The 57,671-nt window shown below is 43.8% G+C and carries 54 protein-coding genes (1 of these 54 running past the window's edge); 21 read left to right on the forward strand and 33 right to left on the reverse strand.

Annotated elements, in window-relative coordinates; genetic code table 11:
* Positions 1-940 precede the first annotated feature (940 nt).
* The 18 genes from BCT49_RS10775 to BCT49_RS10860 all read right to left on the reverse strand — a co-directional run bounded on the left by BCT49_RS10775 (position 941) and on the right by BCT49_RS10860 (position 19,873).
* Positions 941-1,429 carry a GNAT family N-acetyltransferase gene (locus BCT49_RS10775; protein ID WP_102435203.1) on the reverse strand — a complete coding sequence of 163 codons (489 nt, stop codon included), beginning with the start codon at positions 1,427-1,429 and terminating at the stop codon, positions 941-943.
* A gap of 282 nt (positions 1,430-1,711) precedes the next feature.
* Positions 1,712-1,891, reverse strand: coding sequence for a hypothetical protein (locus BCT49_RS10780; protein WP_102435204.1), 180 nt, complete (start codon positions 1,889-1,891; stop codon positions 1,712-1,714).
* 222 nt (positions 1,892-2,113) lie between these two features.
* Complete coding sequence (cydX, locus tag BCT49_RS10785) at positions 2,114-2,215, reverse strand: cytochrome bd-I oxidase subunit CydX (RefSeq protein ID WP_102435205.1); 102 nt, start codon at positions 2,213-2,215, stop codon at positions 2,114-2,116.
* Positions 2,216-2,225: 10 nt separating this feature from the next.
* On the reverse strand, positions 2,226-3,362 hold the full coding sequence (gene cydB, locus BCT49_RS10790; RefSeq protein WP_102435206.1) for a cytochrome d ubiquinol oxidase subunit II: 1,137 nt from the start codon (positions 3,360-3,362) through the stop codon (positions 2,226-2,228).
* 12 nt (positions 3,363-3,374) lie between these two features.
* Positions 3,375-4,961 carry a cytochrome ubiquinol oxidase subunit I gene (locus BCT49_RS10795; protein WP_102435207.1) on the reverse strand — a complete coding sequence of 529 codons (1,587 nt, stop codon included), beginning with the start codon at positions 4,959-4,961 and terminating at the stop codon, positions 3,375-3,377.
* Positions 4,962-5,136: 175 nt separating this feature from the next.
* On the reverse strand, positions 5,137-6,555 hold the full coding sequence (locus tag BCT49_RS10800) for a PLP-dependent aminotransferase family protein (protein ID WP_198595845.1): 1,419 nt from the start codon (positions 6,553-6,555) through the stop codon (positions 5,137-5,139).
* 244 nt (positions 6,556-6,799) lie between these two features.
* Positions 6,800-8,254: a lytic polysaccharide monooxygenase gene (locus BCT49_RS10805; RefSeq protein ID WP_102435209.1), complete on the reverse strand. Its 1,455-nt coding sequence runs from the start codon at positions 8,252-8,254 to the stop codon at positions 6,800-6,802.
* A 389-nt stretch (positions 8,255-8,643) separates the two neighbouring features.
* Positions 8,644-10,089 (reverse strand): N-acetylglucosamine-binding protein GbpA, encoded by a 1,446-nt coding sequence (gbpA, locus tag BCT49_RS10810; RefSeq protein ID WP_102435210.1) that lies wholly within the window; start codon positions 10,087-10,089, stop codon positions 8,644-8,646.
* Positions 10,090-10,530: 441 nt separating this feature from the next.
* Positions 10,531-10,890, reverse strand: coding sequence for a DUF6559 family protein (locus tag BCT49_RS10815; RefSeq protein WP_102435211.1), 360 nt, complete (start codon positions 10,888-10,890; stop codon positions 10,531-10,533).
* A gap of 92 nt (positions 10,891-10,982) precedes the next feature.
* A complete protein-coding gene (gene btuD / locus BCT49_RS10820) occupies positions 10,983-11,741 on the reverse strand; it encodes a vitamin B12 ABC transporter ATP-binding protein BtuD (protein WP_102435212.1) in 759 nt (252 codons plus the stop codon).
* Positions 11,728-12,723, reverse strand: coding sequence for a vitamin B12 ABC transporter permease BtuC (btuC, locus tag BCT49_RS10825; RefSeq protein WP_102435213.1), 996 nt, complete (start codon positions 12,721-12,723; stop codon positions 11,728-11,730). The genes btuD and btuC overlap by 14 nt, the downstream gene beginning before the upstream one ends.
* A gap of 133 nt (positions 12,724-12,856) precedes the next feature.
* On the reverse strand, positions 12,857-13,885 hold the full coding sequence (locus BCT49_RS10830) for a succinylglutamate desuccinylase (protein WP_102307313.1): 1,029 nt from the start codon (positions 13,883-13,885) through the stop codon (positions 12,857-12,859).
* A 279-nt stretch (positions 13,886-14,164) separates the two neighbouring features.
* Positions 14,165-15,961, reverse strand: a complete 1,797-nt coding sequence (locus BCT49_RS10835) for a M3 family oligoendopeptidase (RefSeq protein WP_102435214.1) — start codon at positions 15,959-15,961, stop codon at positions 14,165-14,167.
* Between the two features lie 135 nt (positions 15,962-16,096).
* Positions 16,097-16,714, reverse strand: coding sequence for an alpha-ribazole phosphatase family protein (gene cobC, locus BCT49_RS10840; protein ID WP_102435215.1), 618 nt, complete (start codon positions 16,712-16,714; stop codon positions 16,097-16,099).
* 9 nt (positions 16,715-16,723) lie between these two features.
* Entirely contained in the window at positions 16,724-17,317 is a 594-nt protein-coding gene (gene cobU / locus BCT49_RS10845) for a bifunctional adenosylcobinamide kinase/adenosylcobinamide-phosphate guanylyltransferase (protein ID WP_102435216.1), read from the reverse strand.
* A gap of 26 nt (positions 17,318-17,343) precedes the next feature.
* A complete protein-coding gene (locus tag BCT49_RS10850) occupies positions 17,344-18,150 on the reverse strand; it encodes an adenosylcobinamide-GDP ribazoletransferase (protein ID WP_102435217.1) in 807 nt (268 codons plus the stop codon).
* The gene (cobT, locus tag BCT49_RS10855; RefSeq protein WP_102435218.1) at positions 18,150-19,187 is read right to left on the reverse strand and encodes a nicotinate-nucleotide--dimethylbenzimidazole phosphoribosyltransferase; all 1,038 of its coding nucleotides are present in this window, start codon (positions 19,185-19,187) and stop codon (positions 18,150-18,152) included. Before cobT ends, BCT49_RS10850 begins: the two co-directional genes overlap by 1 nt.
* 71 nt (positions 19,188-19,258) lie before the next feature.
* Entirely contained in the window at positions 19,259-19,873 is a 615-nt protein-coding gene (locus BCT49_RS10860) for a flavin reductase family protein (protein ID WP_102435219.1), read from the reverse strand.
* A 728-nt stretch (positions 19,874-20,601) separates the two neighbouring features.
* Between BCT49_RS10860 and BCT49_RS10865 the strand changes: the two genes are divergently transcribed.
* Complete coding sequence (locus BCT49_RS10865) at positions 20,602-21,297, forward strand: NAD-dependent epimerase/dehydratase family protein (RefSeq protein WP_102435220.1); 696 nt, start codon at positions 20,602-20,604, stop codon at positions 21,295-21,297.
* A gap of 185 nt (positions 21,298-21,482) precedes the next feature.
* Positions 21,483-22,853: an L-cystine transporter gene (locus BCT49_RS10870; protein WP_102435221.1), complete on the forward strand. Its 1,371-nt coding sequence runs from the start codon at positions 21,483-21,485 to the stop codon at positions 22,851-22,853.
* Between the two features lie 119 nt (positions 22,854-22,972).
* On the opposite strand, the gene BCT49_RS10875 is transcribed toward BCT49_RS10870, so the two are convergent.
* Positions 22,973-23,365 (reverse strand): GlcG/HbpS family heme-binding protein, encoded by a 393-nt coding sequence (locus tag BCT49_RS10875; protein ID WP_102435222.1) that lies wholly within the window; start codon positions 23,363-23,365, stop codon positions 22,973-22,975.
* 9 nt (positions 23,366-23,374) lie between these two features.
* On the reverse strand, positions 23,375-24,385 hold the full coding sequence (locus tag BCT49_RS10880; RefSeq protein ID WP_102435223.1) for an aldo/keto reductase: 1,011 nt from the start codon (positions 24,383-24,385) through the stop codon (positions 23,375-23,377).
* A gap of 142 nt (positions 24,386-24,527) precedes the next feature.
* Between BCT49_RS10880 and BCT49_RS10885 the strand changes: the two genes are divergently transcribed.
* The 4 genes from BCT49_RS10885 to BCT49_RS10900 all read left to right on the forward strand — a co-directional run bounded on the left by BCT49_RS10885 (position 24,528) and on the right by BCT49_RS10900 (position 28,866).
* A complete protein-coding gene (locus BCT49_RS10885) occupies positions 24,528-25,409 on the forward strand; it encodes a LysR family transcriptional regulator (RefSeq protein WP_102435224.1) in 882 nt (293 codons plus the stop codon).
* Positions 25,410-25,712: 303 nt separating this feature from the next.
* Complete coding sequence (locus BCT49_RS10890; RefSeq protein WP_102435225.1) at positions 25,713-26,474, forward strand: YdcF family protein; 762 nt, start codon at positions 25,713-25,715, stop codon at positions 26,472-26,474.
* 484 nt (positions 26,475-26,958) lie between these two features.
* Positions 26,959-28,431 (forward strand): aerolysin family beta-barrel pore-forming toxin, encoded by a 1,473-nt coding sequence (locus BCT49_RS10895; RefSeq protein WP_102435226.1) that lies wholly within the window; start codon positions 26,959-26,961, stop codon positions 28,429-28,431.
* Between the two features lie 252 nt (positions 28,432-28,683).
* Positions 28,684-28,866, forward strand: a complete 183-nt coding sequence (locus BCT49_RS10900; protein WP_102435227.1) for a hypothetical protein — start codon at positions 28,684-28,686, stop codon at positions 28,864-28,866.
* 243 nt (positions 28,867-29,109) lie between these two features.
* On the opposite strand, the gene BCT49_RS10905 is transcribed toward BCT49_RS10900, so the two are convergent.
* Complete coding sequence (locus BCT49_RS10905; protein WP_004734880.1) at positions 29,110-29,631, reverse strand: DUF2058 domain-containing protein; 522 nt, start codon at positions 29,629-29,631, stop codon at positions 29,110-29,112.
* Between the two features lie 402 nt (positions 29,632-30,033).
* Between BCT49_RS10905 and BCT49_RS10910 the strand changes: the two genes are divergently transcribed.
* Positions 30,034-31,368 (forward strand): sphingomyelin phosphodiesterase, encoded by a 1,335-nt coding sequence (locus BCT49_RS10910; protein ID WP_102435228.1) that lies wholly within the window; start codon positions 30,034-30,036, stop codon positions 31,366-31,368.
* Between the two features lie 39 nt (positions 31,369-31,407).
* Entirely contained in the window at positions 31,408-32,358 is a 951-nt protein-coding gene (locus BCT49_RS10915; protein ID WP_102435229.1) for a chromosome partitioning protein ParA, read from the forward strand.
* A gap of 24 nt (positions 32,359-32,382) precedes the next feature.
* Here BCT49_RS10915 and BCT49_RS10920 read toward each other — a convergent pair whose 3' ends face one another.
* Positions 32,383-33,417, reverse strand: coding sequence for an AraC family transcriptional regulator (locus BCT49_RS10920; protein WP_102435230.1), 1,035 nt, complete (start codon positions 33,415-33,417; stop codon positions 32,383-32,385).
* Between the two features lie 170 nt (positions 33,418-33,587).
* Here BCT49_RS10920 and BCT49_RS10925 point away from each other — a divergent pair, with 170 nt between their 5' ends.
* Together BCT49_RS10925 and BCT49_RS10930 are read left to right on the forward strand one after the other, a co-directional pair.
* Positions 33,588-34,601 carry a DUF2804 domain-containing protein gene (locus BCT49_RS10925; protein ID WP_102435231.1) on the forward strand — a complete coding sequence of 338 codons (1,014 nt, stop codon included), beginning with the start codon at positions 33,588-33,590 and terminating at the stop codon, positions 34,599-34,601.
* A gap of 104 nt (positions 34,602-34,705) precedes the next feature.
* Positions 34,706-35,554, forward strand: coding sequence for a sterol desaturase family protein (locus BCT49_RS10930; RefSeq protein ID WP_102435232.1), 849 nt, complete (start codon positions 34,706-34,708; stop codon positions 35,552-35,554).
* A 52-nt stretch (positions 35,555-35,606) separates the two neighbouring features.
* Here BCT49_RS10930 and BCT49_RS10935 read toward each other — a convergent pair whose 3' ends face one another.
* Positions 35,607-37,436 (reverse strand): ricin-type beta-trefoil lectin domain protein, encoded by a 1,830-nt coding sequence (locus BCT49_RS10935; protein WP_102435233.1) that lies wholly within the window; start codon positions 37,434-37,436, stop codon positions 35,607-35,609.
* 280 nt (positions 37,437-37,716) lie between these two features.
* Between BCT49_RS10935 and BCT49_RS10940 the strand changes: the two genes are divergently transcribed.
* On the forward strand, positions 37,717-38,463 hold the full coding sequence (locus tag BCT49_RS10940; RefSeq protein ID WP_102435234.1) for an ADP-ribosyltransferase: 747 nt from the start codon (positions 37,717-37,719) through the stop codon (positions 38,461-38,463).
* Positions 38,464-38,513: 50 nt separating this feature from the next.
* Here the strand turns inward: BCT49_RS10940 and BCT49_RS10945 are convergent, their stop codons facing one another.
* From BCT49_RS10945 to BCT49_RS10960, 4 genes are all read right to left on the reverse strand, one after another.
* Complete coding sequence (locus BCT49_RS10945) at positions 38,514-40,964, reverse strand: carboxypeptidase-like regulatory domain-containing protein (RefSeq protein WP_102435235.1); 2,451 nt, start codon at positions 40,962-40,964, stop codon at positions 38,514-38,516.
* A 54-nt stretch (positions 40,965-41,018) separates the two neighbouring features.
* Entirely contained in the window at positions 41,019-41,729 is a 711-nt protein-coding gene (locus tag BCT49_RS10950; protein WP_102435236.1) for a fimbrial biogenesis chaperone, read from the reverse strand.
* Complete coding sequence (locus tag BCT49_RS10955; protein ID WP_102435237.1) at positions 41,726-42,055, reverse strand: DUF4402 domain-containing protein; 330 nt, start codon at positions 42,053-42,055, stop codon at positions 41,726-41,728. The genes BCT49_RS10950 and BCT49_RS10955 overlap by 4 nt, the downstream gene beginning before the upstream one ends.
* A gap of 161 nt (positions 42,056-42,216) precedes the next feature.
* On the reverse strand, positions 42,217-42,651 hold the full coding sequence (locus tag BCT49_RS10960; protein ID WP_102435238.1) for a DUF4402 domain-containing protein: 435 nt from the start codon (positions 42,649-42,651) through the stop codon (positions 42,217-42,219).
* A 1,026-nt stretch (positions 42,652-43,677) separates the two neighbouring features.
* Between BCT49_RS10960 and sbcB the strand changes: the two genes are divergently transcribed.
* From sbcB to purT, 5 genes are all read left to right on the forward strand, one after another.
* Positions 43,678-45,102: an exodeoxyribonuclease I gene (sbcB, locus tag BCT49_RS10965; protein WP_102435239.1), complete on the forward strand. Its 1,425-nt coding sequence runs from the start codon at positions 43,678-43,680 to the stop codon at positions 45,100-45,102.
* Between the two features lie 24 nt (positions 45,103-45,126).
* Complete coding sequence (locus BCT49_RS10970; protein ID WP_102435240.1) at positions 45,127-45,498, forward strand: CidA/LrgA family protein; 372 nt, start codon at positions 45,127-45,129, stop codon at positions 45,496-45,498.
* A gap of 2 nt (positions 45,499-45,500) precedes the next feature.
* A complete protein-coding gene (locus BCT49_RS10975) occupies positions 45,501-46,178 on the forward strand; it encodes an LrgB family protein (protein WP_102435241.1) in 678 nt (225 codons plus the stop codon).
* 289 nt (positions 46,179-46,467) lie between these two features.
* Positions 46,468-47,355: a cytidine deaminase gene (gene cdd / locus BCT49_RS10980; RefSeq protein WP_102435242.1), complete on the forward strand. Its 888-nt coding sequence runs from the start codon at positions 46,468-46,470 to the stop codon at positions 47,353-47,355.
* A 167-nt stretch (positions 47,356-47,522) separates the two neighbouring features.
* Positions 47,523-48,698 (forward strand): formate-dependent phosphoribosylglycinamide formyltransferase, encoded by a 1,176-nt coding sequence (gene purT, locus BCT49_RS10985; protein WP_102435243.1) that lies wholly within the window; start codon positions 47,523-47,525, stop codon positions 48,696-48,698.
* A 132-nt stretch (positions 48,699-48,830) separates the two neighbouring features.
* Here purT and BCT49_RS10990 read toward each other — a convergent pair whose 3' ends face one another.
* Positions 48,831-49,484, reverse strand: coding sequence for a thiopurine S-methyltransferase (locus tag BCT49_RS10990; RefSeq protein ID WP_102435244.1), 654 nt, complete (start codon positions 49,482-49,484; stop codon positions 48,831-48,833).
* A gap of 355 nt (positions 49,485-49,839) precedes the next feature.
* Here BCT49_RS10990 and BCT49_RS10995 point away from each other — a divergent pair, with 355 nt between their 5' ends.
* A complete protein-coding gene (locus BCT49_RS10995; RefSeq protein WP_017104499.1) occupies positions 49,840-50,616 on the forward strand; it encodes a RelA/SpoT domain-containing protein in 777 nt (258 codons plus the stop codon).
* A 112-nt stretch (positions 50,617-50,728) separates the two neighbouring features.
* Here BCT49_RS10995 and BCT49_RS11000 read toward each other — a convergent pair whose 3' ends face one another.
* From BCT49_RS11000 to ihfA, 5 genes are all read right to left on the reverse strand, one after another.
* On the reverse strand, positions 50,729-51,166 hold the full coding sequence (locus BCT49_RS11000) for a c-type cytochrome (RefSeq protein ID WP_102435245.1): 438 nt from the start codon (positions 51,164-51,166) through the stop codon (positions 50,729-50,731).
* Entirely contained in the window at positions 51,163-51,651 is a 489-nt protein-coding gene (locus tag BCT49_RS11005) for a cytochrome C (protein WP_102435246.1), read from the reverse strand. Before BCT49_RS11005 ends, BCT49_RS11000 begins: the two co-directional genes overlap by 4 nt.
* Positions 51,651-52,877: a molybdopterin-dependent oxidoreductase gene (locus BCT49_RS11010; RefSeq protein WP_102435247.1), complete on the reverse strand. Its 1,227-nt coding sequence runs from the start codon at positions 52,875-52,877 to the stop codon at positions 51,651-51,653. The genes BCT49_RS11005 and BCT49_RS11010 overlap by 1 nt, the downstream gene beginning before the upstream one ends.
* The gene (locus BCT49_RS11015) at positions 52,874-53,179 is read right to left on the reverse strand and encodes a c-type cytochrome (protein ID WP_102435248.1); all 306 of its coding nucleotides are present in this window, start codon (positions 53,177-53,179) and stop codon (positions 52,874-52,876) included. Before BCT49_RS11015 ends, BCT49_RS11010 begins: the two co-directional genes overlap by 4 nt.
* Before the next feature lie 474 nt (positions 53,180-53,653).
* Positions 53,654-53,950 (reverse strand): integration host factor subunit alpha, encoded by a 297-nt coding sequence (ihfA, locus tag BCT49_RS11020; RefSeq protein ID WP_004734853.1) that lies wholly within the window; start codon positions 53,948-53,950, stop codon positions 53,654-53,656.
* 638 nt (positions 53,951-54,588) lie between these two features.
* On the opposite strand from ihfA, the gene BCT49_RS11025 reads away from it, so the two are divergent.
* The 4 genes from BCT49_RS11025 to BCT49_RS11040 all read left to right on the forward strand — a co-directional run.
* Positions 54,589-55,047, forward strand: coding sequence for a Fur family transcriptional regulator (locus BCT49_RS11025; protein ID WP_102435249.1), 459 nt, complete (start codon positions 54,589-54,591; stop codon positions 55,045-55,047).
* A gap of 77 nt (positions 55,048-55,124) precedes the next feature.
* Positions 55,125-56,504 (forward strand): dihydroorotase, encoded by a 1,380-nt coding sequence (locus BCT49_RS11030; protein ID WP_102435250.1) that lies wholly within the window; start codon positions 55,125-55,127, stop codon positions 56,502-56,504.
* A 37-nt stretch (positions 56,505-56,541) separates the two neighbouring features.
* Positions 56,542-57,102, forward strand: a complete 561-nt coding sequence (locus BCT49_RS11035; RefSeq protein ID WP_102435251.1) for a carbonate dehydratase — start codon at positions 56,542-56,544, stop codon at positions 57,100-57,102.
* Positions 57,092-57,671: the 5' portion of a CobW family GTP-binding protein gene (locus BCT49_RS11040; protein ID WP_102435252.1), read on the forward strand. The gene runs 428 nt beyond the window's last position; only the first 580 of its 1,008 coding nucleotides appear in the window; it begins with the start codon at positions 57,092-57,094; the stop codon falls past the right edge of the window. The genes BCT49_RS11035 and BCT49_RS11040 overlap by 11 nt, the downstream gene beginning before the upstream one ends.

Consider the following 57,671-nt stretch of genomic DNA (forward strand, 5'->3'; position numbering starts at 1 on the left):
AATTACGCAACAAAGCCTGAACTATCTGTAACTATCTTCCCTTCCCAGCAATGTGTCAGTAATTCTTCGCGTCTTACAACCTCGCCCTTCGATTCTATTAACCTTTTTGCAAGTAGAATTTCTTGCCTAGACACATAAGTCTTTATTTTTTTATTAACATTATAAATCTCATTCTTTTTCAAATTAAAATTAACATCCAATTCCATTCTATGAAATAACTCCCAATTGATTAATACGATTTATAATTTTAACTATATTATGTATTACCACCTAAAGATGAGAAAGGCCAGTAAATATAAAATGACTATAGATATAATTGTAAGTATATAAACAAAGTAACGAGCTACTTTTCTGGTCTTATAGTTCAACGAATACGTCATATCTTTCGGTACTTTGAGTTACAATAATTTGTGGATAATAATATACACAATGAACACGGAAAATGTTCAATCTATCCGATAATTAACTTATTAATAATATTAATTATTGAATTTGTCATTAAATATATTCCGACTTGGCATATCGAGATAGGGAGAACCAGCCATGGTACACTAATATATTGATAGAAATCACATTATTATGTAATCAATCATGTGCTTTCATGGGTTATTTTTAAATAACTATATGGTTTGTTAATTTTTATATTTTTTTACATTGGGAGAGTTAACCGAATTCTAATAATTGTTTAGTGCTTTACAACTTATTAAGCTTTAATCATATTAAATTTAACTTATTGGATGTTATTTGCTAAAGCTGTATTCCACCAGATTAAATATTTACCTTTCCAATTCCTGAATATCGATTGTGTGAATTTTTCTGGATACAAAAAAACCATGCCTAACAACAAGTTGGACATGGTTTAATTTACTTCTAAATCTGCTGCTAATTTAAGTCATTTTTAATAGGAACCTTATGACAAGTCAAAGCGCTAAATTTAACGTTAAACCAGTCGAGCCATATGATAAGCCGCTACATATTCGCCGTTTCTAAAGGCAAATCCTGCTGACTCCCCTTCAATCACGAAGCCAAATTTCTTATACAGGCTGATCGCTCTTTCGTTATCGGTATAGACCGTTAATTCCAGTCGTTTGATGTTAATCCAGTTATCACACAAGTCGATTGCGGTCGCGAGTAGCTGACTACCGACACCTTTGCCTAATACATCGTCTTTAACACCCATACCGAATGAAGCAACATGACGCCTTCTCGGATTTACACACACTTCCATTCCCAAATTGCCAACGATTTCATCGTCGATTAACGCTACATAAGAATACACGTTATCAGGGATATTAGAGATTCGTTTCTGCCAGCTTTCCAGTGATGGATTTGGGAGTTGCAGCGTACCAGTATAAGCATTAGTGCATTCGTAGACTTCTTTTATTCCCTTCGCATCTGACGGTTCAGACCGTCTCACTATAATACTCATCGCAACTCCTACTATTATTCTTCGCTAAATGTGATGCACATCCTCAATGTGCACCTAGACACACTATCAAATAGTAAATATTTAACAATAGGTTAGATGAAATTGTTTTTATTGAGGCTGATGTGAGGAATGTATGTGGATGATCTGAAGAAGTAAATTTAAGGAATCAAGGTTAGTTAAACTGAAGGTAATTCGATACGGGCACCTCGGGTGTGCCCACACCGACAAATCTATGGCGTTAGTTAGCTTTGGTTCATCATGATCTAACTAATTCTGTTCTGATTAGTCACGCTCGCATTGAACTTGGAGCACTTTAAGATCGGTAGCATTTAGCTTCTCGGCTAACGCTGCGCCTTCTTCATTACATTGTTCAAGAGTCGTGAATTGAGTATTAATTTCCATTTCAGCCGTGCTGTCAACGCCACCCATCATTAGGCTTAGAAGTAGTGTTAGTTCGTACATTAATTAATCCTCTTTCGAGCTTTCAAAGCATCCATTCGAATTAGATAAAGTGACCAGAATAAGTACTAGCTCACTTGTTTCGTTTGAGATAATTCTAGCCATTCAGTCGAATCGAGTCTTACCATTTTGTGCCACTAACTAAGAAAGCAGCATAGCCATGATTTAAAGGTATAAAAAAGACCAGAGCATCATCTTCTGGTCTTTTTATGAATCAAACGTCAATCAGAGTTCTGTTTCCGAATCACTTTTTTCTAAACTGATGGCGTTCAAAACAGCGAATGCTGACGCTAAGAACAGACCTAGTATCCAAACAAAATACCACATGAAAAACTCCTTAATACAGTGTATGGCCGTTGCGTTCGACATACTCACTATCGAGTCGTCCAAGCATGGTGCGATAACTAAAAGCGGTGTAACACAGGATGATTGGCACCATCACAAACGCTACGCCTGTCATTATGTTCAAGGTCAGTTCGCTCGATGTTGAATCCCACAACGTTAAGCTATGGCTTGGATTAACACTCGACGGAATAATGAATGGGAACATCGAAAAGCCAGCCGTTAACACAATGCACGCATTAGTAAAGCTTGAACTGATAAAAGCCAGCGCATCCCACTTTAATCTAACACTCAACAGCGCCAACAACGGAATGAGCACACTGCCAATCGGCGCAAACCACATCCAAGGGTAAGTCTCGAAGTTTGTTAACCAAGCACCGGTTTCTGCTATCGCTTGTTTGTTTAACGGATTTGAGACAGCGCTATGGTTCAATTCACTGACAATCAGATAACCATCAATTTGACTTATCGATAAACCGCCAATGACCATAAGGCTAGCTACAAGTATCGCACTCGCCTGCGCAACCAATCTTGCCTTGTTGTATAGCGCATCTGTCGTTTTCATCATCAGCCAAGCACCGCCTTGCAACAACGCCATCAATAACCCAACGAAGCCACACAGCAGAGCAAACGGATTAAGCAAATCAACAAACAATCCGTGGTATTCAACCATAAGTAAGCTATTGAGCGAGAAAGGAAGCCCTTGCATCAAGTTGCCAAACGCGACACCAAATAAAATCGGCGGAAAGAAGCCCGAGAATGAAATCGCCAAGTCACACACTTTGCGCCATTGGTCGTTATCAATTTTGGCTCGGTACTCAAGCGCAAGAGGACGCAGCCACAATGAGATAAGCGCTAAGTACATCGCCACATATAAGCTTGAAAACGATGTCGCATACACTAAAGGCCAAGCCGCAAACAAAGCGCCACCTGCGGTAATTAACCACACTTGGTTGCCGTCCCAATGGGGTGCGATGGAGTTAATCATCACTCGTCTTTCAGAGTTGGTTTTACCGATAAACGGTAATAACGCTCCTACTCCCATATCGAAGCCATCAGTGATCATAAAACCAATCAGCAACACACCGATTAGCACCCACCAAATTAAACGTAATGTGTCATATTCGAACATGAGTCAGTCACCTTATTGTTGAACTTGTTGTGCCAATTTGGCTTCAAGTGATGTTGTTGTTTGTTCATAGTGATAGCGCCCTGTTTTCAAACTGCTCGGGCCTTTTTTGACGACGGTAATCATCAAGTAACTTTCAACAATGATGAAGACGGTATAGAGGCTAATAATTAGCGCGAGAGACGTAAGCAAGTTCTCAACGGTTTGCGAAGATGCCGCGACCGCAACAGGGAGAACTTCACCAACCGCCCATGGCTGACGACCATACTCAGCAACAAACCAACCAGCTTCGATTGCCACCCAAGGTAATGGAATCGACCAAAGCGCCGCCTTCAATAGCCAAGGCTTTTGAGTGATGTTTTTACGGTAGGTTTGTAAGAAAGCCGCACCAAAGACAAACAACATAATGAAGCCACAACCCACCATGATTCTGAATGACCAGAACAAAGGCCACACAGTTGGGATTGAATCATCGGCTGCTTGTTGGATTTGCTGTTCGGTAGCGTCAGTCACGGTGTCTGTGTATCGCTTAAGCAATAAACCATAGCCGAGGTCATGCTTGGTTTGATCGAAAGCTTGTTCTGTCTCATTCGAAGTGTCACCCGCACGCAAACGCTCTAGCAATTCATAAGCAATAATGCCGTTTCGAATACGCACGAGATGTTGCTCTCGCAAGTCATGAAGACCGGTCACTTGTTCATCCAATGAACGCGTTGCAATAATCCCCATCACATAAGGAATTTTCACAGCGAAGTCGGTTTTCCCTTCCTCTTGGTTTGGTAATCCGAACAAGGTAAACGCCGCAGGAGCAGGCTCGGTGTGCCATTCCGCTTCTATTGCAGCAAGTTTTACTTTTTGAACGTCACCCAGTTCATAGCCGGACTCATCGCCCAATACGATTACTGAGATAATTGAAGCGATTCCAAAGGATGCCGCCACGGCGAAAGAGCGTTTGGCAAAGGCAACATCTCGACCTTTCAGCAAGTAGTATGAACTCACGCCAAGGATAAACATCGCACCGCAGGTATAAGCTGAGGCGACTGTGTGCAAGAACTTAACCTGCGCAACTGGGTTGAGCACCACTTCGGCGAAGCTGGTCATTTCCATACGCATGGTTTGGTAATTGAACTCTGACCCAATCGGGTTTTGCATCCAACCGTTAGCAACCAGAATCCATAATGCAGAGAAGCTAGAGCCCAACGCCACCAGCCAAGTCACGACAAGGTGTTGGCGTTTGGAAAGCCTTTCCCAGCCGAAGAAGAAGAGGCCAACAAAGGTGGATTCAAGGAAGAATGCGACAAGGGCTTCAATAGCAAGGGGAGCACCAAAGATGTCGCCGACATAGTGAGAATAATAAGACCAGTTGGTGCCGAACTGGAACTCCATGGTTAAACCCGTCGTGACACCCAAGGCGAAGTTAATACCAAACAGTTTGCCCCAAAAGCGAGTCATATCCTGATAGATTTGTTTACCGGTGAGCACATAGATTGACTCCATGATCGCCAGTAAGCAAGACATACCGATAGTTAACGGGACGAAGAGAAAGTGGAACATAGCGGTTAGCGCAAACTGTAAACGCGACAATTCAACTACATCAAACATTTAAGCTCCAAACATCATAATGATGGCTTTCATATTAAGAATTGGAGCGTATTTCAGCACAGTTCGAACAAACCAAACTAGAACAGATTGATGGTTAAAAAACAGAACAGATTGTTTATCCAGTCAGTAGAGACTAGCGTTGAAGTATGAAGCAGCCGGTAACTCAGCTAACGACTTAGGCTTGTGATTCCATAGTTCTGATTAGGTTGCCGAGCGTTTGAATTGCCTCTGCGATTTTGTCGTCGCAAGCATACGAGCAATTAAGTCGAATGTGATGGGAGAATTTTTTGTCACTACTGAATATGATCCCTGGCGCGACAGAGATGTTGTGTTCAAGAGCTCGCTCATAAAGCTTCTCAACACAAACAGAGTGAGGCAATTCTATCCAAAGGAAGTAACCGCCTTGGCTTTTATGAATCAGAGCACTCTTAGGCAAACTGGATTCTAGAAGTGCTATATGCGCCTTCTTCCTTTCATTCAGCAGTTTACGAAGCTTTTTAAGGTGATTGTCATAGCTATAAAACGTCAGGTAGTGAGACAAGCCAAGTTGAATAGGAATACTGCTGGAAAGTGTCGATAAGTGCTGCAACCGCTGAATCTTTAGCGCTTGTTTACGTGCCACTACCCAACCAATTCGAAAGCCCGGTGACAGGGACTTGGAAAACGAACCACAAAGCATGATCTGCTCGCCAGTATCATAGGCTTTGGCGGGCAATGATGTTTGATTACCAACGTGAAGCTCACGGTACACATCATCTTCAATCATCGGGATCTTATGTTGATTCACCAACTCAGCCAGTCGTTGCTTGTTGTTGTCACTCATCGAATAACCGACTGGGTTTTGTGATTCGGTCATGAACCAACACGCTTTGATGTCCATCGACGCGAACACCGACTCCAACACATCAAGATCGATTCCGGTTTCTGGGTCTGTTGGTATTTCCACTGCCGTAAGGTTTAGCCGTTCTATGGTCTGCAACACGCCATAGAACGCAGGATACTCGATAGCGACCAAGTCACCCGGCTCTGTGCAAGATTGTAAACAGAGATTAAGCGCTTCCATCGCTCCAGAAGTAATCACAATATCGTCAGGCAGTACATTTAACCCATGCATTTGGTAACGCTGGGCTATTTGTCTACGGAGTGTTTCGCTGCCCGGAGGTAAATTGGTGAGCATGCTGTTATCCGACATTTGGCGGCTGGCATTGGCTAAACTGCGCGACAATGCTTGATGCGGAAACAAAGCAGGGTCTGGGAATGCCGAGCTGAGTGGAATGATGCTAGGGTCTTTGGCTCGTTGAAGTACATCGTAAAGCAGGTCACTGATTTTAACGGGATACGGTTTGATGACTTTTTGTTGCGCGTGTTCTGAGGTGAATACATTTCTACGCGGCAACACGAAATAGCCAGACTTAGGCTTTGAGCGCACATAGCCTTGATCTTCAAGCTGTTGATACGCCTGCAGCACAGTCTCGATACTGAGTTTGTAACGCTTACATGCGTCTCGAATTGATGGGATTTTCTCACCACTCAGCCAAATGTTTTGTTCTATCTGATTCTTGATTGTATTGGCGAGTATCTGAGATTTTTTCATCAAAAAGTCTTTTCTATCTAATGTGTAAAAGATTACTAAACCGTGAATATTCGAAGTACTCGGACATTCAGGTATAACAAAGCCCTACCCTAAACCCAATTACCTTCACGGTCGACTTGTTTATCTCTCCCATAAGAAAAGACACCACACTCGTCAATCAAGTGTGGTGCCTTAATTATATAGCTAGTTAGTTACTTAGTTACTTAGTTACTTAGTTACTTAGTTACTTAGTTTAACTAGCTGACTAGTTAGCTGGACGCCAAACGCCCCATTTGTCGTTTTCGTAGGTCGCCTTAGGGTTTTCACCACCCTGAACCCACCATTGTGCTTTCCACGACTGGTTCGAGTAAGTCACTACTTCACCGCCAAGGTAAGTCGCTGATGAACCCCAAGTGCCTGGGTCTGGGTCAGGTGTTGGATCAGGATCCGGCGTTGGATCTGGGTCTGGTGTTACGCCACCGTCATCAGCAATCACTTCGAACGTGAAGGTTTCAACACTTTCGCTTTCAATAGAGCTAGCAATGAATGACAAAGTTTCGTTCGCCGTAATCGCAGTCGTATCGACAACAATTGAAGCCGTGCCGTTGTTTTGAATGCTAACTGCAGAACCTTGAGTTTGTGTTAGGTTTGCTGCTTCGCTCGTTGCAATCACAACTTTATCGCCAGCATTAACAACATTGTCACTCTTCACTAATTCGTAGATGTCGCCTTTTAACGGCTCAACACCGCCGTCACCACCTTCAATCAGCGTTAGCTGACCTGAAGCGCGGCTATCTTTTGAGTTAAAGAAGTTACGTGAAGGATCGTTTTGGAAATACATGTAGTGCTGCATTTCAGCATGCCAGTCACCAATGAAGATCGCACCGTCTTTAAACTCTTCGTGCCAGCCGTTGATTTCTGAAGCCAACAAGCGAGCCCAATCGTTAACGTTTGTTCCATCAATAACAATGTCGAAGCTACGTGCTACTTCACCGTATTTGTTGATGATGTCGTACTTAACTGTGTCACCAACTTCTGGCGTACCAAACTGGTCAGAAACAAACAGGTCGCCACGTACTAGATCAGGCTGTGGTGTAGGATCTGGCGGAGGTGTTGTACCACCCGCGATAGTAATGTCGGAACAGTTGTAGAAGCCTTCGCCCGCAGCATCGTCACGCTGCCAACGTACATATAGGATTGCATCACCAGAGCGGTCAGATGGAATGGTCACGTTGATACGGTATTTGCCACCGCTTACAGGAACATTGCCCACTTCTTGGATAAGATCTAAGTCACCCCACGCTAGGCCTTTGCTCAGGTCTGCGTTTGGTTTCGTTAGGTAGAACTCCCAGAATGAAGGGTTGTGTGGCGCAGTCGCGTTGAATACATATTCAAATGTACCAGTGCTTAACTCGGTGCGAGTCCAACCAGTATGAGGCGCACCCATACCGCGCTTTTGCGAATCGTTGGCATAACATAGCGTGCCATCAGGAATCGCCGCTTTCACAGCGTTGATGTTGTTGAAATCCTGAATATTTTTTGCGTATTCGTTACGTTGAACAAACGGGTACGAGCCAGAAATATCTTTCGCTTGAGCACATGCTGCATTCGGTGGTGTACCCGACCAAATCCCGCCTTGCTCGTAACACGTGTTCTGACGTGCACTTGGAAATTCAGACCAACCATGAGCATTTGCCACTGACGGCACACTCGATAGCATAGCCATACCTACTGCTACTTTTAATATATTATTATTTATTGTTGTCACTTTCCCACTCTCTATTATTTTACCCTGAGCACAACGTCAATTGGTCACTTACCAATCAAGATTGCAGTTCGAGGGTTTATAGTTTTTGTTTGAAGAACAAGGAAAAATATATACGTCAATTTTATCAATAACAGAGGGTTTTATATTGATAGGAATCAGCATCACACAACTCAAACAAATGCATTGTAGATAGATGATGTTGCTTCGAATTATTGGATCTCAGTATTCCATCTTGATTGAGGAAACAATATTCAAAGTGAATAAAAAAACGGCTTAATGATTAAGCCGCTTTGGGGTTTGTATATCGAATAGAAACTAGAGCCTAATCGATTAGTGGAATATTAATCTAACTTTTTCCACTGCTGTTCAACCCAATTAGGGTCAATTGCAATTCCTGGCAGATAATCTTCGTTGTTACATTCTGCCGCCCATGGGCCGTAACACTGATAGACTCCTTCACCTTCAAATAGAACGATGTCTCCATCCACATAGCTACCAAAACCTTCTGGGTAAACATAATCATGTTCAGGCGGTGGTGTGCCGGCTTCAACCAAATGGAAGTTCAACGTCTGTTGCCCTACCAACTTGCCTTCGCTGTTTTTCACACTCACGACTAACATGTGGTGGCCAGCTTCTGATTTGGATAAAGGCAGTGCTACCGATTCTGACGAATCATCTTCTACTTCACCACTCCAGTGCGCCAATGACTCTCGACTATGGTTGTACACCGTCAGCTCAGCTTTAGCATCACCTTCAGCCACCAGTGTTAGGTCTAGAACTGTTGCTTCTTCACCAATTACGTATTCAGGCTCTAACCCTTCAACCGTGAGTGAGGTGTCTGGTTCCGGTACTTCGACATCGTAGCCTATTTCTACGCTCTGAATACCACTGTCTGTATTAACGTATATCGGGTTTACGCCATAAATTGGAGCAAAGCCGTTTTCGCTCAACACGCCCGACTTAATGTTCTTACGTTCTTCATTTACTTTGGTCGCTAATGCTTTTGACCAGTTCTTTGATTGGCCAGCTTCGCTGTCTGTAATCTCAATACGAGTACTTAGTGCTGCGTTCTCGCCAGAACCATCAAATACACGAGTATAAACCGCATCACCTTCTCTTAGGTTGGCGGTCGGTATTATCTGACCTGCTTTGTCCCAATCCGGTAGTTGCGAATCATCACCATCAAATACCACATCAATCGCATTGTAGAATGCCTTGTCTGTGTCACCGACATCCCAAACAGCCAAAATGACATGGTAACCTTCTCGCACAGGTACATCACAGGTATGAGTAGCCGTGTCTTGTGTCATCTCTCCGTGACCATCAACCTCACAGAAAGGTGTTAGGTCAAAGGCTGCTCGTTCCAATGGTTCATTCTGATCCCATCCTTCTTTCGTGATGTAATACTTGAAACCAGCCGCTATGTGGTTAGCCCTAAATGTCCATTCAAATTCTTGAGAGCCCGCTTCTATTGGGCGTTTCTGCCAGCGCTCTGAAGTTTGTTCATCTAGATTTCTTGCGATTGATATTTCAGCACTGGCAATATAGCCGTCAGCAGGTCCACCTTCTGGGAAGCCATCGAAGCCTTCCACACTTTGCGGCTCATACTGTATGTTGCCACAATCCATGTTTTTCGCCTGACCTTCAGAATCTTCTAAGTGGCACAAAGCAACACGACTGATGATGTTGCCTTCATCATTTAATGACACAAAGCCATGCGCCATAGCCCCACCACAGACGGTAAACAAAGCGAACGCTAAAGCCGTTTTCTCTATTCTAATTCTCATAACATTTCCATTTAAAGACTTCATATTTCCAATTAAAAGCCCACATGATCTTTTCCTGTCGACCTATCCAACGTTCTAAGTTGATCAAATATGCGATTCGTCATTAATGCTTACTCAGCACAAGCATTAATAAAGTAAATGCATATCAGTCAATTTGAGCATGGTTGAACAATGAGTGAATATTTAGTCAATAAGACTGATTGAGAATCAACAAAGCTCATACGACGTGGAAAGTGAATTATATATCTGAAAAATATGAGGTTTACCCAAGAAACCAAAGGAAGCTATGGCTAGATATTTAGTAATTCGTGGGGTACGTAAGAGATGTACTTTGGTGAAGCAGGGGTAAATTGAAAGTAGTTAGAAGACATAAGGGACAGTAAATATAGATGCGTCTCGTCAAAATAACGATTTTGACGAGACGAATTAGAGTTAAAGGATTTAATAGCGGCTATGCATTCCCATGCGATGTGACATGTCGTCGTCCATACGACCGCCCTTCCAGCCGCTTCCACCCAAGAGGTTGAGCACATCACGCGCGGTGTAACTCTCGCCGCCGAAGAAGTCGTTAGACACATCATTACGTAACAGTTGGATAGTGGGAACCAATTCAACATCAAGATCTTGTGGATCAGCAAACAAAGCCAATGCGATTTGTTGCTGGCGTTTACTTAGTTCATGAGCACTCGTTTCAACTTGTCCGATAGAGAAAAAATCGCGGCTTCCGTAACTCTTTACCATCTTTGCAGACAAGAGCTTAATTACTTTTTTGATTCTTCGTCGTTGGATATATCTAAACATATTTGATCCCTTTAATAGCTCGTCTTTAACCCAATAATCCGCTTAACCAAATGACCCTTACAGCAAATGCTCTTTCTAGCCAAACGTTCTCTCTAACCAAACAACAGATAAGTTTGATTATCGACTGAGATACTTTTGACTTCAGTGTTGAACACGGACTCTAGCAGCTCAGGGGTGAGCACTTGTTCTGCACTACCTGATGCTTGAAGCACGCCTTTGTCGAGCAGTAACACTTGGTCGGCATGTCTTAGAGTGCGGTTAAGATCGTGGTTTGCCATGATCACGGCAATGCCTTTCTCTGCCACTCGTTCGATGAGCTTGTAGAGTAAGGCTTCTTGGGCGATATCCAACGGTGCCGCAGGTTCATCGAGAATCAGCAGCTTCGCGTATGGGTTAAGCGTCGGCCAAATTTGCAGGCACATGCCAGCCAAACGAACGCGTTGCCATTCACCACCAGACAGTGTCTGAATTGAACGATGAAGTTTGTCTGTGATGGCCAACATCTGGCTTATTTCGTCCAAAGCTGCGTTGATTTCAGTATCAAGGCCGTGTGATGAACTTGGTAATGAGAGCGCGAGATATTGGAACACTTCTAAGTTGAAGGCAGGCCTTGCGCTTTGACACAGATAAGCACGGTGTAATGATAAGTCTTGTAACGACAACACAGATAAGTCTTGTCCATCGAGCTTGATATCGCCTTTATAGCCATCGCCAATGCCAGATATCGCTTCGAGTAAGGTACTTTTACCACTGCCATTCGGACCGATAACGTGAGTCACCTGCCCTTGCTTGAGCTCAAATGATAGCGGTAATAAACGTGCGCCAACGCTCAGGCTCTTAATTTGAATCATGATTTTTAATTAACATCCAAATGAAGATAGGCGCACCGATACTGGTGGTCATCACACCCAAAGGTAATTCTGCAGAATCGAGTAATGTACGCGCGCAAATATCAGCAAATACCAACAATGCAGCGCCTGCAACGGCAGATAAAGGAAGAAGGTATCGGTTGTCGGTACCAATCGCTAAACGGAGCAAGTGCGGCACAACCAAGCCAACAAAGCTGATCACGCCGCCCAATGCCACAGCGCAGCCCACTAAAATAGACACAGCGAAGATCAAACGCCAACGTAGCTTAGGTACATTCACGCCCAGTTGCGCAGCATGAGTCTCGCCAATCATCAGTTTGTCCAGCTTACTGCCTTGCAAACACAACCAAATAATCACGGGGATCATCACTAACGTGAGCGAGTGTTGGTACCAAGTTACACCACCCAAGCTGCCCATTAGCCAATACATCAATAAGCGTAGGCTGAGGTCATCACTAAAGTAAAAAGCCCATGTCACCATAGCACCGGAAAGAATGCCTAACGCGACACCCACCAGCAACAATTTGGCCGTGGTCAGTCGCATCGTTTTGACCATGCTCACCAAAATCACGGTAAAACAGAGTGACCCTAATACGGCAGCGACCATAAAGAGTTCAGGCGTTGGAGCAAACGGTAAGAAGAACAACACGATCACCATGGCTAAGCTCGCTCCACCGGAAATACCGAGCACACCTGGCTCTGCTAATACATTGCCTAATAAGACTTGTAAGCTTGCGCCAGATACAGCCAAACCAGCCCCGATAGCAATAGCAGCCAATAGTCGAGGTAAGCGTAAATCAATCAGTAGTTTTTGTTCTAACGTGGACAAGGTGCCCAGAGGGGAAATGAAGAGATCACCAACCATTAGATAAATTGCACTCAGCGCGACAAGCAGTGCTGCCATCAGATAAATGGCTCGCGTCCATTTGCGCTGTTTTTGGTGAAGAAGTTGTTGGAAATCCATATCAAGCTACTTTGAAAATGTTCGCGTAACCTTACCTGTATACCCAAATAAACTCAAGGCTCACACCGTAATGTGAACCTTGATATTTCAACCAGTTGAGCAGTTGTTTTAGTCGCTTAAACCCGACTCGGTATTAATCGTACACAAGCTGACCGTGGTCGAATCGCGTTTCAACTTCACACACCATTAAGGCAGCTCGTTGGCCGATAGCCACGTTTCGATTTGGGAATACCACGGCTTCGTTTTCATTCTTCGCCATTAATGGTTTATCACCATCATGACCGAATACTTCACCGTGCTTGAACGCGGTAAAGTTCTCTACAGAATCAGAGAACATGAAATCGAAGTCATCATGCAAGCGAACAATAGTGCGACTCACACGATACATGATGGTTCGCTTAGGTAGATGCTCAGGCTCAGCTTCAGCAATCAAGTTACGCATCGCTAAATCAAAAGCAGTGAGCTTATCAAGTTGGTTTTCACCAATTCTCGCTACCTGACCCAATTCCATTGTTAATGCTTGCGCTTCAAAGTTTTCAGCGCTGTACCAACTAAAGGTGCTGGTTGGTGCATTCGACAGCAACACAGCTTCAACGTGGGCACTGTTGATGAAATCAAAAAGCTCCTTGTTGCGCACTTCGTGGCGAACCTTAGGGCTCACAGCGAACGAGTAATGCTTAGATAAACGGATTGCGCAGTGCAAATCTAGATGCCAACGAGTGGCAGGTTCCGTTTCTTTGTAAAACTCAGTAACCAAGAACTTTAAGTTCTTCGCGATATCCACTTCTCGATTGCTTTCGTGCTGCTTTTCATCAAACAGACGATTCATATTCACATCGAGAAAACGCGTATGCGCATTGGTCGCTTCTGGGTGAGCGATAATAAACAAGCATCGAGCATTTACTACTTGAAAGCCTGTTTCAATATCCTCAACTAATTTATCTACTAGCTCCATCGGTGAAGTTTCGTCACCATGAACACCTGTTGAGAAGATGATGTTCTTAGTTTCAGAATTATAATCCGCGGGAATTACTTCCAATACACCACGTTGATGAAGCTTAATTTCAACACCGTTACTCAGTACGGTCTGTCCTGCAAACACTTCTTGCTCAAGATCTAGGCTGTCAAAAAGAAATGATTGGCGAAAGAGGGTCTTCGTCATGCGCTACTCCTTAATTGCACGGCCGTATGTTAATAAATTGTACATAGAAATTGTGTCGCTAGGATCGCACTTATCAACAGAAACTCCGTTATCAATCACAAATACTACCCATATATTTTTATATTACCTGCTGGCTTTACTAACCGACATCTGTTCCAAATAACTTTATCTAATTAAAGTAACTTTGGGTCGTCTCAGCTTTTCTAAAGTCATGTCAGCAAGAATAAGAGCCACGTAAGCTAACACAGCTCTGACTTGCTATGAACAGATTGAGATCAATTAATCTTCCTGATTGAGCAATCTTTCGAATTCATCGATTTGAACTTTGACCATGTCGATACTTTGTTGCCAAAAATCTGCTTGAGTCAGGTCCATTCCGAGATGTTTTTGCACCACTTCTTCCGCCATCATGCTGCCGGTATCACGAAGCAATGAGACATAATCACCGTAGAATTGTTCGCCCTTAGCATCACGCTGAGCATAAACACCTTTACTGAACAGGTAACCGAACAGGTATGGATAGTTATAGAAGCTCACTTGAGAGATGCTGAAGTGCAATTTACTCGCCCAGAAATAAGGGTCGGCTTCTGTCATTGCATCGCCGTACCAATCTTTCCAAGTGGTTTCCATCAAGTCGCACAATTGTTTAGCTGTCAGTTCGCCTTTCTCACGCTGCTCGTAAAACGCCTTTTCAAACTCAAAACGTACTGGAATGTTCACCATCAAAGCGAGTGAAGAAGAAAGCTCTTCCCACAGCATTTCAAGTTTCTCATTGCGTGTTTGTGCTTGTTTTAACAAGTGGTCACGAACGATGTTTTCAGCAAAAATAGAAGCCGTTTCTGCCAGCGTCATTGGGTAGCGTGTTTGACACAACGGCATGTCTTTCATTACCCAGTTGTGGAACGCGTGGCCAAGCTCGTGTGCCAATGTCATTAAGTCAGAGCGGCTACCGCTCCACGTCATGAATACAAGCGGTGTACGTGTCGCAGCAAACTTGGTGCAGTAAGCGCCTAAACGTTTGTTGGCAGCTGGTGCAGCATCAACCCAACCGTTCTCAACCATTAATGCGACAAATTCAGCCATCTCTGGGTTTACTTCGGCGAAGGCAGTTTTGATCACTTCGATCGCTTCATCAAATGGGTAGACTTTAGATTCATTGTCACCCAGTGGTGGCATCGCGGCTAAATGGTTCCAAGGCTTCATTTCGTCTAAGCCGTGAACTCTTGCCATCAACAGACCCGCTTTTTGGCCTACTTCGCGATTGGCTTTCGCTACCGACATCATAGTGTCTAGGGTTTCTGGAACGATTCGGCTTCCATGTAGGCTTGGATCTAAGAAATGTACGTCGCTTATTTTCGAGCGCTTTTTGTTTTCAGTCAGTCGCCATCCAGCCAATGCATTTAGGATAGAAGCAAACGACTCTTGATGCGTTTTCATAGCCCCTTGAACCGCGCGCCATGCAGGTTCTTGTTTGTCGAATTCACTGCCATACAACAAACTCGCTGCTTGTGAAAAGCCTAGAGCTTCGTCTTCACCGTCCAGCTTCAGCGACAGTTTCAAAGAACCCGTGAGGTTGTCGTATAAACGTCCCCATCCATCACGGCCATCAACCTTCATCGCGGCTAATAACTGCTCTTCAGCAACACTCAATCGGCTGCTCGATAGTTTGCGTGAGCTTTCAATAGCAAAGCGCTGTCCTGCTACATCGGCACTATCATGTTCTAATACGGCATTCACAAATTCAGGTTCTGCGTGAATTAACGTGTCTTCATAAGGGCTGAATGCTTGAGATATTTCAGAGTTCAGTTTCGCAACTCGACCAAGCAGTGCTTTGGCTTCTGTATGGGTCGCGTCGACCGATGCGTGACAATTCGCGAAGGTATTGATAGTGCTGAGTAACGTGCCAGCAGCTTCTGAGGTTTGGATTGCGTTTTGCATTGCCAGAATGATGTGACGCTTTTCAACATGCAGGTACAGCAGTTCAATACACTGTTGAATGAGTTCGATGTCTTGTTCGATTTTTGCATCATCAAGATCGCGATAAGCAATGCTTAAATCCCAACTTGGAGTTGTCATGACTAAATTCCTTTCACGTAGGTAGTAATACCAATCTGGTATAGCGACTGTTAACGCCGCTTTATACTTCTAATTACTTTTAATACTTCTAATATTTTTAGTAGATTGTTAATTCTTAAACTGTTTTTTGAACACTCAGATAACCGGTAGCCCTATCGCTTTAACGCTGATAAAGCTCTGCGCAAACTGAGTGACTTGAATATGGGTTATCGACGCATTCTCAATCGATAACTTCGAGTACAAGCTCGGATTTTCCCAATCAATATCAAGGCAATGCGCCAATAACATTCGAATTACGCCACCATGAGTAACCAGCAGTAGATTGTCACTTGGATCATTCAAAAGTTGCGACCAAGCTTGAGTTACTCTGTCATGGAAGCTCTGTAAACTTTCCGCACCAGTCAGTTGATGGTTTGCGGGATCTTGCCAGAAAGTGTCGAGCATCGCCCACTTGTCTTCAAGTTCATCAAATGCGACCCCGTCCACTTCACCAAAGTTCATTTCTTGGAAATCAGGAGCTACTGACAAAGGCACCGACATGCGCTCTGCATACAGCTTTGCCAGGTCACTGCATCGTCTTAATGGTGACGTAATAACACCATCGAAAGCGACATCATGCTGAGCCAACGCATCACAAATCTGTTGTTGAAGGTTTGGGTTAACCAACACATCAGATAAACCATTCAGTGCAGCTTTTCCTTCAACCTGACCATGTCGAAGTAGATAGATATTTTTGGTTGTTCCATTGACCATGTGTGCGACCTAGCCTTGAGTATCAAGCGAGTGATTAGATGGTTTTAAGTGCAGTGGCAATCCGGCAGCTATCAACGTAACTCGTTCGACAACGCGAGCCAATGCTTGGTTCATTCGCCCTGCATTGTCTACAAACAAGCGCGATACTTTACCCAGCGGAACCACGCCAAGCCCGACTTCGTTAGACACCATGATAATGTTTGCAGGGCTTTGCTCTACGCTTTTGACCAAGGCCTCAACCACAGCTTCCACTTGTGCGTTGGTTGCATCATCACCCAGTTCAAAGATGATGTTGTTCAACCACAGGGTTAGGCAATCAATCAGCACCACATCATCTTGGTTAAACGACTGCAGTTTCGTGGCTAATTCGACAGGTTCTTCATGTTCAATCCATTGCTCACCGCGACGGTCTTTATGATGGGCGATACGCTCACGCATTTCGTCGTCTAGATAAGTGGCGGTCGCAATGTAATGCAAACGTCCATTTGAACATGCTTCAAGCGCACATAATGCTTGTTGTTCTGCATAACTCGACTTGCCCGAGCGAGCGCCGCCTAAAACAAGATGGCGATAACTCTGATACGCTTGATTATTGGTTGTCATGTGTTGTCCCTGAAGTCCTGAATGCGTTACATAAGGCCATTATAAAAAGCAGCAACGAAAGCAACGTAAATCAATAGTTCCATCAACTGTTGAGCCGCACCCAAGCAGTCGCCAGTAAAGCCGCCAATTCTAGCCATTAACCACTTTTTAAAACCTGTTCTGAACAGATAGGCGACGACAGATAAAATCAAAGCGAACTCAAGACCAAACCACAGGCTAGGCAGAACACCAACAAGCAATAAAAAGACAAGCTCGCCCTTGGTTTGTTTATTGGCTAAAGGCTTACTTTTACTGGTGTCCAGATCGCTGACATAAGGCATGTCGTAGATAAGGGAAGCCGCAATCGCCCGGCTAAAGGTATAACTCGTGACGATAACCATAAACAGTCCGGTCATGCTTATGAGTTCATTCAATAACACCCACTTGCCCAGCAAAGCCATGATCAATGCAGACGCGCCATAAGTACCGATACGGCTATCTTTCATGATGGTTAAGCGGCGTTCCAATGTCATGCCGCCACCGATGCCATCCGCCATATCGGTTAAGCCGTCCTCATGGAAGGCACCAGTAAGCATCAAGCTAAAACTCATCATCAAAAAGATCGCAATCGTACTCGGTAATACCGCATCGAGGAGTAAGAACAGACCGCCACACAAGACGCCAAGCAACAAACCGACCATTGAAAAATAACGACCCGAACGGTTCATTCGCTCCGATGAATAGGGTGTATTCTTCGGCATTGGCAAACGAGAAAAGAAGCCCATCGCTAACGAAAACAGTTCCCATTGGTATGTGCAGCGATCTTTCAATGATCTTTCTGGTGCATCACTCATTAAACAGTGACTCCAGCACTCTCGAAACTCGCCATGTTGTTGTAGAACTCAGCTGCCGCACGAATAATTGGCATAGCTAGAGCTGCGCCAGTGCCCTCACCTAACCTCAGACCAAGATCAAGCAGAGGTTCAGCGTCTAGCAGTTCTAATAGAATTTTGTGCCCCGACTCTTCAGACCGATGAGCGAAGATCATGTAATCACGACAATTTGGTTCAATTAAGGTTGCGACATACGCAGCGACTGACACAATAAAACCATCGACCAATACTGGGGTTTTGTTTTGATAAGCGCCAAGGAAAGCACCGACCATTTGAACGATTTCATAACCGCCGACTTGGCTTAACACCTCTTCAGTGTCTTTAAGATCCAAGCCTTTGCAGCGAGCAACACCCTGCTCAACCACTGCAACTTTTCGTGCAAGCTGTTCATTGTTAATACCAGTACCTAAACCAACACACTCCTCTGCAGTTCGGTTTGCTAGCGCACTTAAAATCGCTGAAGCGCTGCTGGTGTTGCCTATGCCCATTTCACCAAACATGATGATATTCGTGCCATTCGAAATGGTTCTAGATACAAGCTCTGTGCCCAGTTCAATCCCACGTTCAACCGTTTCTAAACTCATAGCCGCTTCGTTGGCAAAGTTATTGGTTCGTGTACCTAAGCGCTGAGAGATCAGCATTGGGCTATCAGATTCAACTGGTAACAAAATCCCAGTATCCACCACCGTAATATCGATGTTGTTCACCGCACAAAAGCAATTAATCGCTGCGCCGCCGCTTAAGAAATTCAACACCATCTGTTGTGTAACGGCACTTGGAGCAATACTCACGCCTTCGTCAGCAATACCATGATCGCCAGCAAATATGATGATACTTGGCTTGTTCAATTCGATGTGTTCAACCGCAGCTTCTTTGCCTTGGCTCTGAATCAATGCCAGTTGATGGGCAACTTTTTCTAGTAGGCCAAGCGCACCGAGTGGCTTGGTTTTTTGGTCAATGCGATGTTGGATGGACTGTGAGTATTTTGTATCTAACATAAAATTAGTAGCACTTAAATTGAGGAAACGAGTTTGAGAGCGCTTATTCTTCTTGAGCTAAATAGGTAAAACTATTTAGGGCGAGCGACAGAGAACACATTGGACAGCGTGGCGTATTCGCCTCCGCCTAATCGAGATAAAGGATCAAGTGCTAACGCGTCGATCTTAAGACGCTCACTGTCTTTGTCGATGATATCTTCCGAGATGTACACGGTTTCGACCTGAGCAAATATCAAGCTTTGCGGAACCTCGCCGACTTCTTTTATTTCATACAATGTGCAACCGAAAGCTACCGAGCACTCTTTAACTCTTGGTAAAGAAAATCCCTCAAATTCAACGAGCTCGATATTATTCAGCGTCACTTCAGATTCACCATGATCCAATGTCGCAGCGGTCGCCGTCATCACCTCAGCAGAACTTGCCGATGCAATATGAATGACCAACTTACCCGTTTCAAGGGCGTTGCGAGTAGTGTCTTTGATTTCACCTGAAGGCTTTTTCCCAACCGATAACATCAGTAACGGCGGGTTGCTGGAAACAGGCGTGAAATAAGAGAAAGGCGCTACTAGGTTGTACTCTTGGTCAGAAGATTCCGTCAATGCCCACGCGATCGGGCGAGGAACAACGGTTTGTGTCATCAGGTGATAAATTTGAGTGGGAGCAAGAGTATCAAGCTTGAGGTTCATAGCACGTCCTTGGTCTATGTGAATTACGACTCAGTTTACGTGTTAAGCAAAGCCGTATCTATGCCTAAGTAACAGAAACCGTAGAGAGTGTTCTTAATTTAAACAGATCTCGCTGATTTTTTCTCAAATTGACAATCAAATTGACGAACTCGAAAACACCTACAATACTAGCAATAGATTTATCAATAACTTACATTTTGGCATCGTTTATGCTTTATATAAAATAACTTATTAAACCCTCTCCGTTGATAAGTTAAGTAAGTAACTTGTCGGTCTCTCTCCACCGAGAAGTTAGCAACAAAGCAAGTTCAGTAAGACGGTAACAAAAAGTGACTCCCCTCACTTAGTAACAAACAGTAGATTAGTGAAAAACAAAGATTTAGGAGGTGAAATGTTCGCAAACCAAAGCAAAAGGAAACCAATTAAATCGAGTAAAAAAGCAAGTAAGAAAGTGAAGAAAATCCCACTATCCTTCACATGATTATGACAAGCCCGTTGCCCAGCGGGCTTTGTTATATCTGGCACTACATTAATATTGAACATTAGATTTTAGACCACCAGCCCCGTCTTAACTTATTGTTAGACTTCCATCCAATCAACCTATCAACCTATCAACCTATCAACCTATCAACCACGCAACTGACCACTCGTTGTTCAAAAGTTTTATTCGCTTAAAATTCAAACACTGTTTATATTAAACAAGCACTTGCAAAGGGTTAAGGATAGCTATGAGTATTTCAGGAGACAAAGCATCGGTCATTGTTGCAGGAGCAACGGGCCTGATAGGTTCACACGTTTTGGATTTACTCATAGACGAACCCGCGGTCGAGCATATCTATGCTTTGTCCCGAAGAGCATTAGATTCTCAGTTTAACTCCAGCAACCTCCACACGCTCATTCACAGTGACCTTCAAGTAACAAGCTGGGACGATACCAAAGCGACGCCCAACTTAGGCGTTATCTGCCTAGGTACGACCAAGAAAAAAGCCGGTTCTAAAGAAGCATTGCGTAAAGTCGACGTTGAATTAGTCAGCCAGGTGGCACAGTCGATGAAGTTTATTGGAGTAGAAAGACTTGCTGTGGTTTCAAGCTATGGCGCATCACCCAGATCTTATTCTCATTACCTAAAATGCAAAGGACAAATGGAACAGAACTTGATGCGAATTGGCTTCAAGCAGCTGTTTATTGCTCGTCCTGGTCCTCTTGTTGGCGAAAGAGCCCAACCACGAGCCGATGAAAAACTCCTACAAAGTCTCTTCCCTCTGCTGTCACCATTTATGATTGGGAAATATAAAAACCTGCGCCCGATTCAGTCAAAAGACGTGGCACAAGCCATGTTGTTCCGATTATTCGAAAATAATTTCCAAAATATAGAAATTTACTCGTCAAGTGACATGCTCAATTTATTGGCAAAATATCGCTAAAAAGCTCATCTATTCACCAAAATGTTGGATATCCATTCATCCCATTGAGTGGATATTACTAATTGTTCTAATCAATTACTTTTCTTTATTTTACGTTTTGTAACAGAACGTTATCTTAGCTAACAGTACTTAAGCCTATATATCTAGGCCACCCATCAATCTGAAGTAATTCATAAGGACATTAAATGTCATTCCCAATTATCGCTGCCTTAGCGGTATTCATTGGTATTCTATTTTTTCTCTACGGACAGCAGAAAAAAGAAAACACACTTTCTCGCCTTGTTCTATTAGGTTTAGTTTTTGGTAGCGCATTCGGCCTAGGCTTACAGCTGCTATTTGGCGAAGGCAATCCGGCCATCAAAGAAACGTTGGATTGGGTAAATGTTGTTGGCAGTGGCTATGTTGGCCTACTAAAAATGGTGATCATGCCATTAGTATTGGTTTCAATGATTGCGGCCGTGGTGAAGCTTGAGAAAGGCGGTTCACTGGGCAAGATTTCTGGTATCACTATTTCAGTATTACTGGCAACAACGGCGATCTCTGCGATTGTGGGTATTGCAGTGGCTCAAGCATTCGGTCTTTCGGCAGAAGGCTTAACCGAAGGTGCTCGTGAAACGGCTCGTATCGCAACACTAGAAAGCCGCATGGGAAGCGTGTCCGACCTAACGATTCCACAAATGCTGGTTAGCTTCATTCCAACGAACCCGTTTGCAGATTTAACCGGTGCTCGCTCTACTTCAATCATCGCGGTGGTTATCTTCGGTGTGCTTACAGGTATTGCTGCTCGTAAAGTAATGGCTGAGAAAGAAGAACTAGAGTCACCAATTCGCACGTTCGTTGAAGCGGCTCAATCTATCGTAATGCGTTTAGTTAAGATGATTATGGCACTAACGCCATACGGCATCGCGGCATTAATGGCGAAAGTAGTCGCAACATCAAGTGCTTCAGATATCCTAAGCCTACTGGGTTTCATCGTTGCTTCTTACGTCGCAATCATCCTGATGTTTGTTGTTCACGGTGTGTTGGTCTCTTTTGTTGGTGTAAACCCTAAAGAATACTTCCAAAAAATCTGGCCTGTACTGACATTTGCTTTCACCTCACGCAGTTCTGCAGCAACGATTCCACTGAACGTTGAAGCTCAAATCACGAAGCTAAACGTGCCACCAGCAATTGCTAACCTGTCTGCAACTTTCGGTGCGACAATTGGCCAGAACGGTTGTGCGGGTATCTACCCTGCCATGCTAGCAGTTATGGTTGCGCCAACCGTGGGCATCGACCCAATGGACATCAACTTCATTCTGTCTCTGATTGCGATTATTACGGTTAGCTCATTCGGTATCGCGGGTGTAGGTGGCGGTGCAACTTTCGCAGCGCTTATCGTACTGCCAGCTATGGGTCTTCCAGTGACTATCGCAGCTCTACTTATCTCTATCGAACCACTTATCGATATGGCACGTACTGCGCTTAACGTATCAGGTGCAATGACAGCCGGTACGATTACAAGTCGTATACTGGGTAAGAAAGAACAAAAAGAGTTGGAGCAAGCGAACGCTTAATTCGACTTCCTTATCGATGAGCGATTAAAGCTCTTGGTATTAGTAAACAAAAACCGATGCACATGCATCGGTTTTTTATTATCTGGCTTTTATCAGAATCACTTTGTAAGCGACAGAACTTAAAGCACCAGCTGAATTACTTTCTCAGCTAATGCTTCATCGTCATCTTCACTCAATCCGCTGATACCAATAGCACCAATCACCTGCCCTCGACGTTGTATTGGAACACCGCCTTTGAAGCCAGTGATCTTTGAGTCTGTCCAGTAACTCAGGTCTTTCCCTGTTTCTCTTGCCCAAGCGCCTAAGTTGCCACTCGGTTGCCGATCTCGCGCTGAGGTATAGGCTTTGTTTTGAGCCAACAAACCTGCTTGCACGCTGACGTTGTCCATTCGAGAAAACGCGAGCAGTTCACCATGTGTATCACACACGCTCACCGCAATTGCTTGGTTGTTATGCCCCGCAATATCGAGCGCACTGTACACCAGTTGTTGTACTATTTTTTGATTCAACATAGTCATCCCCTATGGCAATGCCTGACCACGTGAATACACATATAAGTTGTACCACTCTTCACGACTTAAGGTAATTTGAGTCGCGGCTGCAGACGCTTTGATTCGTTCTAGATTAGTCGTGCCAATAACAGGCTGAATACTTGCAGGGTGACGAAGTAAAAACGCCAACACAATCGCTTCACTTTCAACACCATATTGATTTGCCAACTGAGCCACATAGTGCGCGGTCTTTTTCACGTGTTCATGTTCTGAATACAAGCCTTGCTCTGCAAAGCGACCTTGTGCCAAACAGCCCCAAGCTTGCAATTGAATCCCCTTCATTTGGCAATGCTCAAGTATGCCTGCAGCAAAATCAGAATGATGGTGACCTTGCGAATTAATCATCACCCCATCATTAAGCCAATCAAGCTTTGCCAAGCTCATTTCAATTTGATTCGCCACAATCGGCTGACCAAGTGCAGATTGTAGATACTGAATTTGATGACTGTTCATGTTCGACACGCCGAAGAAATCGACCTTACCCTGTGCTTTCAAATCTTCTAGCGTTCTTGCCAGTTCATCCAACTCCATGAGCGGATCTGGGCGATGCAAAAGCAACACGTCGAGCTTTTCTGTATTCAAGCGATTCAGAATACCCTCTACCGATTGACCTACCCAATCTGCCGAGAAATCATAACGGCCAACGTTGCCCTCGCCTTCAAAACGAATACCACATTTAGATTGAATGAACATCTGATCACGCAATTCAGGGGCTTGTTGTAATGCTTGACCAAAGACTTGCTCTGCTTTGCTGAAGGTATAAATGTCAGCATGGTCGAACAGATTGATCCCCGACGCTAATGCTGTGTCAATTACGCTGCGTGTTTGCGCTACATCAGCCGCCGTTACTGGATTGTCGTTCCAACCACCACCAAGCCCCATGCATCCATAGGCGACTTGCCCAACATTCGATAGATGGTTTGATAGTAGGATGTTCTTTTGATTATCATTTTTGTTCGTTGAATCCATGCTGTTCGTCATACCTGATCTCGCTTAGAAGGTTTGATGCCAATAAATATGCCTCTATCATATTGTTCTTTTTAGAAAACAGAATATGCTAGTTACGAATTGATTGTTTGATATGACGAACAATAGGATTGACCAGTTTTGAAGGAATACGCACATGAATGAGCACAAGAGAATAGAACGACTGATCCTATTTGTAGAACTTGCTCAGCAACTTAACTTTACCAAGGCAGCAGAGAAACTTGGCATATCGAAGAGCTACCTTTCAGAGCAAATCAAACGACTAGAGAGCGACTTGCAGTGTCCTCTTCTTGTAAGAACTACGCGCAGCGTTCGATTAACCCAAGAAGGCGAACGTGCCTTACAACAAGGCTTAACCATTCGCTCTCAAGTATTGCAGCTCGAGCGCAGTGTTTCAGAGCAACACGACATCGTTAAAGGTACATTACGGCTGACGGCGCCAAAGATGTTTACCGAGGTGTTTCTATTCGACATCTGCCAACAATTTAGAGAACAATACCCAGAGGTTCGCTTCGAGATAAACAGCAGTTACACCAACTTCAATCTTAATCAAGATGATATCGATATCGCCTTTCGTGCTACTAACACCCCACCTGAAAACATGATCGCCAAGCGTTTAATTACCTATCAACATGATTTAGTTGCGACGCCCGGTTACCTCGATCAGTTTGGACGCCCCACCAGCGCACATGAGTTAAATGACCACCAATGTTTGGCAACACTGCATCAAACAGAGTGGCCGTTAAAGTCTGCAAACATTGATGTATCAGGTTGGCTTTCAAGCAATGACAACCATTTGCTTAAACAGCAGGCGATGACAGGCAGTGGCATCATTCGAATCGCGAGTTATTACGTTGATAAAGAAGTTGCGTGCGGAGAGTTAGAACGAGTATTACCTGACGAGTGCCTACAGCAAGGCAACAGCATTTATCTGTTCTACCCACAAGTCATATATCCGGCAAAAAAACATCAAATGTTCATTAAGTTTGTTCAGAATTACTTTGATCGCTTGAGCTAAGTTGAGTTGAGTTGAGTTGACGAATTTAAAAAATGAAAAGTTGATGAATAAATAATTTAAATAACACGAAATAAGGTTTAAATAACCCTCCTGATTTATATGCCTATATTTCAGAGGGATTAATAGAACAATAATAAAGCGTTTTAGTTACTACTATCGCGAGTATTAATCGTTAATAGGAAGAAATCGTGCATTTGTTCAACAATACAATGAGTTAGCTATGAAGTATCATCATAATTGATATATCATGCAACGCTTCAACATGCTACACCACCTTGGCACCAGTTCGATAACGGGATCCTCATGAGCTTTATTATACTTTTACTTCTTCTGCTATTCGTTGGCATTACACGTTTACTTCAATGGCGAACAACTTCTACTTTTTTATCTCTTCTTCTTATATCGTCATTTGTGTTGATTGGTTCAGGTTTGATCCCTCGTTATTTATTAGACGACCTACAAGCGAATTATGAAAGTAAGCCTGATATCCAATGGTCTGACAATAACGCCATTGTTCTTCTGGGTGCAGGCACGCAACTAATTAAAAGCACGCAAGAGTTCGAGCCAGCCTTTTTCTCTTTTGGCCGAATCAGCGAAACCGCAAGCCAATATAAAGATTGTGCCAAAGCGCAAACCACATGCAAAGTGATCATCAGTGGTGGTGATGCTCAGAATAACGGCGTTACAGAGGCTGAAGTTTATGAACAGCAACTGCTTAGGCTTGGTGTTCCAGTAGCCGACCTTATCCAAGAACCGAACAGCGTCAACACTTGGAAAAATGCACAATTGACGAGCGACCTAATGAAACATCACCAATTCGACAAAGTTGTTCTGGTTTCATCTGGCCTACACATTCGTCGTAGTGAACTCTATTTCAACCACTTTGGACTGAATGTGATTCCAGTAAGAGCCGATTACATGGCGGCTCAGATTTCATGGTTGCCACTATGGTACAACTTTGCAGTGACAGACTTTGCCCTGCACGAACAAATAGGCTTCGCTCGATACCGTGTCTATAACTTGATGGGTTGGAACAGTAAGCGAGAAAAGCCAGGCGATGCTTAATCACGTTTAATTAAGTTAACTAGAGCGATACAAACAAAAATGCAGCAACAATCGAAAGGTTGTTTGCTGCATTTTTTGATCCTACCTATCACAACATCCTTTCTTATTCTGACTTACGCCTTTGCTCCCCCATCCAGTCAGCAATCAATCCTTTTAATCAACCTTGCTGACCTATTTTTCCAAGCCCATCCCCTTAATAACAAAGTTATAGAAACACAAACGTTCAATAATTAACCACCCATTAATTGGTTAGTTGAAACTAAATGAAATCAAGCAAAATAAAGCCTTATCAAGTAACAAGTTAATTACTGTAGCTATCTGATATTTATGAGGATTTATTTTCAATTCATTTCAGTACTTTTGGCTTTGTTTTATATGACAAAGTACTCGCCGCTAGGGGCCCTCGGCTTCACAATAATATAAATACAATTTAATAATCGATTCTAATAAAAATAGCCATAAAATGGCATTTAGGAAATTATTCATGCTTAACGTCAGTAAAACCATGCTATTCAGCGCTGCCCTATCTTTAATATCCTTTACGGCTCATTCAAAGATTTACTCTGACCAAATCGTCTTAGATAAACTCGGCGACGATAGTTGCCGTTCAGACTATCGCCCGCTGAATAAGTTTGAGGCTCAAGAACATAAAACGGCTCTTATCTCTCGTATGAACGTGTGGGAGATTGCTGGTCTTCAAGACGATTGGGTGATCATGGGTTCCGGCTATCATGGACTCATTAAACAAGGACAATCAACCGACAACACTTGGTGTTATCCAAACTCGCCGGATGCTGGTCTCCCTTATTACGATGAACAAGCTATTCAAGAGAACCACAACCTTGAGGTTCAAAGAGCTTTGGTTAGCGATAATGCTAGCTTTATCAGGCCATTAAGTTACTTGGCCCACAACCTTGGTTTTGCGTGGGTGGGCGGCGACAATGGCCGCTATGTAGGGCAAGACATGTCAGTCAAACAGCTTAATAATGGCTGGGAAATCAAAGGGAATAGTGACGGAAGTTGCACCAACAATCGTTGTGACGAAAAAACAAAAATCACGATCGATAAATTCTCTTACACCCTCGATGGCAACGCATTTTGGCATGGTTTAATTACAGAACCGGACCAAGAGCTGATCAAAACCGTTTCTGCCTACGCAATTAATGAAAGTAATGAGCCTAAGCAGATCATCGTTGACCTTCAGTTTGAGCAATCAACTCGTTGGCAAAAAACCAATAGCTTTGACCTTGCTGATTCGGTGATCATTTCTGATAACTTTAGCTGGCCACAAGTCGGAAAAACGGACGTAAGAGTGTTGCTAGAGGAAGGCCAACGTTTCTCTGAGAGCAATCATGGATCTCGTTCTGAAGCGACTGAACTGCAAGCTATCATTACGGTTCCCGCGAATTCAGTATTGCCCTTTCAAGTCGAGTTCTTACGCTCGACAATCTCTTACCCTTACCGCATAAAAGCTGAGATGAGTTACGACGTTAACTTTACTGGCTTCCTTCGCTTTAGCGGCAATGCACTCAGCAATCACCCGACAAATCGTCCAACTGTTTCCCACACCTTCACCATGGGCACCAACAGTGAAAAACAAGCGAACATCCGCTACCAATGGGATCACCGCTATATTCCTGGAGAAATGAAATGGTGGGATTGGAGTTGGGCTATCAACACCAATGGATTGAGCAGCATGCAATATGCCGCAGGAGCAAGTTTGCGTCCGTTCTACACTTACGTATCAGGTCAATTCAGTGCTGAATCTCAATATTCAGGCCTGATCGATATCGGTGAAGAACACTCTGTCGACTCATTCGATGCGATGAGCGCACTGAACAATCATAAAATCTACTATGTCGGTGATGTTCAGGTGGTAACTGACTTTGATTCTGAAATCCTCGCACAGCTGGGATATAAAGATGCACAACTAACGATAAACCCAACACAACGATAAGCCCGCCAAGCTAGCTTACGATAGCGATAGCAACAATGACTCTTCCAAGCCCACAGCACTCGCTTTGGGCTTGATTTTTCTTAACTGAATTGTTCTTAATTTCTTTATCTTCGGTTCACCAAGCTCACTCAATCACGTCTAAAACATCATGCTCTTGAATCATTCCACACTGACTTAAAAGTGAAATCACAACGAAACAAAAGTTTGAGTTAATGGGGCCGGTTATACACTGGGATTCCATCAGGAGGATCTATGAAACACTGCCCATCTTGTTCAACTGAACTGGTCGCAAGAGACGATGTACAAATTTGCCCACGCAATGAAATCGGCGACTGCTATTTTGATGGCTATGAGCAATATCAGATCGAATATCATCAACTTAAAAACAGCCAACAAGACTCAACTTTCGACATCGCAGACATTGTTGCCGACTAGCAGGCCAAAGCCTTAGTCGGTAACTTACTTGCTTACCTACTTATCAGTAAGGCGGTCGTAAGTGAGACACTGGCAACGAATTATTTCTCAAATATAGAGACGCGACCGGTTCAAATGAACCCGCAAATAATTCTATGCAGTTGCCAACATTGAAAAAGCCCCGGTGCAAGACGCATCGGGGCTTTTTAATACTTCTTCAACGCCACAAGTAATTGACGAATTAGATAGTGGTTTAGTCGAGGACTACCACATTAGATCATCTGGGATCACGAAATCTTTGTACGGGTCATCTTCGTCTACTTCATCAGAGCTTGAAGCTTGAGTATCAACAATAGATTCTTCGTCACGCATCGCGATCTTGTTCGCTACCGCAGTAGGGATAACAACATAGCTTTCGCCTTGACGCGCGATACTTAGGATACCTTTACTTAGTTGCTTTTGAGTCAGGTCTTCTACGTAAAGGTATTTAACTAACGTACCATCGGTGAAGTTGTATTTGATCTCACCATTCTTCTGTTCGATCTTGTTCATCTCAATCAGTTGCTTCACTTGAGCTTTAATTTCTTTGCTCAACTGCTGTTCTTTCAACTGTTGGTTTAACTCTTTGTCTTTCGCTTGCTGCGCCAGTTTAGTTTCTTCTGCTGCCGCTTTTGCTTCACGAGACTGAACGCGAGACTTTTTAGAGCCCTTCTTCGCCTTCTTTAATTTTTTCTCATTTACCAAGCCAGCTTTAAGCATTTGCTCTTGGAGTGTTAACTTTGCCATGACTTTCCCAGTTCAGGATTAAAAACGACACTATCATACCTGTTTTTGAGGAATCTGTTTACTGAACAATGGCAAAATTTATGCTGATAGAGCAAGGCCGCTAGCGTTATCCCTTATCGTGATTCATAGCATCCATTTCTGGTTATTTCCCGACCTATGATTTCCACAAAAACACACCGCTAGTGACTTACCCTCAAATCCAAATCGTTCCTCTGTTTGTTAGCGTGCGCGCGTATCACTTATCATTCCGACAAAGCAATATGTTAATTATCAATGAGTAAACGATTTTATAAAACCATGGCATATATCTAATATTTGGATAATTCTGATAGAGTTATAACTCCAATGTCATAACTCTTTACTACGTTATTCTTTAAACCAATCAGTAAGGATAACGTGAAAATGAAAACTCAATGGACTTGCCTGAGTGCATTACTTGCATCAGCTTCATTCATTTCAACCTCGGCTATTGCAGATACCGATGTGTATCTGACCAACAACACCAATCAAGTGATGACGATTCAAACCAATCATACCGGTACCGACTTACTGCAACTTGGCGATGAGTGGCAACAACACGTTGAGCAAATTGGTCCGTGGGAGACGAAAAAACTGATCAGTTTCAATCGCTGGACAGGCGTAAAGTCCGGTAAAACGTACGAGTTTGACACAGTGGTATCAAACTCTATTGGAGAAAGTGTCACGCTCAATCAAACCATGGAAGGACATTGGTACAACTCAACACTGCAACACGGCTTGAGCGCGGCAGACGTCGACTTAACGCTGCATGATGATCGTAATATTCATCGTAGTTCAACCGATGCTTTTGATGTAAATACTGAACTTGCCTTCAAAGCTGATAACACCGCTCGATACGATGATATTCACTACACCATCACCCCACAGAAAGTAGATGAGCAACCCGAACCGGATGCCAACACACTGAAAGTGATGACCTACAACATCTGGGCTCTACCGGCTATCGCTTCGCACATCGGTGATCGTTACGACCTCATCCCTCAATACGTTAAGGGCTACGACGTGTTAGCGCTTCAAGAAGTGTTTGCCAACGGACGCGATGAGTTCCTGCGTGAACTGGCAAAAGAATACCCTTACCAAACCAAGATGCTCGATAAAGATGGCATCAACATCTATGACGGCGGCGTGATCATTGTGAGCCGCTACCCTATCGTCAACGAAGCGCAATACGTGTTCCCTGATTGTACAGGCACAGATTGCTTCGCTGACAAAGGGGTGAATTACGCTGAAGTCATCAAAAACGGTCAGGCTTACCACGTGTTTGGCACTCACACCGCCTCATTCGATACGGACACAGCTCGTGACTACCGACAGCGACAATTTAAACAAATGCGTCAGCTTGCTCAATCACTGGAAATACCAACTTCAGAAACGGTTATTTACAGCGGTGACTTCAACGTGAACAAGCTGAAGTTCCCAGGCGACTACCAGCAGATGTTCGCTAGCCTACAAGCCGATGAGCCAGAGTATTCAGGTTATACCGCTTCCACCTTTGATCCTCGCATCAACAACTTTGCTGGCGAACCTATGTCTGGCGGGGAAAATGTTGAATACTTGGATTACGTGGTGGTGAGTTCGGAGTACGCACAAAAAGCTCACAACAATAACCGCGTTGATGTTCCTCGCTCTACAAGCAGTAAATTATGGAAGCACTACAACCTTTCAGACCACTTCCCTGTTAGTGCTGTCATCAAGTAGCGCGGTAAACGGATAATGCCTCGAGTTATATTAATCCTAATGCTCGTCGCTGTGACGAGCATTGTTGGCTATTCATGGTCATCAAAATCGATTGAAACATCGCAATCTTCTGTCCAACACACAGAAGCAAAAAAGCACGTTTCTAAAACGACTGATGACAATAGTCCCCCATCAAAGACAGCAAACTTTTCAGACAATCCCGTTTCGCAAGGCAAACAAGTCCAAGCTGACAACCTGCACGGAAAAGCGTATGCAGAAAACCTAATTGACCTTGAAGGTAAAGCGCTGCTGAATGAACTCGATGAGTTTTGGACACTTTGCCAACAAGTCGGCAATTGCACTGAACAACTCGCGCAGTTGAACACTGAGTTACCGATAGAATGGTTTGAACTATTAAGTGATTACCCCAAGCTCTCCGCTGATTGGCAAGTAAGGGAAAGCACGATTCCATTAGAATCCGTTGACTCCTTGGAGGCACGTGTTGAGCTGTTTAAACAATCTGCACAAGAGGTTTGGGGAGAGTTAGCCCACCAGCTATTTGCCGATCAATTTGCGCATCTGGACTTTACGCTCAGAGCAAACACGCTTGAGGAAGTTGAGCCTACTGAGTTTGTCTTGCACTACCAAGATTTGCTCGCGGAATGGGAAAGTAAAACAGGAACATTAAACGCAGAAACTCAGGCTCAAAAATACGAGCTTGCTGTCTCACTGCTGCCAAACAACTACAGCTCCACTGAATTAGCGACTATCAAGGCTGAACTTCAAAGGACATATTTAGATGCCGAACAAGCTAATAATATCGCCGCGCGTGAACAACAAGTGGCGCAACAACAGCAGACGGTAATGACCTATCACGACCAACTTGATCAATTGAAATCGAGCTTAGATTCTCAACGTTCTGCCAGTCATGCCAATTGGGATACTCAGGAATGGGACAGCTATTATCAACAGCAAGTAACTGAATTTCGCGAGCAGTTCTTTAGTAAATAGATCTCGATTATGGTCATAACCAGATTAAGTAAGACCGTCACGAAACTGCGCGGGCGTTTTACTCAACCAACCTTTAAACGCCCTTCTGAAGTTTGCAGGATCGCTATAACCGAGCCTTTCACCTATGTCGTCGATACTCATGGTAGTGCCGAGCAACAGTTCTTTGGCTAACTCGACACGGACTTCAGTGAGTAGCATTTGATAACTCGAATTGTGGGTAACCAGTTCTCTACGCAGTGTACGAGAACTGCAACCAAACTCTTCTGCGAGTTGTTCAATATTAGGAAAGTTGCCTGCGGTTTGGTAAAAGACCGTTTTGATCTGGTTAGTCAACAGATGCTCAGAGTCCAACGTCCCCACTATCGACTGACAAGACGTGAGATAGCGTTTTAACGTTGCGGCATCATGTGTAGTTAATGTTTGTGATAAAACCGAGGCGTCGAAGCGCAGCTCACAGGCACTATGTCCGAACGTCACCGAACACTTAAAGCGTTCATCATAGAGCTTGGCATAACTTGGTTCAGCATAAGGGAAAGACAACACTTTAATTGCTAACGCATCGCCAGTTAATTCTTGGAACAAAGAGAGGATTGAGCTTAAGAAATATTCGTTGCAGAACGGAAGTAGATCCCCAACCTCCAAGGTGTTTTCAATTTGAATTACCGCGTCTTCAACGTCAACAATCAACTTAACTGAAAAGATAGGCCCGTTTAAGCGGAGATACTTAAAACCTGACTTGATAGCCTCGCCTACATTTTGACTGGTCGATAAGGCATACCCCAACACACCAAAGTGGCTCAAGCTGGCATTTTCTCCCAACCATAAACCCAAACCATCATGTGGAAAACTTTGGTTAGCCGCACTGAAGATGGACAGTTTATCTGCGTAAGTCAGCTTCCCATTTGGGTTTTGCCAATCTAGGTTATCTAAGCCAACGCCAGCAAGCAGTTTTTCACTATCCACACCTCTTTGCTCTAGCGTATTAAGCAGCAGCACTACATCCAATGAACCCAATTGATGTCGATGCTCTGTTGGCATGTACTCCGCGATAACTTCCAATCGAATCTCCTTATATTGAGTCTATTTCCAAACTCATGACCACTTCGCATAAACAATCCATACTGACAAAATCGTGATTGATAGCCTGTTCTTGTCCGATTATGACCTCCCAATTCTACGTTACTCGTCGCACAATGCTGTTAATTGTTAAATTTATGTGAACCATCGCAATGATAGAAACCAACCCTGCTCCACACAGTTTTATTGATTCTAATGGTCAGCCGACGATTGGGCATTTCGATGGCATTCCAAAACATCTCAACATAGAAAAATTCGACTACCGAAACTCCATGGATGCCAAAGCCAACCCGTGGCAAAAGCACTTCCATTACAAGCAATTTCAATTTGTCAGTATTGTTACCGAGACTCACATAATCGGCGTGGCCATTGTAGACATTCGCTACTTGGGTTCGGCGTTTTGTTACGTCTACGATATCCAGAATAACGAGTTAGAAGAGTGTTCATGGTTACGACCATTTGGCTTTGATAAACAAGTAACGAGCTCACCCTTTGAAGGCATCACACACATCGCAGGGCAAAGAATTGGGTTTTATATTGAGAACGGACAATGGAAAGTGTTACTCAACACGAAACTCATTAAAGGCAAAATTTGCTTAGAGCCAGAAAGCGAAAGCCTACCCATGGCGATGTGCAGCCCAACAGGTTACTCAGGTTGGACCTACACCCAAAAGCATAACGCGTTAAAAGTAACGGGCAGCCTTGAGATTAATCAACAGCCTATCTCCCTAGAGCAAGCTCGTGCTGGGTATGATTTCTCTGCGGGATACATGAGACGCGAAACCAGCTGGCGCTGGGCGAGCATCAACGCGAAATCCAATAATACAAATATTGGCCTCAACCTTGCGGCAGGTGTCAATGAAACCGGAGGGTGTGAAAACGTATTGTGGGTGAATGGCACCAGACACTTGCTCAATGCCGTGCAGTTTACGTTTAGTCGTAAAGATACGGATTTACCTTGGCAGATAACCTCGCAAGATGGTCGTATTAACCTGACTTTTACTCCCCTCAATAAGCGCAGTGAGAAGCTCAACTTGTGGCTGCTAAAGAGTAACTTCCGCCAGTTTATCGGTCACTTTTCTGGATCGATTCAAGACAACGACAGCGTAACTCACCAACTCGATAATGTTCTCGGCCTGACCGAAGATCATTTCGCTCGTTGGTAATAAAACGCATGAACCAAGATTCCAACTCCGATTCTCAGGCTCTTAGGATATGGTTCTCAAATATAGCTGACTCTCAAATACAGATAGTAGAATAGGAACAAGAAATGAATATCGATGCACTAATCAATCACCCAGAATGGCTGCTGTTGGTATTAGCTCCTTTGTTCATGATCTGTATGTTGGCCGAGTACTTCATTGGCCAGAAACAAGGCCGATTGCCTGAGAATTCTAGCTACAAGCTGTCGGAAGTGATTTGTAATTTCACGTTAGCAGGCATGCATCAACTCTCCGATTTATTAACCGGACTCGTGATCGTTCAGCTTTATCTGTGGTTATTTGGTTGGCACTTATTGGACATTGAAATGGGCGTGTTGAGTTTCATTGTGTTAATGGTTCTGCAGGACTTTTTCTATTACTGGTTTCACAGGGCAAGCCACCGCGTTCGCTGGATGTGGGCGGCACACGTGGCACACCATAGTTCAGAAAGCATGAACTTCAGTACGGCTTTCCGTCAAAGCTTAATGTACCCACTTGCTGGGATGTGGCTATTTTGGGTGCCGTTAGTCATTATAGGTTTCGATCCTAAATGGGTGATCTTTGTGGTGCTTCTGAACTTAGGTCTGCAATTCTTTGTACATACTCAATGGGTACGAAGCTTAGGGCCATTTGAATATATCTTGAACACCCCTTCGCATCACCGGGTTCATCACGGTAGAAACCCGCAATACATCGATAAAAACTACGCGGGCGTTCTTATTATCTGGGATAAGTTATTTGGTACGTTTGAACCTGAAATCGAAATGGTGCGTTACGGCGTCACTAAACCTGTAGGCAGTTTCAACCCGATAACGGTGACCTTTCAAGAATGGAAAGCTATCTTCAATGATTTGCGAAACCAAAAGCTGACAATGAAGCAGAAAGTAAAATTAATGCTCTCGCCGCCTTCTGATTGACACCCTTAGTCTAGAAATAAAAAGCCCGCACAACGCGGGCCATCCATTAAGTTTATTTCCAACGCCACTGACTACCGTTGATATCAGCTCCCACCAACCAAGTACGTTCATTCCACTTTAGTGAGTTCGCCAAGCCATTCTTAAGCTGACCATTATCCCATCGCCATTGTTGAGTCTCGTGATTTCGGCACGCCTCTAAGCTGATATCAATGCCATTTTGGTCAAGACACATAGTTGGATCGGCTTTGTTGATCAACTTGCCATCCGAATTCATTTTCCACTTTTGATTGTCACCATCGTGACAGCGCCAACCATAAATGACTAAACCTGATTTAGAGCCATCGACCTCGGCATCTAAGCATTTCAATCCATCTTCTGACTCAGTAACAATGCCTCGCCATTCAACACCGGTCTCCGTGCCACTCGATGCTTCAAACAAAGCGTTTACGACCGATGTTAGTGGTTGAGTACTGCGTGATGCTCTGCGAGCGTTATCTTGCCAAGATTGAGGAACAGGCTGTGTAATATCCCACTGACCTTGGCCATCGTAGTAAGACTTAGCCACCGCTTGAGGAGTCGGTGTCCATAAAAAGTCTGGATGTCGGTTCTGATACCATTCACCACCGATTGCGTTGCCATTCTGGTCAAGTTCCAGATCGTAGTAATAAGTGACGTTGGTAATGCCATCGAAACGAGGCGAGTCACTGGTTCTATGGGTTGGGGACATCTCAACCACATAACTGACCACCATCTGAACGCCAACCACGCTTTGGGCATTTGAAGAACGGTAACTAGAAAATCTATCTTTACGGTAATCACTCAGGTCAATGGTTACTGCTGCTGGTTGAGAAGCAGTTTGGTTCGTTTGCGGGTTAAAATAGGTCACCTTATAACCAACAACAGGTTGATTCCAAACCTGATAGTCGTAGGTTGAGTCCATGATTAAGCTGCGTTTAGAAATCCCCAGCTGATTTAGGATAGATAAGTGCCAACTGGCTGGGTTGGTATCTACACAATTTGGGTCGACAACACGCCCATTTTCATCTCTCGCCGGGTCTTTTGCGTTGCAGCGACCACCAATAAAGCGGGAATTGAACGGCGCTTCAGACCATAACAAGGTCCCAAGTGCTTTGATATCTGAAGGGTAGAAAGTAATCGGCTCTCCATTCGCGTCAGGTACAATCAGCGATTGCTTTGGTCGAGGAAGCATATATGCGGCAGGTGCCCAACCATGACAAAGGCCCATCCAGCGCTCCACATGGCCACGAGACTCATAATACCCCTTACCCGAATCCCACGAACGTTGAGTCAGAGTAAAATCCCCATCTCCAACCAGGAGATCATATTTTTCTGCTGGCGACAAATCATCACGGTCTTTGCCCTGATAATACTCCAGTGGTTTTTGCGAATGACTGAAGTTGAAATAATCTTGCCAATTGTTCGCTCTAAGTTCCTTATCGGCATAACGCCAAGCAAGCGCACCAGAATACAGAGGCCAATAGGTATCTGACCAAGGTTGAACATCAAGTCGTGTTTGATTAGGTACCACTCGAGCCAATTGGTTTAAGTTGCGAATCAGATCATTCCCAGCGTCAACCAAACGAGCTGGATTATCGTTTTGTCGAATAGGTGACAATAAGAATTCTGATATTTGTGAATTTGCTTCCCCCCTTCTCATTATGGTGTCTCTCATCAAGTCTCGATGGCGACTCATATACTCAGAGTTATCGGCAGAGATAACATGACCACTTTTTTCAGGAACAGCATCCATGACTGCTTGGGGAGATTCATGAAACGCTTCCATGAATTCAGTTACTTGTGAATCACTCGCGGTTGCGGCATATGGGAGCATCGCTGAAAATAAAGTTACGATCGTTTTCATTAAAATTTCTACTCTCTCAGTTACTATTGTTATTGATAATAATTACCATTAACAGGAAAAAGTAAGCAGAGTGGTTCGCTTTATGGGATAAATCAATTTCACGATCGTGCAAATAAATCAAACTGTGATTCGCTTTCGAATAACACCTTCATTTATCTTCTTAACTAATTAGAGCGCGAATTATCTATAAATAATCAAATAGATAGAGAATAAGAATATTAAGCAAAGCGCATACTATGTATAATTAAAAGCTATTAAAACAACGATTGTTATTACTAAAATGAGTTACTCACATATTCACTACATGCTTGCCCTTTGCCTTACTGCAATACCATTTACCTCACTTGCCGCCCTCAAATATAACGCCCAGTATTACAGTGCTGATAGCATTGAAGCCGTTCTTGAAGATATGTCCGACCCAGGATTCGAATCGAATTATGGAAACTTCGCTAAGATTCGGTCGCAGCTTCACCAACAAGCAGGAATGCAGAACCAACACCTAAATTCTAGTGAGGTTGACGCGCTAGAAAGGTATCAAGATGATGCATATCAGCCGATAAGAAAAGGCTTAGCGCAAGGGAGAATGGACTCGGAGACAGAAGCCTTAATCAATGAAATAGACTCTGCGTTCGAACATGGCATCAAGTACAAAGGGACAGTATTTCGTGGGGAGAGCTTACTCTCCGCTTACGGAGACACCGTAAAAGTTGGAGATATCGTCAGTCCCAATTCCTACCTATCTACGTCTATCTCGAAAACAGCCTCTTATACTTTTCATAATGGGCAACTTTCTCGATTTGAGCTTAACCTTGGTCAACATGGCATCGTGATACCCACGGTGCGCGATGATGAACTAGAAGTACTCATTAATAGAAACTCTCTGTTTGAGGTCACTGCTATCAATACCACGCCGGAGGGAAATCAGGTGATTTATCGTGAAATGTCAGCAGAACAAGTCGGCATGCGCCCTATAAAAGATCTCCATTCAGGAGAAACCCTCACGGTCGCGGAAGCCTGTGTCTACTAGTGAGCGTTAAGATAAAGGCTGAGAACATCGATTCTCAGCCTCAACTAGCATTAATAGACCTTATGAAAGTCGATCAGCTGGAATGTTAAGTCGCTCACCCAAAAGTCACCGTCTAAATCGGCTCCTTGAACGTACCTTTTGTCGCCCATCTCTAGGGTGATCATGTATTTTCCAGCGATCAGTCCTTCTACCATGTAAAAGCCATCGCTCTCTATTTCGCTCGAATATTCAGTTCCTTTCTGGATATGTTTGAAGTGCAGATACGCATTGCTTTCGATTACGCCTTCCACTGTGCCATCAACACCAAATGACACCACCATCTCGATATTCGCGTGAGTCAATCCCACCTGCTTGGTATTGACAATCACAGGGTTTTGAATCGGTGTGAGGTTCAAATCGAGCGCCCCTTCATCAATATAGATGGGGAGATTACTTCGGGCCGGAACACTCGAAAACTCAAAGTGACCTTTTGAATCACTGACCGCGCGTTGATCGAGTATTTGTAGGCTTACCCCAGCTATCGGTTGTTTGTGGTGATCATAGACAATGCCAGTCAACTTAGAATGGTTGTATCGGTTCCATTCGACAAACTCTCCGATGTTTTCATCAAAGTACGTTTTGGCCCCAAATTCCGTGGTCATTTCCACGCCGTAACGGTCTTCGGTTCCTTCCAGCTTAAACAGTAAGTAAGGATTCACACGCGCTTCCAAGGAGGCCGTAAACGACACATCCTGTTTCTGATAGCGTGCTGATACGTTCGTGGTGAGTTCTTGGAATAGGTTAAAAGGATCAAGCACACACTCTTTGCATGCATTTCTTAAAGAGAGTTCGGTTCTTTCATGATGACCTGAACCATTAACCGTTCCAGAGATATTCCACGACGTATCAGAAAAGCCACTTTTGGCGAGTTCGACTGTGTGTAAATAACTGTCTTCATGAGAGTCTTTTATGTATTGATAATCGCCGGCATAAGAGAGGAACAAATTACGGGACACCTTGGCGTTAACTTTGGGTTCAACACTGAGCTCGTCTTCATCGTCTCTGACCGTTAAAAATGCCGTGAGGTTTGCAAGCGACAAGTTGTATTTGAATACGTCGTATTCCATCGAATCCAAGTCTAATTCATCGGTTTTATTGAGCTCAATTGACGCTGACTGGTCGCCACCTAACAAGATATCAAACTCCATTGGAAAGCGATTGAAATCAGGCAACCATCCGATATGACCTGCAAACCAATGTGTCGGTAAATATCGCCCCTGAAAACCAACCAAGTCTTTGCCATGTTGCCTCATGAAAGCGCTCCCCACGGTAAAGTAATCAGCAAGGCCATATTCCAGAGCTACGGCACCCGCTCTGTCTGCACCTTCATTACCGACCACTTGCACGCCCCACTCGTTGCGTGGCAAAAATGCATCTTCTAAACCGGCGACAGTAATCTCTTCTTCCTGCCAGACCCCTTTCGATAAGTAATAGCGAAACTTAATGGTGTCACCCGGTGAGATGTTGTCTTCTTCAATAACGAAACGTCCAAACTCATCAGAACGATAAGTCGTTTGATAGATGCCGTTAACCAGCACATCGATACTGATGTTGGGTTGGGTCGTCCGTTCCAGTTGCAAGTTGCCAAATTCAGGTTGACGCTTTCGGTTGGTGTAATAGAGCCCATCTTCGAGTGTTTGATTGACGGTAAAAACGCTGCCATCTAACAAAACATGGCCGATTTCAAGAGAGCCTTCTCCTTCATGCGCCTCAACCGCAATGTTGTAATAAACGATAGGCTGATCTTCTCGTGAATCAATAGACAGTCGAGACAAGGAGTGTTCAGTACTTAAAATGGTGTCAGAGATGGCGTAAACATCGCCGCCAGTTTCACTATCATGATAAACAGAAGCTGCAACTCTCGTCGCTAAACCCACAGTCGCAAGCGGTTCTATCGCTGGAATGTTGCCCGCGCGCTTTAAGTTTTCCGCTTTCTTACGGGATTCATTTTTGATCTTTGAGATCACCGCTTCTAATTCGGTCAACGAGCTAAATTCTGGAGAGACCGTTAACCGATAGTCATCAATGTCCCACCGGATTTTGGCGGGAATGCAGGCTTGTAAGCTGTACCAATGGATGTAGGTTTCCGAGTCGATCACTTCAAATTTGATTGACTGGATATTGTTGTCATCGCGATAACAGACGGCTTGCTCGGTATCGACAATATAGGGAGGAGACTCTCTACCCACATCTTGTGGCAGGTAGATTTCGCAATAGCCGTTTTCATCGCATTGCCCATTCATCTCTAACAGAGAAAATGCAGTATTCGATATCGAAATAAACGGTTCTTCGTAGTCATCCATCATGACACGATAAAAGCTATCGCCGACTTGCCCAACTCGAACTTCAATATGAGCAGGATAAAGTTCAGTCGCCTCGCTTTCCTCTTCTGACTGCGAATGAGCGACAAGTGGAAACAGGGAGCAAAGCAAGGCAACTCGACAAGCCAAATGTTGAAACATGGATCTTGTAGTCACTCAGTCGGGCGTACAATCACTGGCAACACACAGTTCAAGCTACAATACACATTCGTACAAGGATTGGTCGTTTTGCACCAATGAAACCTTTGAACCTTTCGGGAACGGCTTGGTTAACTCGGCATTACGAAGTAACACCACTTTTTCGCTATGTTCATCGACATTCAATTTAGCGCTGAACTGAAACTTGCCGTCATTAGTGATCTTGAGGTTTTGGTTATCGCATTGAAACTTCACATCTTGTACCTGTTCGCCTTTCTGAACGTAAACCGGTACATAGCTGTTGATATGGAAGTTAAGCTGAAACGCTGAACCGTTGTTAGAACGAACCTTTCGGGATAAATCAGGCGCTGCAGCTTCTGATGCTTTTGCGATAGGTGAAAACCATAAGTAAGCTCGGTATTCGCCATCAGGCATATCGGCTGGCAAGGCGTTCATACGTAAGCGAACGGTTCGTCTTTGATTGGGTTTCAGTTCACGAATAATCGGTGGTGAGACTTTAATCCAATTGGCGATGTTTTCAGACTCAGCAATATTGGCGTCGGTGCGAACCAGTCCATTGGCCTTTACTGGTCGATAGATAGGTTTGATCTCCAATCGAATCGGTTGATCTGAATTATTCTCCACCACGATTTTTTCCGTTATGGAGGTATCAGCGTCTAGAACAAAACGAGTGGGAGCGATTAGGAGTTGAGCATAGGCTTGTGCCGTGAAAAGTAAGCCGAGAACGCATGAGATAAACAACTTCATTTATAATTAACCTCAAAAGGGATAGTGCTGGTATAAACGCCAGCAGGATGATTGGCGCCGATTTTCACTCTCGCACCAATGCACAGTAATTTGCTTCTTCCATTGCCTTTTATTTTGGCTCTGCCTCGCTTTGATAAACCGCAGCCAAAATAGAACTTTTTAATACGAAGACGTTTAGATTTACGAGAATGGTTGAGGTACTGCTTAGAAGGGAGAGAAACCACGATTTTTTTACCTGGCTCGCCTTCAACATAAAAACGCACCACATAGATCTGACTACTAGCCGGATTAGCATCGGCATTTTGACCCGACCCAGAGATATACATACCCGGAAATTTCACTTCCATATTTTCAGGAATGATTTCTAGAGCATGAAATGGGCTTGAATAAAAAAATCAGGCCTATAAGTATCGAATATTTTAATAGAGACTTCATAGTAAAAGCGGCTGCTATACAACAGCCACAATATTATACTTGTTTCATTTAATTACTGGTAAGTAACATCGACTGCAACGTTTGCAGTATAAGTACCAGCAACTAGAGTTGCACTTGAAGTACGTGCAGTGCCACCAATATTAAGATTCGCAGTACCACCCGTAAGGGTTATAGCATTATTAAAGTCGAATTCTGCTGCAATCGTATTTACACCGTTAGCCAAGTTAGTATCAGAAATACTTACTGTTACCGCATCACCAGACTCTCCTGAAAGCGTAAATGCCGCAGCTCCTGCATCACCTTGAGCGATAACAACATCTGTTGTGTTATCTGAAGTGATGATACCGAAGTCCAAATCGCTCGTTTTTGTCATTGTAATTGCTTGTTTTACTTCTAGTGTTGCATCAAAAGTGTCACTCACAGCGAAAGCGTTCGCTGAAGAGATAGAAAGTGCAGATACAGCAACAACCTTAAAGACTTTGTTCATTTCTTTAATCCTTTATATAAATCGGCTTTATTATTAGGGTTACCTAACAGTCAATCAAAGTTAACAATTAAGTAACAACAATCCTATTTAGAAAATATATACATTGACACTTATTTATAAAGAAATGAGGCGCAGTGAGAATAAGATCACGCAAATTGATATAAATAACACTAGCAAAAATAATGGTATTTACTTATTTCCATCAGTCAGATATAAAACTGGTTTTACATTTAATTCCTTTGTTTTTGTACGCCATTATTTTTATAGAATATAATTTAATTAAAATAACCACAAAATAAAGGGGAGCAATAAACACTTATTTAATTAAGGTTATTTATTATATAGATCATCGTATTGCAATATAGTCTCAAAAATGAAACAAGGTAATATTAATCTCAAACTGTAATAAAAGTGAAATATTATCACCCCTTGTATTATCCAATTAAAAAAAGGTGTATATAAAGTATTAAAAATGAGACAAGTAGAACTCACCAATTAAGTCGATTTATACACTCATAAATACCCCGAAATTAATTAAGGCTAAGAGAATTATATTGCACACGGACACCTGTGTGGCAGAGCACCAGACAGGCAGATGAAGCACTTTAAACACTCGTACGATAGCTTATACCTGTCCAAGAAAATGAATGCACCTCTAACCCTAATCACAGCCTCTAACCCTAATCACAGCCTCTAACCCTAATCACAGCCGCTAGAGCAAACCACAGAAGCTAGAGCAAATCGAAAACCGAAAACCAGGTCGTTCGCGGTAACTTCAAACCCAATTCATAAAAGCCAGCTCATAAAGACCAATAGATAAAAGAGGCAAACAGACAGAAGAGTTACTAAGAAATAGTCACTATTGGATTTTAAAGCACACCTATCGACTCGATTGAATAGTAAACCACCGTTTTACGGCAATTTATTTGTGATCTGGGTTGCACGCGTACCGCATACTATCAGATACTGAACAAAACTAACCTTCAGCCACAGTAAACGGCTCCCGCTTGCTGTTCAGGAAATTCAATGAGTTCAGATAATCAGTCGACCTACTTCTTTTTCGATTACGAAACATGGGGCGTTAGCCCAGCGAAAGATCGCCCGAGTCAGTTCGCCGGTGTTCGTACCGACCAAGATTTCAACATTATCGGGGAGCCTTTAGTTATCTACTGCCAGCCTCCTGCTGATTATCTGCCTGGACCTGAAGCTGCATTAATCACTCGAATTACGCCTCAGAAAGCCATGTCACAAGGCCTACCTGAGCCTGAGTTTATCACTAAGATTCATGCCGAGCTTGCTAAGCCGAACACCACAAGCCTGGGATACAACAGTATTCGATTCGATGATGAAGTGACACGATACACCTGTTACCGCAACTTCATTGACCCATATGCGTGGAGCTGGCAGAACGGCAATTCACGTTGGGATTTATTGGATGTGATGCGAGCAGTCCATGCACTGCGCCCTGACGGTATTAACTGGCCAACAAACGATGAAGGTTTTCCAAGTTTCAAACTGGAACACCTATCTGTGGCAAACGGCATAGAACACGAAAACGCGCACGATGCGATGGCTGATGTTATTGCGACTATCGAACTGGCTAAGAAGTTAAAGGCCGCACAGCCTAAGATGTTTGATTACCTCTACAACATGCGTCATAAGCGCAAGTTGAACGATTTAGTCGACATCGTAAACATGACACCTTTAATGCACGTTTCTGGCATGTTTGGTCGTGATTGCAATTACACAAGCTGGGTAGTGCCGATGGCATGGCACCCAACCAACCAAAACGCGGTTATTGTGGTCGACCTAGCGAAAGATCCAAGTCCTTTACTGGAAATGGATGCGGATGAACTAAGAGAAAGGCTTTATACCAAGCGCAGTGAGCTTGCTGAAGATGAACTACCAGTACCAATCAAACTGGTACAACTCAACAAGTGCCCTATTCTCGCGCCAGCAAAAACGCTCACCGCTGAAAACGCGGAAACGATCGGTATCGACCGTCAACAATGCTTGAAGAACCTAGCCCTATTGCGTGAACATCCAGAGATCCGTGAAAAGCTGATCGGTTTGTATTCACAAGAGCGTGAATACGAGAAAAGCGACGACGTAGACACACATCTTTACGACGGTTTCTTCTCACCCGCCGATAAAACCGCGATGAACATCATTCGCGAAACTGACCCGAATAACTTGGCAGCACTGGAGATCACTTTTGGTGACGAACGTATTAAGCCTTTGTTGTTCCGTTACCGTGCTCGCCATTTCCCTTGGACGCTAGACGAAGCTGAACAACTGAAATGGGCTAACCACTGTCGTGAGTATTATGAGAGTCGTTTAGAGGATTATATGTTGAACCTCGAGAACCTCGCGCATGAACACGAAAGCGACGAGAAGAAAATGGCTATCTTAAAAGCGGTTTATCAGTACGTAGAAAAGTTAGCTAGTTAATTCATAATCAAGAGACGTGACACTTTGAAAGAAAGATTGATCAAACTCGTTTACTGCTTAATCTCCTTCACCTTAATCATAGGTGCTCTCACTGCAGGCAATGCGTTACAACAATATCTAGAGACCTCAATCCCAGGCAGTATTTTTGGCATGTTGATTCTGTTTACTGCCATGGTGATTGGTATCGTTCCTTCGCACTGGGTGCAGCCCGGTGCCAGTTTGATTATTCGTTTGATGATCTTATTGTTCGTCCCAATCAGTGTTGGGCTAATGGATCACTTTGATATGCTTATCGCCAACGCACTGCCAATTATGGCGAGTGCGGTTGGTGGAACGCTGATCGTATTGGTGTCTCTATCATGGTTCTTAGACCGCTTGCTTTCGAGAGGTAACTAATCATGTGGATTCTACTCACTATCGTGGTGTTTCTGTTTGCTCGTTGGGTCAGCCAGAAAGTGAACTCACCGCTGTGTAATCCGTTACTGATCAGCATTAGTATCATTATTCCTATCTTGTTGTTCTTCAAGGTCCCTTTCGAGACCTATTACGCAGACAACACTTGGATTACTTACATGCTTCAGCCTGCAGTTGTGGCACTTGCTTACCCTTTGTATGAGCAGTTACCTCAAATTCGAGCTAATTGGCGCATCATTACCTTTGCTTGCACGCTGGGCAGTGTAATGTCGATGACCACGACAGCATTGATTGCTGTTGCCTTTAAAGCAGATCTAAGCCTAATTGCTAGCCTGCTAGGTAAATCGGTCACCACACCGATTGCAATGGAAGTATCGAGCCACCTTGGCGGTGAAGCAGCGATTGCAGCGATTCTGGTGTTAATCGTTGGTCTGTTCGGAGCCATCTTTGTTTACCCTATCTATAACCTGATTGGAATTAAGAGCCCGATCGCCAGAGGTTTAACCATGGGCACAGTATCTCACGTTTTAGGTACCGCTACCTGTGCTGAAAAGAACCAAGAAGATGCGGCATTCAGTTCTTTAGCGTTGGTTCTTTGTGGGGTTATCACCTCAATCATTGCACCTAGCGTATTTTCAGTGGTGATTTGGCTCTACTCTTAACCAATCGACTCTGAAATTATTTTTATAAGATCATGTAAGCCCAAACATTACACTGTTATTTCAGCGTCTGTTTGGGCTTTTTCGTCGCCATTATTTAGCGATAACGGTACCAACTAACCTTTGATTTGCGATATCAACGATGATTTTTGTCCTTGCAATCGATTTCATCTGTGACCTCACTCTAATTATGCAAACCAATGTAACAACAACAACGCAATAGTGATCATTATCACAGAAAAATCCTGAGCATTGCATAGAATTAAAGCCTAAGGTCAATTAAGGATTCAACATGAACAGTCGTATTACCCTGGCGCTGGAAAGTGCTCCAACATCAATGAAAGCGCTTTTGAGTGACATCGTATTAGCAGACAACTTTGACGCCACTATCTCTAAAGAACAGTTGCAAAGCTTGCTAGATGCGAGCGGTCTTTCTGATAAAGAAGTTCGCCTAGCTTTACTGCCAATCGCAGCAGCATACTCTTATGCGCCTCTTTCTGAATTCTATGTTGGTGCCATCGTGCGTGGCCTATCTGGTCGCTTGTACTTCGGTGCAAACTTGGAGATCGCAGGTGCTCAACTTGGTCAAACAGTTCATGCTGAACAATCAGCCATCAGCCACGCTTGGATGAAGGGTGAAGAAGGCCTTTCTGACATCACTATCAACTTCAGCCCTTGTGGTCACTGTCGCCAATTCATGAACGAATTGACGACGGCAAAAGAACTGAAGGTTCAACTTCCACAACGCGATGAAATGTCACTGCAGGAATACCTGCCAGACTCTTTCGGCCCTGCTGATTTAGGTGTGACAACTGGCTTGATGACAAAGCTGAACCACCAATACACAACAGATGAAACGAGCCCTGTTGTTGTAGACGCTTTAGCTGCATTGAACCGCAGTCACGCTCCTTACACTAAGAACCTAAGTGGCGTTTCACTACAACTGGCAACAGGCGAAATCTTTACGGGTGCTTACGCTGAAAACGCAGCGTTCAACCCTAGCCTACCACCTCTACAAGTGGCTCTAATTCAGCTAAAATTGGCTGGCTTCGATTTTGAACAAATTGAAAACGCAGCGTTGGTTGAAATGGCCGAAGGTAGCATCAGTCACCTAGCGGATACGCAATCTACATTAGAAGCGATTAATCCCGACATTCCAGTGACTTACTTAGCAATATAAGTACATCTAGTTAACAAAAATTTAAATAAGCAGCCCTATTTAACGGGGCTGCTTTTTTTATGATTGTAATTAAAGCAGCAACTTGCGCAAACGTTTGCTTTTGTCATTTAAATAAGTATGATCACCCCGTTTTCAATCAATCGTTCAAAAGATCGGAAGGAATTTCTATGTTTGGTACCGCTACTCGTGAAAATGCAACTCGTGTACTTCTATTAGGTTCAGGTGAACTTGGCAAAGAAGTGGCTATCGAGTGCCAACGTTTAGGTTTAGAAGTTATTGCTTGTGACCGTTATGCAGACGCACCAGCTATGCAAGTCGCACATCGCAGTCACGTATTGGATATGCTAGACGCTGACGCTTTAGAAGCCATTATTGAACTAGAAAAACCAGATTATGTGGTACCGGAAATCGAAGCGATTGCCACCAGCAAGCTGGTAGAGCTAGAAGCAAAAGGGTTGAATGTCGTTCCAACTGCGAATGCAACCAAGCTGACGATGAACCGCGAAGGTATCCGTCGCCTAGCCGCAGAAGAGTTGAAACTAAGCACGTCTCCTTACCGCTTTGCAGACACCTTTGAAGATTTCTCAGCAGCCGTTGAGTTCGTGGGCATGCCTTGCGTTGTTAAGCCAGTAATGAGTTCTTCAGGCAAAGGCCAAAGCGTTATCAAAACAGAAGAAGATATTCAGAAATCTTGGGATTACGCACAAGAAGGCGGTCGTACTGGCGCAGGTCGCGTAATCGTTGAAGGCTTCATCGACTTTGATTACGAAATCACACTGCTTACCGTTCGCGCAGTCGACGGTGTTCATTTCTGTGCGCCTATCGGTCACCGCCAAGAAGACGGTGATTACCGCGAATCATGGCAGCCACAAATCATGTCAGATAACGCTCTGAAAGCGGCGCAATACACGGCAGAGCAAGTAGTTAACGCATTAGGCGGCCACGGTATCTTCGGTGTTGAACTGTTCGTTAAAGGTGACCACGTGATCTTCAATGAAGTCTCCCCTCGCCCGCACGACACAGGCTTGGTTACTTTGATGTCTCAAGACTCGTCGGAATTCGCACTACACGTTCGCGCATTTACGGGTATGCCAATCAAATCAATTACTCAGTATGGCCCTTGCGCATCAGCGGTTATCTTAGGCCAAGGCACATCGACAAACATCCGTTTTGAAGGCCTTTCAGAAGCGCTAGACGCGCCACAAACGCAAGTTCGCCTGTTCGGTAAGCCGGACATTGATGGTCGCCGTCGTCTTGGTGTAGCGTTAACTCGTCGCAACAGCACAGAGACAGCGATCGAAGATGCGATTGAAAGCGCTTCGAAAGTGAAAGTGATTTACTAACCAGCTATTCAATTCTGAACAATCAAGACTTCAAATCTGAACAATAAAAAAGACGGGCTATCGAGCCCGTCTTTTTGTTCGTTTTAGCTGTTGGCGTTAGCTGTTAGCTATTGGCTTAAAAGCAAACTCGGCTTAAGCGTCAGACTCAATCAAATACACTTCTTCACTGAATCGAGACAAGCCTTTCTTCGCAATCTTAGGGTGTTCATCATCTGCAATATCTTGATTCAACAAAGTGATCTTATAACCTGCAAATAACTGATCGATCTCTAGCTTAGGCACGCTAAACGGAGGCCCTGCCATTTCGCTTTGGTCGTAATCCAATGTAACCAACAAGATCTTGCCGCCTGGCTTTAACAGTTGCTTCAAACGTTCCACATATTGCACGCGCATCTCAGTAGGCAAAGCCACCAAAGAAGCGCGGTCATAAATAATGTCGACTGGCTGAATAGGCGCAGTGAAGTAATCACCGGTGTAAACACTCAGCTCATCAAATTGGTACAGCTCATGTTGACCACTGATTTGAGTCACTGTCGGTGTGTATAAATGCTCAGCGAAAAATGCGCGAACCGCGATCTGGCTTAATTCGACACCTTGAACCTCTTCATGCTTAGTCGCTAACCAAATCAAATCTTCACTCTTACCACAAAGAGGCACGAAGACACTCTTGTCGTAACTAGGGTTAGTCTTTTGCCAAAATTCGATAAGAAGCGGATTTACATCTTCAAGGTGGAAACCAATTTGGTTGGCAGCCCATTTATTGTGCCAAAATTCAGGATTATTCATCTTTCGTTCATGTTAAACAGTCATAATGCAAGGGTACAGTATAGAGAAGTAAGAGCAACCTTCGCTTGATTCAAACTTGAAAACGACATGAGTCAGAGTAGAAAATAACGCGAGTTAACAAAGAAGATTGCCGAAGTTCAAAGTTCTCAAAATTTGGGAACAAACGCTTAAATGATTTGTCTATATCTTCACATTTTAAAGCAATATTAAACGTTAGAGTTGGTTTCGGTCTTAACTAGCCCCATCTAATATATAGCGAGATTGGTTAGTGTAGTTAAGCTGTTTTTACTCTTATGCGTTACTGGTTACCCCTTTTGATTTACCCGTTTTTGTAACCTTGTATTTTGGAGTTTGAATGAGTGTATTTCTCCGTACGACGGCCCTAATGCTTCTAGTATTGAGCCGAGCGCCTGCATTCGCAGCAGCACCTGTTTCAACAAGTTCAACTGATCAATCGCGCACTCCTGCGCAAAACCAAGTTTCATCAAACGTATTCCGCCACAGCCTTAGCGGCTTATACGGCATCAAAGCATTCGACTCACGTCCGACTCAGCCTTATACCGACTTCGATATTCTGTACAGCAAAGCTCACCAAGCACAGGCTGAACTAGAAACCATCTGTAAAAGTACTGCCCTACTGACTAACTCAGACGCACTCTTCGCTGGCGTTAAATCTCAAGCACGAGCAGAAGAGAAAATTGACCTTGAGTTAGATGGCGATGTATCAAGAATTACCGACTTAGCCCGTGCAACCATCATCGCTAACGATGTAGAAAGCTTGGTCGAAGTTTACGAAGCTCTAAGCCGCGAAGCGGATGTGGTAAAAGTGAAAAACAAATTCAAATCACCGGCTGATTCTGGCTACCGTGATTTGAACCTTTTGGTTCGTTTACCTAAAACTAATGTTATTGCCGAAGTTCAACTTCACTTGAGAGCCATCGCTGATGTGAAAAGTGGTCCTGAACACGAGCTTTACGAAATCATCCAAGGTATTGAGCGTCACGCGATTGCAGAAAAACGTCCAATTAACGACATCGAAGCGGCGCAAATCAATAGCCTAAGACGCCAATCTCTAGAGCTTTACCAACAAGCATGGCAACCATACATTACAACGCACATTAAAGCGGCTTAACGCGAACTGCGTAATACCGATAGACACCAAAAGGGCTGCACTCGCAGCCCTTTTTAGTTCCTGTTTGATAAGTAAATCTTTCACTTGTCTGTCACAACCTCTCCGTTCCGAACTATTGGTGATAATACTCCTTAGAGCGGTTGTATAAATCCAAGGGTTTTAATGTGCTGTAAAATGCCGCCGCGTCTTGTAAATCTCTATCTGATAAAGATTTCACTACCGACTGCATGTACAAATCTTGGCGTTCATCGCTTTTAAAATCACGTAATTGCTTAAGAATGTAACTCGCCTTTTGCCCCTTTATATTTGGGTAAGATTGCACAAAAGGAATGATCTTATCGCCGTGGCACTGACTACAAAGGTTCTGAGCGAGTTTCTCACCTGCGACCAAATTTGGCGTATAGGTTTCTACCTCTTCGACCTTCACTTCCATTTGGGGCACTGTCTTGGTGTCAAATTCGGAATGTTCCTCAGAACATGCAGAAAGCAACATAACAGCCATCGCTGGCGCCAGAAATAGAGACACTAATGTCACTGAGTTCATCGTCATTTATGCGCTCCTGGCTTGGGTGGCAACAAGGCGCTATCAATAGGCTTACGACGATACTTGTTCATGTCGATGCCTTTGTCTTGGTAGTAAGTGCTCAAGTAATCAAGCACCGGATCCCATGTATCAGACAAGTCCCACAACCCCTGAGTATCAACCATCCATTGGATCGTCTCTCGCCACTGTTCTCTAGTGCCGCTGTTCTGAGCCACGATTAGACTGGTGTGGCACGCATTACACTGGCCATTCACCACCTCCCAGCCTGGAGCCATAATTAGCCCAGATGTCTTGTCTACACCGTAATACTCTTTCGGGTTTTCTGGAGTCTCATCGGCATGTACGAGCATCGAGGTTAATAGACTGCATACTAGAGCGGCTCTCATTATGTCTTTACGGTAAGAACGCTTACCTACATTAGTCAACCGGGTGTGGGCAGAGTTGGCGAGAGTAGAATTAGTATGAAGAGACTTATCGTTAATTTGCTTCATCACGACACTCGAATTGCAATACGGTGACAACCATTGAACAGATAACCTTTCGGGTTCCATTGTGGTTGTACGACTGGCTGGCTATCACCTTCACTGTCCGTCGCTTTTGCCCAAATCTCGTAATAACCGGTCATAGGAAGGTCTAAATCGGCCTCCCATTGCTGCCATGCGCCTTTGTTGACGGGTCTATTAAGCTTTGCATCATGCCATGTCGTCCCATAATCGTAACTCACCTGCAGCTTCTCAACCGTTCTGAGCCCGGCCCAAGCATGGCCGCTGACCGTGACTTTTTTACCAAGCGAAAACTCAGTACCGCTCTTTGGTGAAGTAATTAACGATTTCACGATCATCTCTTCAATGATTCGAAAATCTTTGTTATCGACCTTCTCACCCGGCGCTATCGGATGTTTTGGCACTTGATAAGCAGGTGCCGCCATCTTATGTCCGTCATGAATTTTGTTACGAATACTAATCCCTGTCGTGCACTTCTGAGAAACCGATGCTGGGCGCCCACCAAACACGGTTCGAAGTGGGAAGCCATGAAGGTACGGAATAGGTTCTCCATTCATTTCCCATGCAATCAGAGCGTTGTCGTTCATCGCAGCCGCAATAGGCACACCACGCGAGATGGCTTCGCCCTTACCGCTTAAGTGTTTATCAAAGCCGTGATTACCTACGTAAACTGCATCATCTTTAATGCCACAGTCTTTAAGAACATCACTGAGTAAGACACCGGTCCATTGCGAACAGTAAACGCCTGCGTTGCTCCATTGATTCCCCTTGGTACTTGGATAGAAGTTGTTGCGACTGTTACCCCCACACTCCAACACCAAGCTCTGAGTATGATGTTTAAACTTGGATTTAAGTTCTGCCAGCGTATAGGTTTTACTTTCTTTCACTGACTCGCCTTTCACTTCAAAAGTCCAAGTCTCAGGATCCATTTCTGCAAAATCTGGCATCAAGCCATTCCATCGAACAAACGGCACGTCTGCAGGTGTAACAGCAGGTGAAAGCATACTTTCTGGCGGATAGGCATTCAGAGGGTTGGTATTCAAAACGGTGTAGTAATCAGGAAGGTCTTCAGCTTTCGCCCACGTTAACGCGTTGATATCGAGTGCCGCCAAATCTTCAGGTCGATTAGCCGCAAATACCCAAGAAACCGGCAATGCAGAAACGGCTGTAGCGGAAAGCGCAGCTTTAAGAAATTGTCTTCTGTCTAAACTCATTGAGGTGACCCTTTGTGATGCAGTGTGTAAAAGTAGTTGGCTAGTTTCTCGATATCTTGCTCAGACAAAAGTTGAGCCACTTTAGACATAGTTTTGTCGGTTCGTTTACCACTCTTAAAGTTCGACAACTGTTCGGTAAGGTAAACCTTGTTTTGCCACTTCAAGTTGGGAATCGACGGATATGACGTATCTTCGCCGCTACCGTGACAGGCAATACACATATTTGCTATTTGCTGATATTCCGCTGCCGTGACTACCACAGGCAGAGCGAGCAATATCAAAGCTAAAAAGGCTTGTCGCAAGTTTCCTCCTTAGTATTTGAACGGTTAAATAAGTTAATTGGTTGTTAATGCAGCGCATTAAATCAAATTGATGCGTTTATTTAAATTCAAACATATTTAACCTTCGTTTATTAAAACTAAACGACAAGTGGCATGGCCAAGTAAGGAAGCAAAGGCAACGTTAGTGTTAGATTTAATGAAAGGAATACGGCTTAGAAAAGGATATGGAACGCAGGAATACCGCGAGTTGGATTAGAAAATAAGTACAAACAGCCAAGATAAAAGAGGTAAAAGAGGTAAAAGAGATGAAAGGTAAAGGATGAGATTCCGGAAGCGAGCAAGATGTGGAGAAACGAGAAGAGCTAATATACTTAAGATAGGCGTACAGGAAATAGCACTTATCTTCTGCTAAAGAGATGTATGAAGTTGACGATTACTGGAGGTGAAAATGAACCAGATACAAAAAGACCACGCTAGGCGTGGTCTATTGCTTGGCTACTTCTCGATTTTAATATTCTCGACACGGGCCTTTAGTTTTTGTCCCGGTCTAAAAGTAACAACACGTCGAGCAGAAATTGGAATGTCTTCACCAGTTTTCGGGTTACGACCAGGTCGCTCGTTTTTCTCGCGAAGATCAAAATTACCAAAACCAGACAGTTTTACCTGTTCGCCATTTTCGAGCGCTTTACGAACTTCTTCGAAAAACACTTCCACCGTTTCCTTGGCATCCCGCTTGCTGTATCCGAGTGTCTCAAACAGGTTCTCAGCCAAATCGGCCTTCGTGAGTGCCATAAAACTTTCCTCAAAGCTATGTTAAACATTGCTACCATCGCCAGTAGCGCCAAAGCATTTACCCTATTCAATCAATGAGATAAGGTCATTTACAAGGAAAGTGTATGCCAAGCTTCTGATTTTCGCCAACTTTTTTATCTCAACTATTGAATTATTCTTTCAAATCAGAAAGATAAGCCACTCCTAAATTCACATATATGGCTAAAAAGCATCTACTAACACGCAACCAAATAGAACTATATTCCATTAAATATAATTTATATGGAATTTAAAACTTTAGTTTCCTAAATATTAATTTATGAGACTTTTCTCCTATGTTCAATAAAATCAGCGACTTGATTTGATATCAAACTCAACAGAGGTTACTAAATAAGCATTATTAAATATGAGATTCGTATCATTTCAGGATTTAATTCGATTGGGTCAATACTGACTATTGATATGTTGCGCGCTCCTAGACGTTTTAAAACCGTATTTTCAACCGAAACTCAATATTCAGCTCAACAACCGCCTCAGCACCTTATCTCATCCACAACCCATATTACTCACACTTAGCTTAAACAAAGCAAAAAGTACGTTTCACACCTTAAGTTGTTATGTTATAACATCTCTATATTATTTCTAATTTTGTGGATTGAATGAGAGATCTTGAAGCGATCATTGAACATGTAAAACAGGGCTGCAAAGTCAGTGGCAAACAATTTACGGCCAAAAGACAGTTAATTCTGCGAGCCTTAATACACGCCAACAAAGCACTTTCTGCTTATGAAATCGTTGATTATTGTAAAGAGCACTTTGACCAACATGTTCAAGCAATGTCGGTTTACCGGGTGTTGGAGTTTCTTGAAGAGCAACACTTGGCGCACAAACTTAAAGTCTCCAACAAATACATCCTCTGCGACCATATCCTTTGCGAACATGAGCATGGTATCCCTCAATTTTTAATTTGCTCAAAGTGCGACAAAATCAGCGAGCAAACCATCGACCCTGCCATGATTCATGGGCTTCAATCCCACGCTAAACAAGAAGATTTCACCGTGGTCAGTCCTCAATTGGAGATTAACTGCGTGTGCGATGATTGCGCGGAGCATACCTAGCGACATTCCATTCAGCCCACCCTCTAATACATTCAAAATTACCTTAGCCTTAATCAGAAAGGAGACACTGAAACGCTATGTCAGCAACGCTCATCAAAAATGCCCGAGTGGTCAATGAAGGTTCTGTGACTAAAACCGACGTGTTAATCGTTGGTCACCGAATTGAAAAAATCGCAGATGATATCAAGCCAGAACCAAACGATGAGGTCATTGACGCGCAAGGCTTTTATCTAATGCCAGGGATGATTGACGACCAAGTCCACTTTCGTGAACCGGGATTAACACACAAAGGTTCAATCGCCACTGAGTCACGAGCTGCGGTTGCAGGCGGTATTACCAGCTATATGGAGATGCCAAACGTAAACCCTGCTACAACGACCATTGAAGCCTTAGAGAAAAAGTTTGATATTGCATCACAAAGCTCGCTAGCGAATTACTCATTTTATCTCGGAGCAACTGAAGACAACCTCGAACAGATTAAGCGACTCGACCCGACTAAACACTGCGGCGTGAAGGTGTTTATGGGCGCTTCGACCGGCGATCTGTTGGTTGAAGATCCTCAAGCGCTCAATGCCATCTTTCGTGATTCTCCCGTCCTTATTGTCACCCATTGCGAAAGCGGGCCAGTGATCGCTAAAAACCAAGAGCAATTAAGAAAAGAAAAAGACGTTTTCACGATTGAAGACCACCCAGTTCTAAGAGACGACAAAGCCTGTTATGCCTCTTCTTCTTATGCGATTGAGCTAGCCCAAAAACACAACAGTCAACTTCATGTGCTGCACATCACGACAGCCAAAGAACTCGCTCTGTTTGACGCAGGGCCAATTCAAGACAAACGTATTACGGCAGAAGCTTGTGTGCACCATCTTTGGTTCAGCAACAAAGATTACGCAGCGCTAGGTAACCAAATAAAATGCAATCCGGCCGTCAAATACCCAAGTGATAGAGACGCCCTATTAGCCGCTTTGAACACGGGGAAAATAGACATCATTGCGACAGATCACGCACCACATACATGGGAAGAAAAACAAGTTCCTTACGAACAAGCCCCAGCAGGATTACCTTTGGTACAACACGCCCTATTGAGCCTGTTTGACCATGTAAGCGCGGGAAACATGACGGTGGCTCAGGTTGTCGAGAAAACCGCACATAACCCAGCTATCCGGTATGCGATAGAGGAACGTGGCTATATTCATGAGGGTTACTACGCCGACTTAGTGTTAGTCGACCCACAAACTCCAACCTTGGTCAGCAATGAAAACAGCTTGTATCAATGTAGGTGGTCGCCATTCTCAGGACACGAATTCTCTGCTCAGATTAAGCATACATGGGTAAACGGCATCAAGGTTTATACCAACCCAGAATCCGCAGACAACAACACAAATACCACTCATGTACCAAATGAGATACCAAACGAAATGCCAACTTCAGCAATGAGGCTGTCATTCAAACGCTAGTTCAGCTGTCATTACCCATCAATAATAAGAACTCAATATGTTAAGAAGAAACCCAAGCGGCCATATGCCAGAAGTATCGGAGACCGCTTTCATTGATCCAACGGCCATCATATGTGGCAAGGTCATCATTGAAGATAACGTGTTTATTGGCCCTTACGCTGTAATTCGAGCTGACGAAGTCAATGAACAAGGTGATATGGAAGCCATCGTGATTAAGCGTGATACCAATATTCAAGACGGTGTGGTTATTCATTCAAAAGCCGGTGCTGCCGTCACTATTGGTCAACGCTCATCCATCGCCCATCGCTCGATTATTCATGGCCCTTGCGAGGTCTGTGACGACGTATTTATTGGCTTCAACTCAGTAGTCTTTAATGCGGTGATTGGTAAAGGTTGCGTCATTCGCCATAACTGTGTGGTAGACGGGCATGACTTACCTGAAAACTTCCATGTACCACCAATGACCAACATAGGTTCAGGGTTTGATTTGAACAATATCTCCAAAGTCCCACCTGAGTATTCAGCGTTTTCAGAGTCAGTTGTTTCGGCAAACCATGCCCTTGTGCAAGGTTATCGGAGAATTGCCAATGAACTCTGATAAAAAGCCTATCTTGGGTATTCCAACCAATATCATTACCGGCTTTCTCGGCGTAGGTAAAACCACTGCGATTCTCAACCTAATGAAGAACAAGCCCGCAGATGAAAACTGGGCTATTTTGGTGAACGAATTTGGAGAAATTGGCGTTGATGGCAGTTTGATCCAAGGGAACGACAGCAAACAACAAGTGTTTATTCGTGAAGTGCCTGGCGGTTGTATGTGTTGCGCGGCTGGTTTACCGATGCAAATCGCGCTGAATCAACTTCTGTCAGAAGCAAAACCTGATCGCTTACTGATCGAACCAACCGGGCTTGGTCACCCCAAAGAAGTGCTAGAAGTCTTGTCTTCAGAGCACTATCGTAAAGTGTTGTCACTGCAGAAAAACATTACTTTGGTTGATGCCCGCAAGCTTTCTGACACACGCTATTCTGAACACGATACCTTCAATCAGCAAATCACCATTGCCGACACCATTGTGGGTAATAAAGTCGACCTGTACAAAAGTGGCGATGCAGAAAAACTGGCTGAGTACGTCGCGCAGGTTTGTCACCCAGACACCAAACTCATAT

The organism is Vibrio lentus (assembly GCF_002875945.1).
GTDB lineage: Bacteria > Pseudomonadota > Gammaproteobacteria > Enterobacterales > Vibrionaceae > Vibrio > Vibrio apostichopi.

Coding starts and splice junctions, on each gene's coding strand:
- BCT49_RS10775 (WP_102435203.1), bottom strand. CDS start 1,429: ATGAGTATTATAGTGAGACGGTCTGAACCGTCAGATGCGAAGGGAATA.
- BCT49_RS10780 (WP_102435204.1), bottom strand. CDS start 1,891: ATGTACGAACTAACACTACTTCTAAGCCTAATGATGGGTGGCGTTGAC.
- cydX (WP_102435205.1), bottom strand. CDS start 2,215: ATGTGGTATTTTGTTTGGATACTAGGTCTGTTCTTAGCGTCAGCATTC.
- cydB (WP_102435206.1), bottom strand. CDS start 3,362: ATGTTCGAATATGACACATTACGTTTAATTTGGTGGGTGCTAATCGGT.
- BCT49_RS10795 (WP_102435207.1), bottom strand. CDS start 4,961: ATGTTTGATGTAGTTGAATTGTCGCGTTTACAGTTTGCGCTAACCGCT.
- BCT49_RS10800 (WP_198595845.1), bottom strand. CDS start 6,555: ATGAAAAAATCTCAGATACTCGCCAATACAATCAAGAATCAGATAGAA.
- BCT49_RS10805 (WP_102435209.1), bottom strand. CDS start 8,254: ATGCTATCGAGTGTGCCGTCAGTGGCAAATGCTCATGGTTGGTCTGAA.
- gbpA (WP_102435210.1), bottom strand. CDS start 10,089: ATGAGAATTAGAATAGAGAAAACGGCTTTAGCGTTCGCTTTGTTTACC.
- BCT49_RS10815 (WP_102435211.1), bottom strand. CDS start 10,890: ATGTTTAGATATATCCAACGACGAAGAATCAAAAAAGTAATTAAGCTC.
- btuD (WP_102435212.1), bottom strand. CDS start 11,741: ATGATTCAAATTAAGAGCCTGAGCGTTGGCGCACGTTTATTACCGCTA.
- btuC (WP_102435213.1), bottom strand. CDS start 12,723: ATGGATTTCCAACAACTTCTTCACCAAAAACAGCGCAAATGGACGCGA.
- BCT49_RS10830 (WP_102307313.1), bottom strand. CDS start 13,885: ATGACGAAGACCCTCTTTCGCCAATCATTTCTTTTTGACAGCCTAGAT.
- BCT49_RS10835 (WP_102435214.1), bottom strand. CDS start 15,961: ATGACAACTCCAAGTTGGGATTTAAGCATTGCTTATCGCGATCTTGAT.
- cobC (WP_102435215.1), bottom strand. CDS start 16,714: ATGGTCAATGGAACAACCAAAAATATCTATCTACTTCGACATGGTCAG.
- cobU (WP_102435216.1), bottom strand. CDS start 17,317: ATGACAACCAATAATCAAGCGTATCAGAGTTATCGCCATCTTGTTTTA.
- BCT49_RS10850 (WP_102435217.1), bottom strand. CDS start 18,150: ATGAGTGATGCACCAGAAAGATCATTGAAAGATCGCTGCACATACCAA.
- cobT (WP_102435218.1), bottom strand. CDS start 19,187: ATGTTAGATACAAAATACTCACAGTCCATCCAACATCGCATTGACCAA.
- BCT49_RS10860 (WP_102435219.1), bottom strand. CDS start 19,873: ATGAACCTCAAGCTTGATACTCTTGCTCCCACTCAAATTTATCACCTG.
- BCT49_RS10865 (WP_102435220.1), top strand. CDS start 20,602: ATGAGTATTTCAGGAGACAAAGCATCGGTCATTGTTGCAGGAGCAACG.
- BCT49_RS10870 (WP_102435221.1), top strand. CDS start 21,483: ATGTCATTCCCAATTATCGCTGCCTTAGCGGTATTCATTGGTATTCTA.
- BCT49_RS10875 (WP_102435222.1), bottom strand. CDS start 23,365: ATGTTGAATCAAAAAATAGTACAACAACTGGTGTACAGTGCGCTCGAT.
- BCT49_RS10880 (WP_102435223.1), bottom strand. CDS start 24,385: ATGACGAACAGCATGGATTCAACGAACAAAAATGATAATCAAAAGAAC.
- BCT49_RS10885 (WP_102435224.1), top strand. CDS start 24,528: ATGAATGAGCACAAGAGAATAGAACGACTGATCCTATTTGTAGAACTT.
- BCT49_RS10890 (WP_102435225.1), top strand. CDS start 25,713: ATGAGCTTTATTATACTTTTACTTCTTCTGCTATTCGTTGGCATTACA.
- BCT49_RS10895 (WP_102435226.1), top strand. CDS start 26,959: ATGCTTAACGTCAGTAAAACCATGCTATTCAGCGCTGCCCTATCTTTA.
- BCT49_RS10900 (WP_102435227.1), top strand. CDS start 28,684: ATGAAACACTGCCCATCTTGTTCAACTGAACTGGTCGCAAGAGACGAT.
- BCT49_RS10905 (WP_004734880.1), bottom strand. CDS start 29,631: ATGGCAAAGTTAACACTCCAAGAGCAAATGCTTAAAGCTGGCTTGGTA.
- BCT49_RS10910 (WP_102435228.1), top strand. CDS start 30,034: ATGAAAACTCAATGGACTTGCCTGAGTGCATTACTTGCATCAGCTTCA.
- BCT49_RS10915 (WP_102435229.1), top strand. CDS start 31,408: ATGCTCGTCGCTGTGACGAGCATTGTTGGCTATTCATGGTCATCAAAA.
- BCT49_RS10925 (WP_102435231.1), top strand. CDS start 33,588: ATGATAGAAACCAACCCTGCTCCACACAGTTTTATTGATTCTAATGGT.
- BCT49_RS10930 (WP_102435232.1), top strand. CDS start 34,706: ATGAATATCGATGCACTAATCAATCACCCAGAATGGCTGCTGTTGGTA.
- BCT49_RS10935 (WP_102435233.1), bottom strand. CDS start 37,436: ATGAAAACGATCGTAACTTTATTTTCAGCGATGCTCCCATATGCCGCA.
- BCT49_RS10940 (WP_102435234.1), top strand. CDS start 37,717: ATGAGTTACTCACATATTCACTACATGCTTGCCCTTTGCCTTACTGCA.
- BCT49_RS10945 (WP_102435235.1), bottom strand. CDS start 40,964: ATGTTTCAACATTTGGCTTGTCGAGTTGCCTTGCTTTGCTCCCTGTTT.
- BCT49_RS10950 (WP_102435236.1), bottom strand. CDS start 41,729: ATGAAGTTGTTTATCTCATGCGTTCTCGGCTTACTTTTCACGGCACAA.
- BCT49_RS10955 (WP_102435237.1), bottom strand. CDS start 42,055: ATGTATATCTCTGGGTCGGGTCAAAATGCCGATGCTAATCCGGCTAGT.
- BCT49_RS10960 (WP_102435238.1), bottom strand. CDS start 42,651: ATGAACAAAGTCTTTAAGGTTGTTGCTGTATCTGCACTTTCTATCTCT.
- sbcB (WP_102435239.1), top strand. CDS start 43,678: ATGAGTTCAGATAATCAGTCGACCTACTTCTTTTTCGATTACGAAACA.
- BCT49_RS10975 (WP_102435241.1), top strand. CDS start 45,501: ATGTGGATTCTACTCACTATCGTGGTGTTTCTGTTTGCTCGTTGGGTC.
- cdd (WP_102435242.1), top strand. CDS start 46,468: ATGAACAGTCGTATTACCCTGGCGCTGGAAAGTGCTCCAACATCAATG.
- purT (WP_102435243.1), top strand. CDS start 47,523: ATGTTTGGTACCGCTACTCGTGAAAATGCAACTCGTGTACTTCTATTA.
- BCT49_RS10990 (WP_102435244.1), bottom strand. CDS start 49,484: ATGAATAATCCTGAATTTTGGCACAATAAATGGGCTGCCAACCAAATT.
- BCT49_RS10995 (WP_017104499.1), top strand. CDS start 49,840: ATGAGTGTATTTCTCCGTACGACGGCCCTAATGCTTCTAGTATTGAGC.
- BCT49_RS11000 (WP_102435245.1), bottom strand. CDS start 51,166: ATGACGATGAACTCAGTGACATTAGTGTCTCTATTTCTGGCGCCAGCG.
- BCT49_RS11005 (WP_102435246.1), bottom strand. CDS start 51,651: ATGAAGCAAATTAACGATAAGTCTCTTCATACTAATTCTACTCTCGCC.
- BCT49_RS11010 (WP_102435247.1), bottom strand. CDS start 52,877: ATGAGTTTAGACAGAAGACAATTTCTTAAAGCTGCGCTTTCCGCTACA.
- ihfA (WP_004734853.1), bottom strand. CDS start 53,950: ATGGCACTCACGAAGGCCGATTTGGCTGAGAACCTGTTTGAGACACTC.
- BCT49_RS11025 (WP_102435249.1), top strand. CDS start 54,589: ATGAGAGATCTTGAAGCGATCATTGAACATGTAAAACAGGGCTGCAAA.
- BCT49_RS11030 (WP_102435250.1), top strand. CDS start 55,125: ATGTCAGCAACGCTCATCAAAAATGCCCGAGTGGTCAATGAAGGTTCT.
- BCT49_RS11035 (WP_102435251.1), top strand. CDS start 56,542: ATGTTAAGAAGAAACCCAAGCGGCCATATGCCAGAAGTATCGGAGACC.